Source organism: Lysinibacillus sp. Bpr_S20, assembly GCF_023337835.1.
Lineage (GTDB): Bacteria > Bacillota > Bacilli > Bacillales_A > Planococcaceae > Lysinibacillus.
Window position 1 is genome coordinate 456053 of the sequence record NZ_JALNLQ010000003.1, and the last position, 57671, is coordinate 513723.

The 57671-nt window shown below is 30.7% G+C and carries 55 protein-coding genes and 1 pseudogene (1 of these 56 cut by a window edge); 50 read left to right on the forward strand and 6 right to left on the reverse strand.

The features are described 5' to 3' along the window. Positions 1 to 968: 968 nt before the first annotated feature. The 11 genes from MWJ95_RS10305 (at position 969) to MWJ95_RS10355 (ending at position 6596) form a co-directional block, all read left to right on the forward strand. Positions 969 to 1424: a hypothetical protein gene (locus MWJ95_RS10305; protein WP_249105415.1), complete on the forward strand. Its 456-nt coding sequence runs from the start codon at positions 969 to 971 to the stop codon at positions 1422 to 1424. 205 nt (positions 1425 to 1629) lie between these two features. Then, positions 1630 to 2130 carry a hypothetical protein gene (locus MWJ95_RS10310; protein WP_249105417.1) on the forward strand — a complete coding sequence of 167 codons (501 nt, stop codon included), beginning with the start codon at positions 1630 to 1632 and terminating at the stop codon, positions 2128 to 2130. 70 nt (positions 2131 to 2200) lie between these two features. Continuing rightward, on the forward strand, positions 2201 to 2413 hold the full coding sequence (locus MWJ95_RS10315; protein WP_249105419.1) for a hypothetical protein: 213 nt from the start codon (positions 2201 to 2203) through the stop codon (positions 2411 to 2413). 107 nt (positions 2414 to 2520) lie between these two features. After that, entirely contained in the window at positions 2521 to 2889 is a 369-nt protein-coding gene (locus MWJ95_RS10320) for a hypothetical protein (protein ID WP_249105421.1), read from the forward strand. Then, positions 2886 to 3065 (forward strand): hypothetical protein, encoded by a 180-nt coding sequence (locus tag MWJ95_RS10325; protein WP_249105423.1) that lies wholly within the window; start codon positions 2886 to 2888, stop codon positions 3063 to 3065. Before MWJ95_RS10320 ends, MWJ95_RS10325 begins: the two co-directional genes overlap by 4 nt. Before the next feature lie 77 nt (positions 3066 to 3142). Beyond that, positions 3143 to 3286, forward strand: coding sequence for a hypothetical protein (locus MWJ95_RS10330; protein WP_249105425.1), 144 nt, complete (start codon positions 3143 to 3145; stop codon positions 3284 to 3286). Between the two features lie 189 nt (positions 3287 to 3475). After that, complete coding sequence (locus MWJ95_RS10335; protein WP_249105427.1) at positions 3476 to 3766, forward strand: hypothetical protein; 291 nt, start codon at positions 3476 to 3478, stop codon at positions 3764 to 3766. A gap of 102 nt (positions 3767 to 3868) precedes the next feature. Further along, positions 3869 to 4105 (forward strand): hypothetical protein, encoded by a 237-nt coding sequence (locus tag MWJ95_RS10340; RefSeq protein ID WP_249105429.1) that lies wholly within the window; start codon positions 3869 to 3871, stop codon positions 4103 to 4105. A 6-nt stretch (positions 4106 to 4111) separates the two neighbouring features. Beyond that, positions 4112 to 4438 (forward strand): hypothetical protein, encoded by a 327-nt coding sequence (locus tag MWJ95_RS10345; protein WP_249105431.1) that lies wholly within the window; start codon positions 4112 to 4114, stop codon positions 4436 to 4438. 675 nt (positions 4439 to 5113) lie between these two features. Continuing rightward, positions 5114 to 5449 (forward strand): hypothetical protein, encoded by a 336-nt coding sequence (locus MWJ95_RS10350; protein ID WP_249105432.1) that lies wholly within the window; start codon positions 5114 to 5116, stop codon positions 5447 to 5449. A gap of 202 nt (positions 5450 to 5651) precedes the next feature. Beyond that, positions 5652 to 6596, forward strand: coding sequence for a hypothetical protein (locus MWJ95_RS10355; RefSeq protein ID WP_249105434.1), 945 nt, complete (start codon positions 5652 to 5654; stop codon positions 6594 to 6596). A gap of 1611 nt (positions 6597 to 8207) precedes the next feature. Here the strand turns inward: MWJ95_RS10355 and MWJ95_RS10360 are convergent. Continuing rightward, positions 8208 to 8408, reverse strand: coding sequence for a hypothetical protein (locus MWJ95_RS10360; protein WP_249105436.1), 201 nt, complete (start codon positions 8406 to 8408; stop codon positions 8208 to 8210). A gap of 385 nt (positions 8409 to 8793) precedes the next feature. On the opposite strand from MWJ95_RS10360, the gene MWJ95_RS10365 reads away from it, so the two are divergent. The 35 genes from MWJ95_RS10365 to MWJ95_RS10545 all read left to right on the forward strand — a co-directional run bounded on the left by MWJ95_RS10365 (position 8794) and on the right by MWJ95_RS10545 (position 50924). Continuing rightward, positions 8794 to 9027 (forward strand): hypothetical protein, encoded by a 234-nt coding sequence (locus tag MWJ95_RS10365; protein WP_249105438.1) that lies wholly within the window; start codon positions 8794 to 8796, stop codon positions 9025 to 9027. A gap of 208 nt (positions 9028 to 9235) precedes the next feature. After that, positions 9236 to 10678 (forward strand): competence protein CoiA family protein, encoded by a 1443-nt coding sequence (locus MWJ95_RS10370; protein WP_249105440.1) that lies wholly within the window; start codon positions 9236 to 9238, stop codon positions 10676 to 10678. Then, entirely contained in the window at positions 10671 to 13262 is a 2592-nt protein-coding gene (locus MWJ95_RS10375) for a hypothetical protein (RefSeq protein WP_249105442.1), read from the forward strand. Before MWJ95_RS10370 ends, MWJ95_RS10375 begins: the two co-directional genes overlap by 8 nt. Beyond that, entirely contained in the window at positions 13252 to 14088 is an 837-nt protein-coding gene (locus tag MWJ95_RS10380) for a hypothetical protein (protein WP_249105443.1), read from the forward strand. The genes MWJ95_RS10375 and MWJ95_RS10380 overlap by 11 nt, the downstream gene beginning before the upstream one ends. Positions 14089 to 14172: 84 nt before the next feature. Beyond that, positions 14173 to 14502, forward strand: coding sequence for an HU family DNA-binding protein (locus MWJ95_RS10385; protein WP_249105445.1), 330 nt, complete (start codon positions 14173 to 14175; stop codon positions 14500 to 14502). A 58-nt stretch (positions 14503 to 14560) separates the two neighbouring features. Then, on the forward strand, positions 14561 to 14908 hold the full coding sequence (locus tag MWJ95_RS10390; protein WP_249105447.1) for an HU family DNA-binding protein: 348 nt from the start codon (positions 14561 to 14563) through the stop codon (positions 14906 to 14908). A 202-nt stretch (positions 14909 to 15110) separates the two neighbouring features. Next, the gene (locus MWJ95_RS10395) at positions 15111 to 15320 is read left to right on the forward strand and encodes a YonK family protein (protein ID WP_249105449.1); all 210 of its coding nucleotides are present in this window, start codon (positions 15111 to 15113) and stop codon (positions 15318 to 15320) included. A gap of 12 nt (positions 15321 to 15332) precedes the next feature. Beyond that, complete coding sequence (locus MWJ95_RS10400; RefSeq protein WP_249105451.1) at positions 15333 to 16517, forward strand: metallophosphoesterase; 1185 nt, start codon at positions 15333 to 15335, stop codon at positions 16515 to 16517. Between the two features lie 320 nt (positions 16518 to 16837). Further along, positions 16838 to 17842 (forward strand): hypothetical protein, encoded by a 1005-nt coding sequence (locus MWJ95_RS10405; protein ID WP_249073896.1) that lies wholly within the window; start codon positions 16838 to 16840, stop codon positions 17840 to 17842. Positions 17843 to 17885: 43 nt separating this feature from the next. Further along, on the forward strand, positions 17886 to 18770 hold the full coding sequence (locus MWJ95_RS10410; RefSeq protein ID WP_249073895.1) for a hypothetical protein: 885 nt from the start codon (positions 17886 to 17888) through the stop codon (positions 18768 to 18770). Beyond that, positions 18770 to 20557 (forward strand): terminase, encoded by a 1788-nt coding sequence (locus tag MWJ95_RS10415; RefSeq protein WP_249073894.1) that lies wholly within the window; start codon positions 18770 to 18772, stop codon positions 20555 to 20557. Before MWJ95_RS10410 ends, MWJ95_RS10415 begins: the two co-directional genes overlap by 1 nt. A 47-nt stretch (positions 20558 to 20604) precedes the next feature. Next, positions 20605 to 22128, forward strand: a complete 1524-nt coding sequence (locus MWJ95_RS10420) for a hypothetical protein (protein WP_249073893.1) — start codon at positions 20605 to 20607, stop codon at positions 22126 to 22128. Between the two features lie 31 nt (positions 22129 to 22159). After that, on the forward strand, positions 22160 to 23608 hold the full coding sequence (locus tag MWJ95_RS10425) for an AAA family ATPase (RefSeq protein ID WP_249073891.1): 1449 nt from the start codon (positions 22160 to 22162) through the stop codon (positions 23606 to 23608). Positions 23609 to 23639: 31 nt separating this feature from the next. Beyond that, entirely contained in the window at positions 23640 to 24176 is a 537-nt protein-coding gene (locus MWJ95_RS10430; protein WP_249073890.1) for a hypothetical protein, read from the forward strand. A gap of 41 nt (positions 24177 to 24217) precedes the next feature. After that, positions 24218 to 25234, forward strand: coding sequence for a hypothetical protein (locus MWJ95_RS10435; RefSeq protein ID WP_249073888.1), 1017 nt, complete (start codon positions 24218 to 24220; stop codon positions 25232 to 25234). A 76-nt stretch (positions 25235 to 25310) separates the two neighbouring features. After that, positions 25311 to 25775: a hypothetical protein gene (locus MWJ95_RS10440; protein ID WP_249073887.1), complete on the forward strand. Its 465-nt coding sequence runs from the start codon at positions 25311 to 25313 to the stop codon at positions 25773 to 25775. Between the two features lie 12 nt (positions 25776 to 25787). After that, positions 25788 to 26186, forward strand: a complete 399-nt coding sequence (locus MWJ95_RS10445; protein ID WP_249073886.1) for a hypothetical protein — start codon at positions 25788 to 25790, stop codon at positions 26184 to 26186. Further along, positions 26183 to 26437: a hypothetical protein gene (locus MWJ95_RS10450; protein ID WP_249073885.1), complete on the forward strand. Its 255-nt coding sequence runs from the start codon at positions 26183 to 26185 to the stop codon at positions 26435 to 26437. Before MWJ95_RS10445 ends, MWJ95_RS10450 begins: the two co-directional genes overlap by 4 nt. Continuing rightward, the gene (locus MWJ95_RS10455; protein ID WP_249105453.1) at positions 26424 to 27095 is read left to right on the forward strand and encodes a hypothetical protein; all 672 of its coding nucleotides are present in this window, start codon (positions 26424 to 26426) and stop codon (positions 27093 to 27095) included. Before MWJ95_RS10450 ends, MWJ95_RS10455 begins: the two co-directional genes overlap by 14 nt. Then, entirely contained in the window at positions 27092 to 27637 is a 546-nt protein-coding gene (locus tag MWJ95_RS10460; protein WP_249105455.1) for a hypothetical protein, read from the forward strand. Before MWJ95_RS10455 ends, MWJ95_RS10460 begins: the two co-directional genes overlap by 4 nt. Then, positions 27634 to 28392, forward strand: a complete 759-nt coding sequence (locus MWJ95_RS10465) for a hypothetical protein (protein WP_249105457.1) — start codon at positions 27634 to 27636, stop codon at positions 28390 to 28392. Before MWJ95_RS10460 ends, MWJ95_RS10465 begins: the two co-directional genes overlap by 4 nt. Before the next feature lie 36 nt (positions 28393 to 28428). Continuing rightward, positions 28429 to 29400 (forward strand): Ig-like domain-containing protein, encoded by a 972-nt coding sequence (locus tag MWJ95_RS10470; protein ID WP_249105459.1) that lies wholly within the window; start codon positions 28429 to 28431, stop codon positions 29398 to 29400. 70 nt (positions 29401 to 29470) lie between these two features. Then, positions 29471 to 29971 (forward strand): hypothetical protein, encoded by a 501-nt coding sequence (locus MWJ95_RS10475; RefSeq protein ID WP_249073880.1) that lies wholly within the window; start codon positions 29471 to 29473, stop codon positions 29969 to 29971. A 45-nt stretch (positions 29972 to 30016) separates the two neighbouring features. Further along, a complete protein-coding gene (locus MWJ95_RS10480; RefSeq protein ID WP_249073879.1) occupies positions 30017 to 30997 on the forward strand; it encodes a tyrosine-type recombinase/integrase in 981 nt (326 codons plus the stop codon). A 223-nt stretch (positions 30998 to 31220) separates the two neighbouring features. After that, a complete protein-coding gene (locus tag MWJ95_RS10485; RefSeq protein ID WP_249073878.1) occupies positions 31221 to 31718 on the forward strand; it encodes a hypothetical protein in 498 nt (165 codons plus the stop codon). A 101-nt stretch (positions 31719 to 31819) separates the two neighbouring features. Beyond that, complete coding sequence (locus tag MWJ95_RS10490) at positions 31820 to 32338, forward strand: hypothetical protein (RefSeq protein WP_249073877.1); 519 nt, start codon at positions 31820 to 31822, stop codon at positions 32336 to 32338. A gap of 216 nt (positions 32339 to 32554) precedes the next feature. Next, positions 32555 to 41410: a phage tail tape measure protein gene (locus MWJ95_RS24470; RefSeq protein ID WP_283175739.1), complete on the forward strand. Its 8856-nt coding sequence runs from the start codon at positions 32555 to 32557 to the stop codon at positions 41408 to 41410. Then, a complete protein-coding gene (locus MWJ95_RS10510) occupies positions 41410 to 42195 on the forward strand; it encodes a distal tail protein Dit (RefSeq protein WP_249073876.1) in 786 nt (261 codons plus the stop codon). Before MWJ95_RS24470 ends, MWJ95_RS10510 begins: the two co-directional genes overlap by 1 nt. Positions 42196 to 42210: 15 nt before the next feature. Then, positions 42211 to 45234, forward strand: a complete 3024-nt coding sequence (locus tag MWJ95_RS10515; protein ID WP_249105461.1) for a phage tail protein — start codon at positions 42211 to 42213, stop codon at positions 45232 to 45234. A 126-nt stretch (positions 45235 to 45360) separates the two neighbouring features. Further along, positions 45361 to 45759: a hypothetical protein gene (locus tag MWJ95_RS10520; RefSeq protein ID WP_249105463.1), complete on the forward strand. Its 399-nt coding sequence runs from the start codon at positions 45361 to 45363 to the stop codon at positions 45757 to 45759. Between the two features lie 75 nt (positions 45760 to 45834). Continuing rightward, positions 45835 to 46263 carry a hypothetical protein gene (locus tag MWJ95_RS10525; protein WP_249105465.1) on the forward strand — a complete coding sequence of 143 codons (429 nt, stop codon included), beginning with the start codon at positions 45835 to 45837 and terminating at the stop codon, positions 46261 to 46263. A gap of 35 nt (positions 46264 to 46298) precedes the next feature. Beyond that, the gene (locus MWJ95_RS10530) at positions 46299 to 49049 is read left to right on the forward strand and encodes a peptidase G2 autoproteolytic cleavage domain-containing protein (RefSeq protein WP_249105467.1); all 2751 of its coding nucleotides are present in this window, start codon (positions 46299 to 46301) and stop codon (positions 49047 to 49049) included. Between the two features lie 234 nt (positions 49050 to 49283). Continuing rightward, positions 49284 to 49607: a hypothetical protein gene (locus MWJ95_RS10535; RefSeq protein ID WP_249105469.1), complete on the forward strand. Its 324-nt coding sequence runs from the start codon at positions 49284 to 49286 to the stop codon at positions 49605 to 49607. Positions 49608 to 49609: 2 nt separating this feature from the next. Next, the gene (locus MWJ95_RS10540; protein WP_249105472.1) at positions 49610 to 49888 is read left to right on the forward strand and encodes a phage holin; all 279 of its coding nucleotides are present in this window, start codon (positions 49610 to 49612) and stop codon (positions 49886 to 49888) included. Positions 49889 to 50171: 283 nt separating this feature from the next. After that, positions 50172 to 50924 carry a peptidoglycan DD-metalloendopeptidase family protein gene (locus tag MWJ95_RS10545; RefSeq protein WP_249105474.1) on the forward strand — a complete coding sequence of 251 codons (753 nt, stop codon included), beginning with the start codon at positions 50172 to 50174 and terminating at the stop codon, positions 50922 to 50924. A gap of 156 nt (positions 50925 to 51080) precedes the next feature. Here MWJ95_RS10545 and MWJ95_RS10550 read toward each other — a convergent pair whose 3' ends face one another. From MWJ95_RS10550 to MWJ95_RS10560, 3 genes are all read right to left on the reverse strand, one after another. Continuing rightward, positions 51081 to 53351: an FtsK/SpoIIIE domain-containing protein gene (locus MWJ95_RS10550; protein WP_249105476.1), complete on the reverse strand. Its 2271-nt coding sequence runs from the start codon at positions 53349 to 53351 to the stop codon at positions 51081 to 51083. Next, on the reverse strand, positions 53348 to 54508 hold the full coding sequence (locus MWJ95_RS10555; RefSeq protein ID WP_249105479.1) for a hypothetical protein: 1161 nt from the start codon (positions 54506 to 54508) through the stop codon (positions 53348 to 53350). The genes MWJ95_RS10550 and MWJ95_RS10555 overlap by 4 nt, the downstream gene beginning before the upstream one ends. A 381-nt stretch (positions 54509 to 54889) precedes the next feature. Then, complete coding sequence (locus MWJ95_RS10560) at positions 54890 to 55027, reverse strand: hypothetical protein (protein ID WP_249073866.1); 138 nt, start codon at positions 55025 to 55027, stop codon at positions 54890 to 54892. 80 nt (positions 55028 to 55107) lie between these two features. Here MWJ95_RS10560 and MWJ95_RS10565 point away from each other — a divergent pair, with 80 nt between their 5' ends. The 4 genes from MWJ95_RS10565 (at position 55108) to MWJ95_RS10580 (ending at position 57267) form a co-directional block, all read left to right on the forward strand. Continuing rightward, the gene (locus MWJ95_RS10565; RefSeq protein WP_249105480.1) at positions 55108 to 55284 is read left to right on the forward strand and encodes a hypothetical protein; all 177 of its coding nucleotides are present in this window, start codon (positions 55108 to 55110) and stop codon (positions 55282 to 55284) included. Between the two features lie 383 nt (positions 55285 to 55667). Then, positions 55668 to 55880 (forward strand): hypothetical protein, encoded by a 213-nt coding sequence (locus MWJ95_RS10570; RefSeq protein ID WP_249105482.1) that lies wholly within the window; start codon positions 55668 to 55670, stop codon positions 55878 to 55880. Positions 55881 to 56132: 252 nt separating this feature from the next. Then, a complete protein-coding gene (locus MWJ95_RS10575) occupies positions 56133 to 56969 on the forward strand; it encodes a ParM/StbA family protein (RefSeq protein WP_249105484.1) in 837 nt (278 codons plus the stop codon). Then, positions 56956 to 57267, forward strand: a complete 312-nt coding sequence (locus MWJ95_RS10580; RefSeq protein ID WP_249105486.1) for a hypothetical protein — start codon at positions 56956 to 56958, stop codon at positions 57265 to 57267. The genes MWJ95_RS10575 and MWJ95_RS10580 overlap by 14 nt, the downstream gene beginning before the upstream one ends. Before the next feature lie 159 nt (positions 57268 to 57426). Here the strand turns inward: MWJ95_RS10580 and MWJ95_RS10585 are convergent. Together MWJ95_RS10585 and comGB are read right to left on the reverse strand one after the other, a co-directional pair. After that, positions 57427 to 57573: pseudogene (locus MWJ95_RS10585) on the reverse strand (prepilin-type N-terminal cleavage/methylation domain-containing protein); the annotation flags it as partial. A gap of 10 nt (positions 57574 to 57583) precedes the next feature. After that, positions 57584 to 57671, reverse strand: partial view of a competence type IV pilus assembly protein ComGB gene (gene comGB, locus MWJ95_RS10590; protein WP_249105488.1) — the 3' portion only. The gene runs 953 nt beyond the window's last position; the window shows 88 of its 1041 coding nt (coding positions 954–1041); the start codon falls outside the window, past its right edge; its stop codon occupies positions 57584 to 57586.

A 57671-nucleotide genomic window follows, 5' to 3' on the forward strand; every position in this document is an offset into this window, starting at 1 on the left:
CCTAGCACTCTCAACTTCATTCCAACCAATCCATATAGAAGCTTGCAAAACCTTCTAATATCAACGTCTTTCATTCTTTTTAGTAATATATCTTACAAGTAAGCTATAAGTAAATTATATATATCTTATAAGTAAGATACAAGTGTTTTTTAAAAATAATCTAGAAAATTTTAACTTTATTTTCTATTTTGTGCTGCTGTTGGTGTTAGATTGTATTTATTTATCGAGGATTTATTGATAACGGTTATATAGATCAATTAATTATTATCCTCTCCTCTTTTTATTGTCTTGCCAAATAAAGCCTTTTAGGTTCAGTACAACAACCCTTTCTGTTTTTGCAGAGCATTGTCCAATAGATTTACACATTAGATATATAAAGTGAGCGATCTAAATGAATAGTTCAATTACATCTATACACTTCTCATAACTTGCTTGACGTTAATATTTGCAGCAAGTAGAAGATGATTTATAAAGCACCTCATACTCCATTTCAACAACCATCCATCACAATCAACTAATCATAAAAGTCCCAGCAATAAGATCGAAGTCCTGTTACTTATAGTGATTTTTTCGATTCAGTATTCTCAAAAAGTCGGTGGCGATATTTTCATTCGGCTGTTACTTATAAGCAATTTTTAAATTGAAATTTGATGAAACGTAGAATCCCTGAAAAAGTTTCACCGTACTAAATAGCGATTCTGCAGATACCAGAACATACGTTCCTATTCATCATATATTACAGATCGGTTTTTTATTATATAATAGGAAGAAACTCTAAATTTGTTATCTAAACACTCCACCGATCCAGTAATATCAACGTTTCAAATGAAACAATAAAAATTAATTAATAAAATACATAAAATCTATTGACGTTTATAATTTATTCGTGGTAATATAATGACAGATAAGAAAACGAAACAACTTAACGTTTAATTAATAAAATACATAATTTAAAGGAGAAAATATAAATGAAACTACAAAACAAGATCAATGCTCTATCTAATATGACAGCTAAGGAGTTACAAGCTAAAGCAAACAAAGAAGGTTTAGCGTGGTATAACCGTGAGGAAAAGCGCAAAATGCGAAAAGATGAAATACTTACAATGTTAACGGATCATTACACTAAATTAGAGGCAAAAGAACAAAATAAAGATTTAGAAATCGAAAATACAACCACAGTACAACTTGTTACATATTTCAAAGAACTAGCTTCCAATGCAATAACTACAGCTAAAGAAGACTATAAGCAAGCTACGCTGCAGCTAAGTAATGTTAAACAATTACTGTCCGATACAATGGTGCAACTTAATGACAAGCTAACTGACAAGCGAAACAAACTTTTAGCTCGTAACTGGAATCTTACAATCAACAATATTAAATGCATCGTATCAACTGCAGAACGAAAAATTAGTGCTGCAGCTTAAATAAAATTAATAAAAACTAAGGAGATGTACCATTGTGGCTATCTTATATATTAAAGAGTTTGGAAAGTACATTAAATACTGTGAAAATAAACGTGCTTATATTTATTGCGTAGGTACTAAATTATATAAAATAGATCGCAATGGTGCATCTCTTTATTAGTCAGATCTTAAGTGAAAATACTATATTATTTAAGGAGTGAAAAGAATGGAAGAATTTTATATCAACTTTGCAACCTATAAAGTCAAAGATTTCGGTATTCAAATAAATAATGAATTAATTTACACTAAAAATTTTGGTGAATACAACATCTATCACCTACCTACTGGATTAAAAATTAAATCAGGTAAGAAGCTAAAATCGTTAATTAATGAAGTAATTGAAAAGATGGAGACAGATAAAGAACATGTTGATAATATGATTGCAAATACAAATCTTAAAAGCTTACCTACTAAAAATAAATCTTACTCAAAAGAACGTGAAATAATTGTTACTTTAAAAATTAAAGAAATTCCTATAGATAATTTTATATTTGCTACTCAAGGAGTTTTTAAGATTGATTTTGTTCAATTAGATAAAATTTTAATGAAAAATAAAGAATATAGTAATGATCTATCTATGAATGAAAATATCATTAAAATGTATGGGAAAGACTTCTTGTATACTTTAGATAACTACAATAACAACCCTTTTGAAACAGCTTCTTAGATTATGAATAAAAAGTAAATATATTATTTAGATAGTATGATAATATTAATACAAGGAGAGGATACCAAAAATGAAATGTATTATTTGTAGTAAATCTACTTCGTATACGGATGTAAAAATAAACGATTTTTATGTTCATCCTGATTGTTTCTTTGATAATTCAATACCTGCGCCACCTTCCAAAATGGATAAAGATTTTTTGGTAAAAAATGACGAAAGAAAACAGGCTATTCATAATAGAACTGTTCAATTAATGAATATTTATGGTGCTGAGAACGAATAAGAAGAACTTATGATTTAAAAAGTAAATAATGTCCAACTTATGGGAAGAAACTCCTCTTCCCATTCTCTAATTTAAAATAATAAAATAAAAAAGGATGGTAATTAATTATGAAAATCAAAAACATTCTACTTTCAATCGCTGCAGTTTTTACACTTTTCACTGGCACAACTACAAATACAGATGTTTCAGCTAAAGAAGTAAGTAATGCTTCAAATAAATGCTCACAGGTGCAATCAAACAACTTAAAAGACAACCAAACTGAATTATTTTATATGTACAGTAATAAAGAAGGTCACTTCTTCTTAGATCCTAATGCAGAATTTGAAAATGTAATTTATGTTGGATTGAATGATTATAAGATAGATGAAAATTTTAAAATTGATACTGCTGCTCTTCATCATGGTAAAAAGTTTATCGGTACATTTGCAGATGATTCTTTATGGGAATTAACTGGATTGGAGATGGTTGAAGAATGAGTATGTATGATCAATTTGTAAGTGTAATGACTTCTAATATGCTTGAACCTAACTTTAAGGATTATCAATCAGCAATCCAGATATATAAAGATGAATGTAATAATGGTGAAACTGACTTTAGCTTTGTTTCCTGGTTAGATAACTATATTGCACACGCTACAATTGACGGTTATTAGTTATTTAATTAACCAACTGTTTTTTAAAATAAACTGTGAGTACTCCCCTACTCACTAACTACATAGGAGGAATCATAATGATTAGTAAAATTAAGTCTGCAGTAGATGATTTTTTATGGATGGATGATGACTCGAAAGAAGATAAAGCTTCTTATTATAAGTTCGGTGTTACTGTAAATGTAGTATCAGTTGCTTTATTTTTAATAACAATAATTAATTAATAAAATACATAATATCACTTTACAACATATATTTATTTGTGATATTATAAAGACAAGGAAATAGTAACGAGTCAATAAGTTGACTGCTTAAAGGTTAATCTAAGTAAGTAAATTAGTTACAGTTATTTATTTAGATTAGGTTTTAAGTTAGAATTGGACTACATACTAAACTTTGGGAGGATTTAAAAAATGAATGTACAAGAATTTAAAAATTACCTAGTTGAATATTTAATTGGCGAAGACACAGAAGACAAAACAATTGCCGTTTCAAATATCAATGAAGATGGTTCTGTTTACTTCTTCATTAAATATCAAGAAATTGCTGATGTTGCTATGATTATATACGGAGCATACGGTAATCACTCAGTATTAATTAATATGAATGATTTTGATGAAGACGAAGAAGCTGAAAAAATGATTAATTATATGAATGTTCATGGAGACAGCTCTCGATTCAAAATTATAAATGGTATTGATTAATTAAAACGTGTGAGGATAATTTATTCCTCACATACTTTCATAAAATATGCTTTTTATCTAAGAATTACATAATAAAATACAAAATGAAAAGGACGATAAACCATGAATGGTATTACTGTAAAAATTGTAAATGAAACAGCTTGTTTAATGTTAATGCATGATAATGAAATGTTGGATTGTCTATTCATTAACAAATACTTCTTCGATACTCTTTCACCAGATGAGCATAAAACAATTGCTAATGTATATAAAGAGACTTACAACGTTACACAATGCCTTGTAACAGCTAAAGAAAAGACTGAGCATACAATTGATCTGCTGCAATTTATATTGGTGTAAATAGCTATGACTACACGTAAAAAACATCATGGACACTTTAGTATTAATGAACGTGTAAGTAAGTTTTTTAAAGCTATAAGTAATTCGAATACAAAACCAGATACCACTTCCCCACTACGGACTTTTAAACTAGAATTCGAAAAGTGGAAATGTGATCCGCTTCATGGAGGTTCAATGCATTTTATAACGGTATATAATGATGAAATAAAAGAAGCTTTGCGTGGAATCGAAATAATAAATGGAAAAGTAATTGAAGTGATTAGAAAGTCAGATAATGAATACAAAGTTAAGTTTAAAAACGATAGAGTCTACACATTGAGTAAATATATTTAGTGCTCAAATTAAATAAGAAAATACATAAATAGTATTGTAATTTATGTATAAAATGGTATAATTGAATTAACCCAAAGGAAAGGAGTTGAAAAAACATGGACTATGAAAGAATCATTCTTATAGGAGGTTTCGCTTGGCTGTCGCTTAACTCAATATCTACAATGAGAACTAACAGACAGAAAAGAAAAGTTGATAAGCTTGACCAACAAATCAAGCAAGTGCAACTTAAGAACCTAAAAAAGAACCAAACTTCTCAACAGCCGACGAAGCGCAAGAAGAATGGTTCGAAATAAGGAAGTCGGGGTTAACACCCCTTCTTCTTTCCTATAATATCATAGTCCATGTCGATTATGAAAAGAAAACGATCAAATTCATTTGTTTACATTTTAAATGTAGTTGTATTCTTATTATCATCAATCGCCATGTTTAGAATATTTAGTGCAGGCTTAAACGGCAGCTTTGATTACCTATTTTTAGTTATATACATTCTTATTGTTATCATGTTTGTATATAATTCCATACACTATTTTAAATCTAAGGAAAGTTAAAATTGAAACTTATAATATCTTGAGCAGCTTAAATATAAATTAGCTGCTCTCTTTTTGCCGTTACTGTCAGTTATGAGTTAGTTGCAGTATTATTATAATAAATACATAAGAAAGGATTGATATTTATTTGAATATGATTAGAGCCGATACAGTTATAGTTGTACCGCTTCCATACTCCACTTATAAATTAAAATTGAAAAGGATGATAGATATAAACATAGATGAGATTATTGATAAGTGTATAAGCCAAGGATTCAAGGTAAGTAAAAGTAATAACTGGATATGGATTAATGGATCAGATGGACGCTATAGTAAGTATACAGAAGGTAAGATATTAGAAGAGTTAGGATTCAAGTATGCTAAGAAAAGAAATAAGTTTTATTGCATTGTAGAAAGTACATATGGTAACGAAAGATTAGATAAGGTTATGAAGGTTTATAATAGCAGGAATAGCCAAAAGTGATTAAGTGGAGATATGTACCCTTGAGCAACATAAATAAAAGTCTTGTCCCTATTCGTATAAAAAATACATATTTCATGTCCCAACTCGTATATGCTAAAACAGGTGTAATATCCAATGATCATAAGGTTATCGTAGCACTTTTTACAATTTAAGTTCTATTATATTAAATACATAATTTAAATAAGTTAGGAGTACAAAATTTATGAAGAATATTAACAATTTAACAAGAAAAGAAAGAGAAGAAGTAATTAGATTAAGTATGAATCATTCAATTGTAAATGGTAAAGCTTATGATAATGAAACAGGAGAATACATTGGAGACAGGTTTCAACATGAATGGTTAACTCCTATTAAGAAGACATTCAAGAATATCAATCCACTCTACACAAAAGAAAATAAGAATGCTATAGAGATACATTGTGAAGGTAATGGTGGATTTGTCTTTGCTCTATTTAAGAGTAATTCAAGTATATTAGATAGACTTCCACTACTTTCAAAGCAAGATATTGCAAGACTAATGTACATTGCAACCTTTACTCACTATCATACTGGACGTTTACAAAAAGGTGATGGTACAGTAATAACCACAGATACATTTCCTGCATTAGTGAGATTAACAAAGCAACGAGCAACAGAATACTTAAACAGACTAATTGATTCCAATGTAGTTACAGTAAGTCAATATAATGAATTGTTAATGAGTAAAGAATACTTCCTTAGAGGAACTGTAAAGGATATAGAAAGTAAAAGTATTAACTATACAAGGTTGTTTAAGAAGACAGTAAGAGACCTATTTCAAAATGCTAGTAGTCGTGAGATTACTCATCTATCAACTATATACATGACACTGCCTTATATTAATTTATATCATAATGTGATTAGTTATAATCCTCACGAGAATGATCCTTATATGGTGAGAGCAATGGACACTAAGATATTAGCTAATGAGTTAGGTTATAAAAGTTATAACAAGCTAACAACAATGCTTAATAAACTTACAATAAACGATAAGAAAGTATTCAACTATTACACAGATATAAATGATAGAAGAAAAAGAAACATAGTTGTTAATCCAGATGTAGTGTATGCTGGTAACAGTGCGAAACAGTTAGAAAGTGTTAAGGTGTTCTTTAATACTAATAGTTAAATACATAACAAAAGTTGTACATATAATTCCTATTTAATAAAAATATATAATTGAAAATACATGTATAACTTTTCATAAGTTAGTTTAATTGTGTAAGAAATAAAGAGATTAAGAGCCTGACGCACAACTGCAAGCAGTCGTTTGTCCACAACGCTAACAAGTTAGCTTATGTGACTATCATTTATTATTAAGTTGTATAGTATGTATGACTAAGTAGAGATAAGAAGGATAATGTAGAGAGTAATGCATAGTATAGATTATTGAATTAGATATGATTCATTATTATTTCATTGTCACGTTAATACCATAGATAAAGCATTAAATGATTTTAAACGGACAACATTTTATATTTAGTGAATTTTATATTTTATATATTGAAAGTTTGACAGTTTAAAATCCTCTTATATATATACATAGCATATTAAACTGTCAACAAATTAAAAGTACATTAGATTAAGTAGTGAGTTGAAATATACTTGCTACTTTTTTATTTTGGATGGAATGTGATTATTTAATTCTGGTGATTAGATTATTAGATATTTATTATTTTGTATATGCTGCTAACAGTTATAGATATAGTTAGAGTGATGATAATGTAATTGTACCCAGAGTAAAGACTTGAGTATAATGATATGTAATCGAATTAATAATTATCAACAGAGTTATACACAACTTATTAACATATCCACAATTGGTAAAATACTTATAAAGAATACCTCGACTCAGCGCGTCCTGTTATACTACGAATATAACAACACATTCTAAATTTTGATGATTTAAAAAAGCTAATATTCAATTTTGTATAATATAGTTATACTTTTATGATTATAGGAGCATATGTTCGTATTTTATTATGAACTGCTAGGATGTTTTAGGTGTGAGAGTGGTAGTTATAGATGGTATTTATTGTAAGATATAGGTAAAATAATATACATTATATGCCCTTATAGCTTGGATATGGGGGTATGTTTACATCTTGAGTTTTATGGAGTGATCAATTATCATGGCTACCACATCTATTTCCACACCATGATAATTTTTACGTTTTCATATTTTCATCACTCTCCTCTCACCTTCTCTATCAATAATCCGATATACCTAAAATTAGTACTACTTACCTATTCTACCACTTTTCCATTACTCGTAATTGTAATCGTAAATTTCATCAAATATCCTTACTATCACTGAATATTAACGTATAGTAAATTAGTAACAAATCACACTTTTCAACCAATAATCACCCTATTTTCACCTCTAAAATACGCATAAACATTGAATATTAACGACTAACTGTAGACGACTATTCTATACCTGCGTTACATTAATTACTCAAATTCCTTATATACATTGGATATGCAGCTATTTTTGCTCTTTTACATGAATATAAAAATAACTCGAAAATCAACGACTATTAAGCCTCATTTCCCTTATATAATCTACATTTCTTCTATTAAAATGAGATCTAGTTACGAGTAATGATACTTTCATTAGAAATCGTCTTTTCGAGTCAAATTATTTAACTATTTATCAAACATATGTATTCCTACTAACTAACTTATAATACAAATTTATTATTTTTAGTAAAATATTGATATGTATTTTAAACTCAATCTAACTTAGATAATTATTCCTCTCCACAATATCTAATGCGTAATTTAAAACGCTCATTTTAGGTACGTCATCCTTTGCACACATTGCTAATAGCTTTAAGGATTCCTCTGGTTGTGAAATAGATAACTTACTGATCACTAAAAGTAATGCAGACTCGACAGATTCATCTTTCTTTATATGTACTCTCTTTACATTATTCATTTTAATAATTCATTCCCCTTCCTTATTATATATTATAATTATTGGAAACTTTCCTATAAATTACAAGTATAAAGTTAGTGATTGTTATAATTTTACTTCTGACATATCATTCACTATAGTCAATAATACAACAATTCAAATATGAATGAAATGATATTTCTTTATTTTTCAACAAGTTTCGACAAAACTTCTTACCAATTAATTGAAAATAATTAAGTTTTATATCTTTATTTAAATTTATTTTTAAATCTCACTAGATGATTTAATAGTTTCGCATTATTATATAAGCAGAACACAAATTAAATAACAAAATACATAATTATATTGACTTTGTGTTTAATAATGATATAATTTAATAAAATACATAAAAAGGAGAATGATGTTATTGAAAAGCTATGAAACAATTAATGAAGAGGTATTCGAAATGAATAAGACTAAGGAGGTCAACTTTAACAACAGCGAGATCATATACTACTTGGAAGAAATGATCAGTATGGATATGATGGAGGATTATGAATTAGAAGCTTATCAGGATATTAAGCAGTATAGGAAAGTTAAAAAAAGTGCTTTGAAGATGATTAAGCGTAACATGTTTAAATTACATAATGAGAAGTTTTAATAAGAATACATATGAAGTATGAAATGGAATTGCTGCTAATTAATACAGTGTTAATATGAATGATGTGGTACTTATTATTAGAAAATAATAAAGACTTGTTAAATCAATTGGAATTAATTAAAAATGCATATATAAATGGTAAGAAGTCGAGTTTTAAAATTATTATAATAAATACATAAAATATAATTAAATAAGGGGAAACTGTATAATGAACGTAAATTTATGGTTTGCAAGAGACAATTATGGTGAGATTACAACTATTTTAAATTCAAATAATGAAGACACATATACCTGCCCTATTTGTAATAGTGAAGTAATTCCAAAAGCATTAGAGTCAAAACAAGTTACTCCCCACTTTGCGCATATTGATAGAAATAAATGTACAGGAGAATCATTCATACACTTTTGGATGAAACATGGATTTATTGAGCATAGTGATACATTTACAATTACTTCAGATGAAAAACACACCTTTACATGCAAGGATTTTAAAACTGAAGCTACCTTTAATTTGGATTCAGGAGTATATCGTCCAGATATTGTTGTAGAAACTGAATGCGGTAATGAAATTGTATTTGAAATGGCTCATAAAAATAAAAAGAGAGTACAAGATTACATTGATCGTTGGATTGAGTTGGACAAGATTATAGTTGAAGTGGATACCCCTACTTTAACTGGTCAAAATGAAGCCAAGGAGTTTAAAGCACTATATTTTAAAGGTAAATGCTTTAATTTCAATAAGCGTGATGGTGGTTATTACAACACTATCGGTAAATTGAAAGAAGAAATGATGGTGACTGGTAAGTATGATATTGAATTGGTAAAGAAGTTAGATTGGTTTTGGGAAGAGATTTGCAAGTATGAAAATGATGAGAAAATAAACTTAGATGAGATGTATTTATTTTTAGAAATAATGAATCCTAAAGAATTTTCAATAATTAAACAAGCTTTAAAACAACGAAAAAGTAATAAGATAATAAAGGGATTCACTGATAAAATGTATGAAAAGTTGTTTAAAGAAAAAAGGAAAAAAGTTAAATTCATAGAAGACGAATTTTTAAATGTAGATTTCTTAAATCAGTTATTAAAAAATAAAAACGTGGAATATATTGTTGAATCTGTAGAGCTTTCTATTAATAAATTTTATATTACTTATCGTAACAATAACAATGTGTTGTATAAATTAGATTTTAAACTCTATAGGTATGATGAAATAGATATTGAAGAAAGGCTAAGTAATATACATAACAGAATGGCATATAAGGAAATAGAAAGCGTACTAAAACAGTCTATCGAAGATTTAAATGGAGATTACAGAGAAGTGTCATTTAAATTAGACTTCGATAGAAAAGGCTTCGCAATTACAGTAAAGCACTTATTTAATAGATTGGATGAGCTGTTTTATTTCAAATATTATAGCTATGATGAAATATACACTAATAGAGAAATTTTTACTGATAGAGATAGATTTAAAAGTGAATTACTTGATAAATCATTTAAGGGTTCAAGAGAAAGAGAATGTAAATCTTGTAATAACTTGTTCAACATTTCTTCGAAAGAATATTTCTTTTATGTTGCCAATCGATTGGAGATACCTAAGCGTTGTAAATCTTGTCGTCAAAAACGTAAAAAGGAGAGATTAAATGGGTAAAATTAAAATGTACTCTTTATTAAAAATTAAAATACAAGATATAATTAAATCTGACTATAAACTATCTATTGATAATGAATCGAAGAAAAAATATAGAATTAAATTACCTGAATCTCTCCTATTCCAACAGCTAAATATTGTTCGTGGACATAATGATGAAGAAATCAACGAATTCATCTTCATAGAAGCAAAAAGAAATAAAGACAGAGAAGATAAGTTAATCAAATTATTGAGAGATGGATTCACTTGTAATGATAAAAAATACATAAGATACGGTAAAAGTCCATCTCAAGGTAAGGATGGTATTACAACATTTATACAAGAAGAGTTTTATAGAGAATTAACCGAACGTAGTAAGTTGGGATTAGAAATTGAAAAGTGTGTAATCTCTAAATACGAAAGTTACAGATCGCTTATATTTAGCTCGTGCCATATCGTAAATGAAGACTTACCTAACATTGTCATTGTAGATGAGTATGAAAAATTAATACCTAACCAGAAAATTCGATGTGCTGAAGTAAAGGAATTTGAGCAAGTAGACAAAAATACAGGTGAAAGTAAAAACTATAAGAATAGAGTCATTATAGAAGATACTACTGATATAAATATCTCCCCTTTTGATGGGTTCGGTTTACATACTAAAGAAATATCTACACTACTAAGGAATACTGTTTCTGAAAAATGCGAATCAATTTTATTCCAAATAAGAATGCCATTTATGAAAGGTGTAACTATCGAGTTTAATTTCAAAGACTACCTTAAAAATGAATTAAAAGTGGATAAAATCACTGATGTTTTTGGTAAAGTACATAATGTAGATGATATAGATTGCCTATGGAATATAACTATGTGGAAAGGATATTCGTACTTCAAAAAAGAATATGGTGATAACGGTTGGATTAAATACATAGAAAGCGTCAATAAATACGGCTATAAGTTAGGTGTAAGCAAGTACAACCATTACAAAGACGAATTAAAGTTGTATTCACGTATGAACTTTCAATATCTACAATGCTTAGATTTATTGAATTCTAAATATGTAGATAAATATAAAAAACATGATTTTGATTATGATATCTTAGATGAGTCGAATCATGGTAAAATCATAAACTTAGCTAAATACTCAACAAACCTAATTGAAAACATTGTGAATGGTGATAAATTATACGCTTTAAAGTTTTTAGGAATACATAATACAGGTAATCTAGATGAAATCACAAGCAATTATGAAAAGGCTATATTAATAAATGACGCAATGTTGGACGATATTAGCGTAAAGAAAATGCTGAAGCGTAGGATTGATAAGACAATTACTATGATGAAGTATGGAAAAATATATGTCAAAGGTTACTATCATACGGTTGTTGGAGATATTATAGGTTATTTAGAGTTTTGCGCTAATAAAACTGTGAAAGGTTGTTTAAAAAAGGAACAATTTTTAGCAAAGACACTACCATTAGGTAAAGTTGCATCTATGCGAAGTCCATTAGTAGATGCCTCTGAAGTAAATATTGTTGATTTAATTGAAAATGAATTTATAAACAAGTGGTTCTCACATTTTCAAGATCATGATGTTGTAATGATAAATATGTACGATTTAACTATGCAACAACAAGGCGGAATGGATATGGACGGAGACACTATTCTGTTAACTGATAACGACATAGTTATTAAATCTAAGATTAAACTCCCAATAGTAGTAGATATGGAAGATAAAAAAGGCGCTGACCCTGAAACATACGATACAGAAAACATCATCAAATATGAACTTAACAGCAGAGATAACCGAATTGGAGAAATAACAAATATTGCTACATCTATTTTAAATCACTATACAGAAAATCCTAAATGGAAAAAGATAAATGAAGACAATATTGCCATGCTAAGGCTTTATCAAGGAAAGGAAATAGACTTTTTAAAGACAGGTTTCAGATGGCATATGACAAAGAATCTAAGTAAGTACAAGGATAAACTACCTCACTTCTTACTATACAACTATCCTAATAAAATGAAACGATATAAGAAAATCAAGGAAATAAATAAATCATTAGAGAATGATGATAAAATAAAAACTGATTCATTTAACTCCCCTACCCCACTGAACGAATTATGCGAATATATTTGTCAGTGGGAAAGAAAAAAGTTGAAGATGAATAATTCAGTTAAAAATAGTCAGAAGTTGTTAACGGATAATTCATTGGAATTGAATGATAAAAAAATAATACGTAAAATATCATCCATCTATACTGATTTCACAGAGAAACTACGTGAATGTAATGAAGACAATATTAACGAGCTGTATATTGATTATGGTAATAAGTTAAATGCATTAAGAAATGAGACACAATCATTGTCTACAGATGAGTTTATTAATTACTGTATTAAAACAGCGTATCGTTCAATGGGAATCGATAAATCCCTATGTTGGTATTTATTCGGTAATGAAATGATTAATAACTTAAAAAACAACTCCCCTACTCAACAGGAATTGAAAATTGTAGAGTGTGACGAAAATGATGTTGATGGGAAAGAATTTTTAGGAAGGTATTATAAATTTGCAGGAGTTGAAGTTGATGCTAAATGAATTGTTGGAGGACTATCAAGAATTTAACGAAGATGAAGCGTTAGATGAATTTATTAGATTATTATGGAGTAGTAACTATGGTTGCAGAACGTATAGGAAAACCTATGCGTTCAAGTTACAACCAGAACTTCTTAATAATGATGATGAACTAATTAAAATCTTTGAACCTTATCAGAAAATCAAAATTAAACATGCTATTAGTTATTACAACGATAAACCTAATTCCATTGATATGATAAGGATACATGTAAATAATATGTATATGTACCTTGTTAATAAAGAAGTATATTTATCCAAAGAGTATTTCAATTCTAAAATACAACCTAAAAAATTATACTTCAAAACAATTGAACGTATCAAAAACGGAGAAAAGGTTGACGTAGATGAAGTAAAAAATCAATTGTTTAAATTAGAAAGAAAGACTGAAGAGCTACGATTAAGAGATGTTGAAAAGAAAATAGAACTATCTTTTAATGATTATAAGAAAATTATAAACGGATACATATTTAGAATATTTAACAACTACAAGTCACCATTTGAATATGAACAGGAAAATGGATGGGAATTAAACGTTATACTTGATGCGTGGCACGAAGATAATTATATTATAAAATATTTCTGCAAGAGTTTAACTGGTTATATGAAGAATTATAAAAAGTATATAAATTTCACATATGAAAAAGAATGTAAGATGTGCGATATGCTGTTTTTACCAAACAGTAATAGACAAGTATATTGTCATTATTGTACGTCGATTAACGAAAAAGTAAAAAATAGAGAATACGCAAAGAAAAGTATGAAAAAGAAAAGAAGTTTAAAATGTTAAGGGTTTAGAACTTATTTATCACAGTGGATACAAGTTGAAAGATTGTCAACATGAATTTTATAAGTATAAAAAAGGATGATAATAATGAATAATGCGAAAAGGGATGATTTGAAACGTGAATTAAAAAATGTACTTAATACTAATCAAAAATTTATAGATTCAATAAGCAAATCAAACCAAAAAGGAATTGGATTAGATGACACTGACTTTATTATAGAAGCAATACTATCTACTATAATTAAATTAACAGACGAACATGATGAGTTGATGTTGCAAGGTTTCGGAAGTTTTAAATCTGTAATTAGAAATCAACGCAAGTATAATAATTTCGGTAAAGATGAGGTCGTAGTAGAAGCTAAGAGGGTTCCTAAATTTAAAGCAGGTAAAACATTTAACGATACAGTTAAGCGTTGAATTTTAAAAATAATAAATACATAAACAAATTTAAGTAGAGATTAGGAGAAATTAAATTATGACAAAAGTAAACGTAACAGAACTAGGCAAATTAACAAAGGAAGCATTAGAAGTGAAAGGTATCGAATTAGATACAAAAGAGTCTAAAGCTGCAGTAGAGACTGTGTTTGAAGTTATTCGTGAACGACTTATTGCAGGTGATGATATCGATATCTTCAACTTCGGTAAAATAGAAAATAAAACTCGATCAGCACGTAAAGGGTATAACCCTAAACTTCTTAAGGAATTAAAAGAAAAAGGCGTACCTGAAGTAGAAGCTAAAAAACAAGCAGAGATTGATATTGCTGAAAAACGTGCATTAGGATTAAAACCTCTTGGTGAATTAAAGAAACAACTTAATAATTAATTTTTAATACATAGCAAATTAATACAGACGTTTTAAATACAAAATGGAGTTAGTGGTAGGGTTCTCCCCTACTCTTCTCTATTAATTAAATTTTAATTAAATAATCCTATCTGTAAAAACAGGACACTTAGTTCATTAGAATTTTACAGATAGGATTATTTTTGTTTATAAGCATATTTGGAGAAACGAGGAGAATATAATTATGGCTAAATACTCAGGACAAGTAAGTTATAAAGGATTAGTAAGCGTAGAAGACGGTCAAATTTTCATTACAGAATCTAAAAAAGATCCTGTTACAAAAGCAACTATTGAAGAAAAATTTAATATTACTGATAAATTAAGTGAGTTTGACGGTAAAAATGCTTCATTTACTGTTAAAGAAGAACAAGATTTAGAACCAATTGAAGAGTAAGGAGTGGATCAAATGTTAAATAAACTCCAAAATGAAAGTATTTTAGATTGGAAATATAGATTAATTGAAGAAAAATTAACTGGTGTTATTAATGATGATTGGCAAGATATCGTAGAAGCATTAAACCTCAACATACACCGTGACACTCTGCGTAAAGGTTCAATCTTCTTTTTAGAAATCAAAGAGTATTTTGAAAAGAAATTTAAAGATGGTATGACTAATGAACAATTAGATGAAATGAAACAATTAGAAAAAGAATTGTTCAAACTTAAAGTTCAATTATCTGATGAACGTAGAGAAATACGTAAATACATGACTCATGAGGCACGCTTAGAAAATTTATTACGTAAGTTGTTGGATGACATTAAAGATGATATGAATACTACTAAACCTTTAGAATGGATCAAACCTCTCCCCTCACCTACTTCAAATGGAGCATTAACTCTTTTGCTGAGTGACCTACATAAAGGAATGGTAACAGATAATCATTGGAATAAGTATAATGATGAAATTTTTTACGAACGTCTTAATCAGGTAAGAAGCGAAGTTCTTGAATACAAAGAGTTATTAAATGTAAAAGAAATTCATGTATTTGAACTTGGAGATGTTATTAGTGGTTGCATTCACAGATTAACTAAACTTAGTGAAACTGAAAATGCAATTACTTCCACTCAAAAAGTTGCCGAAGCATTAAGTGAATTAATATCAGTTTTAGCTAATAATTTTGAAACAGTTCATTACTATAATGTCAAAGGTAATCATGATCGTGTAGCATCTCGCAAAGAAGAAGAAGTTCGTACAGAGTCATTTCATAGTTTTATTATGTGGTACATGGAAATGAGATTAGAGAAGTTTGAAAATGTTATTTTCCATAAAAATGATATCGATAGTGAAATTATTGTAGCTGAAATCTTAGGAAACAAATACTATGGAGTTCACGGTCATTTAGATAGTGTAAATACTGTTATAAATAACCTTTCATTAATGCTAGATAAGAAACCAAAAGCTATTTTCGCAGGACATATACATAAAAACTTTGAAAATGAAGTACATGGCGTAGACCTAATCGTTAATGGTTCTTTCGGAGGCGTTGATGATTATGCTAAGGATGGACGAATGACTGGTAAAGCGCATCAAAAGCTACTTTGGATTACAGAAAAAGGTCGCAAAGGCACTTTCTTTATTGAATTCAATTAGGTGATACATATAAAAAATTTAATATTTGAAGTCAAAATCGCTGCTTTTCTATATGTGCAGCAATTAAAAAATTTATTAAAACGGTTATTTTATTTAAATTAATACATAATTACACTTAGATTTTAAGTAGATATTTATAGAAATCTCTCCTTTTAACACATCTATATAGGTTTACCGCTTATTTAGGTGTGCAATAAAGCAGAGATGCTTATTGAGTAGGAATATTTAGGAGTAGCTACCTGAATATAAGTGTACACATTCCTTACACTACCCTACTCTTTTATTTTTTAGGAATGAAAATACATAAAGGAATGATGTATTTGTTAATAAGCGATTTTGTGGAAGTAACATTAAATAGCTCAAACATCTCTTATTACGAGGATTTAGGCTATGAAATACCTAGATGGAGAAGAAGCACAAAAAGAAGTAAAACAGATTTAACTGTACGCAAAGGTTCTAAAATTATTGTAGATATTAAACACGTACCTAAAGGATCGCATATGAAAGTAAATGTACAATGCGATTACTGTGGAGGAATATTACATAAACCTTATTTTAAATACATATCACAAAATGAGAATAGCACAATCAAAAAAGATTCTTGCAACTCATGTAAAGGAAGAAAGACTAGTGAGTATATGAAATTAGTTCATGGAGTCAATCATAATTCACAACTATACAGTTTTAGAGAAAGTGTTTCTGATAAAAATAGAACAGACTCTTTTGAAGTTTTATCGGCATTTAATAAATTGAATTATACTATGTTAAGTGAATATGTGCGCTATGCTGACCCAATAGAATTTATTTGTAATAAGCATGAATGTCTTGGAATACAGATCACTTCTTACAATATAGTTAAGAATTTCCAAAGTGGATGTAAGGCTTGTCGCTATGAAAAGATAAGTGGAGAAAACTATTATAATTGGCAAGGCGGAGTAACTAATATCTATAATTATCTTAGAGGTAAATTAGGTAAATGGAGAAAAGATAGTTTAGATAACGCAAATTATAGATGTCTCCTTACTAATTCAGAAGAAAATTTAGTAGTTCATCATCCTTATAATTTTCATAAGATTGTACATGAAGCTTTAAATTGTTTGAATCTTAAAGTCCATGAAAACTTAGATGATTATAGTGATGACGACTTATCAAAATTAACTAATACTTGTTTAGAACTACATAATAAATATGGTTTAGGGTTAGTTATTTGTAAAAGTTTGCATAATAAATTTCATGCAATATATGGTAATAAGAATAATACATATGATCAATTTAAAGAATTTAAGAACAACTACATAAATGGCGAATTTGGAGATGTCGTATAAACGGTGTCTCTTTTTTTATTTATAGAAATGAGGTGGATTATAGTTGTCTACTGATAAAGAAATAACTTGCTGTTGTTGTGGAAATATTAGGAAAATAGAAGAATTCTACTCATCAAGCTCTTATTTTATGAAAAATAAAGGTAGAGTTCATACATGTAAGAAATGTTTATGGGAATATGTGATTCCTGATGATAAGGTAAGTTATGATATCAATAAGGTAAAAGAGGTTCTTTTATCTATTAATCGTCCATACATGAAAGATATTTGGAACGCAGCAGAAAATGAATCCCTTTCTCGTGATACAAAGTCAGATATATTCAAACTATACATGAAGAACTTAGGTATGAAGGATTTTAGAGATCTGACATGGGATGATTCTGATTTTGATAATAAAGTTAAAAAAGAAGCATCGGAACAAGAAGTTCGTTTATTAGATGAAGAAGATTATATTTATTCACCAGAAGAAATAAAGAAAATGAAAAGAGTTTGGGGAAACAACTTTGCGGAACAAGATTTCATATTTTTAGAAAATTTTTATGGAGAATATGAGAACAACTTCCCTACAGACACACCTGCCCAAATAAATATTTATAGAAATCTAGCTAAAATACATTTGCAAGCAGAGAAGGAACTAGAAAAAGGTAATATTAAATCTTATAAAGACTTAATGGATTTATCTTCAAAAATGCATAATGATGGTAACATCAAGCCTATTCAGTCTTCTGGAATGAATGATGATAAAGGTGTTTCAACTTATGGTATGTGGATTAAAACCATTGAAAATGATGAGCCTTGTGAATACTTCGAAAATAAAAAGACATATGAAGACTATGATTATTTTAGAAGATACATAGAAAAGTGGTTTGTTAGACCGTTTAAAAATATTTTCAACATATCAAAAGATTTTGATGTAAAGGATGATAAATAATGTCGTCACATCAAAACTTTCAAGTAGATAGAAATAAGCACTCTAAGGGTCAAAATCAATTAATCAAAAGCAATCCAAATAAAAAACGTATAGAAAATACAAGTAAAAATGATAGAATGCGTACTCAAATGAGGAAATGGACTTCGTTTTATCGTTTGAATGTACATAGGTTTGTTGAACATTATCTAGGTATAGAACTATTCCTGTTTCAAAAGATATTGATATTTTTTATGAATTTGAATTCATATGTAATGATTATTGCTGCTCGTGGATTATCTAAATCATTTATCATATCGATATACGCAGTTTCTCGCTGTATACTTTATCCTAATACTAAAGTTATAATAGCTTCTGGTCAAAAATCACAAAGTAGATTAATCATTACAGAAAAAATAGAAAAAGAACTGATGCAGTATCCGAATGTTGCTAGAGAGATTAAACAAATTAAAACCTCAGCAAATGATGCAAAAGTAATTTTTCATAATGGCTCATCTATAGAAGCCGTAACTTCTTCTGATGGTTCACGAGGTTATCGAGGAAATATTTTAATATGCGAAGAATTCAGAATGATAGATTTTGGTATTTTAAATACTGTACTTAAGCCTTTCTTGAATGTTTATAGACAACCACCGTATCTAAAGAAACCTGAGTATGCTCATTTAACAGAAGAGAATATCGAGCTTTATATTTCTAGTGCTTGGTACACATCTCACTGGATGTGGAAAGCTATGCAATCATCTAGGGATTTGATGCTTCAAGGTAAAGATTCCATGTTATTTTCATTGGATTACTTAACTTCCCTGCATCATGGATTATTGAGTAAAAAACGTATCGAGAAAGACAAAGAAAGCTCTAACTTTGATTCAGTGGGATTCATGATGGAATATGAAAATTTAATGTATGGTCAAAATGAAAATGCATTATTTGCTCTAGAAGATGTTAATAAGAACAGAAAATTGAAAAATATATTCTATCCTATAGATAATGTGGACTACTCAGAATTAAAGAATAAAAGAAAAGAAAAACTAAAAGACGGAGAAGTTAGGATTATAGGGATAGATATAGCTTTGATGGGTGGTAAGGCAAATGATAATACTGTACTTACTTGTACTAGATTAATTCCTAATGGTAGTACGTATTTAAGAAAAGTTTCTTATATAGAAACGATAGAAGGTAAACATTCTGAAGATCAGGCTATTAGAATAAAGCAGATATTTGAAGATTTTCAAGCATCATACATAGCACTAGACTGTCATGGTAATGGTATGTCAGTTTATGATGAGTTAGTAAAAGTCCAATATGATGAACAAAGAGATGTTGAATATGAGGCATGGTGTTCATTTAACGATGATGAAATGAGAAGTCGTGCAAAATCACAAAATCCTTTACCTGTTATATTCTCAATTAAAGCAGGTGTTCGTTTGAATCATGAAATAGCGTCTTCCCTACGTGTAAATTTACAAAATTCTAATATAGAGTTACCTATTAATGATTTAGAAGCTAGAGAAATTCTAGCTGAACGAAAATACTATTTGAATGCTTCCGAGGAGAAAAAAGCAGAATACATTAAGCCTTATCTACAAACTACAATATTAGTAAATGAGTTGGTTAACTTAGATCATGAAATTGTAGGTGGGTTTATTAAAGTAAAAGAAAAATCAGGCAAGAGAAAAGACAGATACTCTTCTCTAGCGTTTTCTAACTACTTAGCTAAAATTTTAGAAACTGAAAATCTATCTTCTGATTTTAGTACATATGAAGAAGACGATGAATTAATCTACTTCTAAAAAATACATAAAATAATTAATCATATTAAAGTATTGGAGGTGAACGAATGTCAGAAGTTGTACAAATAGATACAGAGACAGAAGAATATAAAAGAATGGTTAATGATTATAACGATTACATTAATACCTTTGTTTCTGGATTTGTTACCAATTTATTCACACAAGGGATTATTGAAGAAGTAGATGCTGAAAAACTTAAAAAATATTTTTCTAATCCAGATACATATCAAAAAGAAATTGAAGATTTAGCTCAATATTATTATATTTCTTCTGGCGAAATACATCAATTATTCGAATTAATTGAAGCACTCCCCTCTTTAAACTATAAAATAGATTCATTTGATAAGAATAAACACACAGATAAGCATATCGGAATGATTAACAAATCACTTCACAAAATAAAACATAAGCGTTTGACTCGTGATTTACTTAAACAAACATCTGCATCTGGAACTTTAGTTGGTATTTGGTTAGGTGACAAGAACAATATTTACCCGTATATATTTGATGATGTATCAATGGTGTTCCCTGCCTATAGGAAAAATGGTGAATGGCAATGCGTTATAGATATGGAGTATTTTTCAACATTACAAGAGGATTTTCGTAATGAACAATTCAATAACATGTCACCATATCTTACGAAAGCAGACTATAAGAAATACCAAGAAGACACTTCTAAATACAAGTATAAAGAATTACCACAAGATAGAACTTTTGTTTTGAGAATTGGAACATTGAAAAGAAATCAAGGATTAGGCACGTCTTTAGTGACATCTGGTTTATATGATGTATTACATAAGAAGAAACTTAAAGATGTAGAGTATTCTATCGCTAATAAAATTATTAATGCTGTTGCAGTATTAACTGTAGGGGTAAATGGTAATGAAAAGTATGATACAATGACGAACTTAAAACTACCTAAACCTGTAAAGCAAAAAGTCCATTCTGGTGTTAAGCAAGCATTAGAAAAAAGTAATACTAAGGGTGTAACTGTAGTAACAATACCAGACTTTGCGAAGTTAGATTTCCCTGATGTTTCTACTGATGGACTAGGTGACAAAAAGTATGAAAGTGTCAATTCAGATATTAAGACTGCATACGGTATGTCTGGAGCATTGTTGAATGGTGATGGCGGTAACTTTAGTGCATCTAAACTTAATCTCGATACATTCTATAAGAGACTTGGAGTTTTACTAGAGGATGTGGAACAAGAATGTTACCAAAAGATGATTAATCTAATTCTCCCATCTTCTCAAAAAGACAATTTTGTAATGGAATATGATAAATCAACTCCACTTACTCACAAAGAGAAAGTGGATATTTTAATGAGGTTAAATGATAAAGGATGGTCAATTAAACATGTAGTTGATCATTTGGATGGTGTTTCTTGGGAGAGTTACTTTGAACAAACTATCTATGAAACTGAAGAACTTCATTTACAAGACAGAATTCGCCCTTATCAAAGCACCTATACTATGACAGGTGAAAAAGGTGGAAGACCAGAAGTAGATAGCAACAATGATAATACTGTTAAATCAAAAACAGGAAATGGTAACGATTTGCCTGAATAAGTGTAATTAGTCTTTTAAAGGAGGTGAAATATTGAAACAAAAAAGGCATTTATTTGAAATACAATTAAATTCAATTACTGACACAGATAATCCTACGAAATCAGAAGTTGAATTTATTCTACATGGATTTGAAGTATCTCATAACTACGCTTTCATATCTAAAGAAACTGCTAAAAAATCATTACACACACTAAACGGGATGCCTATAGTTGCTAGATATTATCCTGTTTCAGAAGCAGGTGCTAATGACGATGCACTAGGTTCTCATGAAATGTACATAGATAAATATCGTGAAGATGGTAGTGAGATTGTAGCAATGGATACAATTCCTATTGGAGTATTTACAGAAGACGCATACATTAAAACTATTATTGATAATGAAGGAAATGAGAAAGAAGTAGTAGTAGGTAAAGGCATTTTATGGACTTCTAGATTTCCTAATGTAGTCGGATTATTAAAAGAGTGGATTGATGAAGGAATCAATGTTTTATCTAGTATGGAAATTTTATATGACACCTATAGAGTAGAAAATGGAATTACAGAAGTTCTTAATTATGTGTATGAAGGACATTGTATTCTAAACTCAGAAGATAGAGGCGGTCATAATAAGATATACCCTGCTTATGATGAATCTAAATTAACAAAATTAGTTGCACAAGCGATTAATCAGAAAGACAAGGAGGAAAAAGAAAATATGGAATTCTTTAAGAAAGTTTACGAATTATCTCATAGTGACGTTCGTTCCCTACTTTATACACAACTTGAAACATTCTTAGGTAAAAAAGAATACTCTTATATTTCAGATGTGTATGAGACATATTTTGTTGTTAATACATACAAATATGATGAAGATGATAATTTAGAATATGATAAGTACTTTAAATTTAATTATTCTAAAGGTGAAAATGATTCAATTGTTATTGATGGTGATTCGAAAGTAGAGGTTACGATTAAACGTGATTGGGTAGAAGTAAGTCAATTCGAGTCAATTCAAAATGAGTTAAAAGAGGTATCTACTCAATTAAGTGAGAAAGAATCAAAAGTAAATGAATTAGAAAAGCAATTAAATACTATTTCTACAGATAAGAAAACAATTGAAAATAAATTCAATACTGCATCTGAAACAATCGTTCAACTGAATTCTAAAGTGGATGAACTTACTCCATTTAAAGAACAATTCCAACAACAAGAATTGGATAAGGCTTTAAATGAAAAGAAAGAGTTTTATGGTGGTAAATTTGAAGCTTTAAACGCTAAAGAAAAATTTGAATCAGAAGAAGTACAAGAATTAATCAATAAAACAGTTTATGAAAATGAAGAAGGATCTAATGCAATTCTTCAATTAAATTCAATGTTAGTTGATATGGTTACATCAAACAAAGAAACAAATTCAGAAAAACCTGCAATCAGAGAAGTTTCTAGTAAGCGTGAAAATCTAATTCCGTCTAGTGATGATTTTGATAGCAGATATTCACTATAAAAAAATACATAATAATTGGAGGAAATTTAAAATGGCAAGCGATATCTTAAAAGCGTTACAAGAAAAAGGAAATCATGCGGTAGGTAATTTGTCAAGCCTAAAAATCAAAACGGTAGCAAATGGTGCTATTGTTGAAGGAGCAGATATCGATAATTTTACGTTGGGTGAATTAGGCTTTAATGCGGAAGGAGAACGTACAGTAAAACAATTATCTGCAAATGATAAAAAAGCAGTGTTAGTAGCATCACCAGAGACTCGATATCTTGACGAAGAAATTACTAAATTCTACAATGCAGTTGGTGAACGTGTTCGATGTGTAATTTTAGAAGAAGGTTATACTCGTTTCGAAACTTCTGCATTCACTAAAAATTCTGGTGTTAGCGAAATTAAAAATGGACAAGTTGCTCACTTTGATGTAGCTACTAAAAAGTTCATTGTTTCTGATGCAGCTTCAGCACATGCTGATTACGCTACTGCTTCTGCGCAATTCTTAGTTGCAAATAATGAAGAAGATATTCAATACACTCTTGGGAAACCAATGATTCGCTTTGAAGTAATTAAGGCTTAATATCAAAAAATACATATTATACATTAAAGGAGATTAAAATAATGGCACTAGACAATACAAAATTAAAAGGTTTATTTAGTCGTGTATACAATAACAAAATGGAGGAAACTGATTCAACTGATATCAAAGCATATATCACAAAAGTATTCGGTGACGGTGGCGTAAATCCCGACCCAACAATGTTGCATCAATTCAATCAATTAGTTGTTGAGACAGCAGATCAAATTGCTAAACCGATGGTAACTGATTTACTTTCATTATTCGCAAATACTCAAACTCGTCAACGTGGAGACTTAGTTGAATTACGAATTCCACAAAAGAACAAGGCAAAAGTAGTATGGTCTGCAACTGGTTCAGGTGTAGATTTAGTACGTGTAGAAGGACGCAAATCAATTATTGCAGTACCTGCTCACCTTTCTACTGGTTTCTATTATGAGCCACTTGATTTAGTGAAAGAATCTGAAGAATATTTCCGTAAATTAGTAAATGATGTAGCTAATGCGAAAGTTAAATTATTCCTAGATAAAATTAATGAATTAACTGCTTCTGCTATTAGTTCTGGTAAAATTCCAGCCGCAAATGTTGTTACTGGTACTAATTTAACTTTAGCTAAATATAACAAGGCTGCGTCTGTACTTCAACGCTACGGTGGTCGCCCTGTATTTGTTGCAGATTCATTACTTATTGATCATTTTGCATTCCAACAAGCAAGCGACGCAAATGTAAAAGAATTACTTACTGAAGGTGTTAAAGAAGAGTTGCTTACTTCTCTTAACCCTACTACTATTCAACGTACAACTGCTGTGAACCTTGTAAATCCTTTCACTGACGAAACTAACTCTAAAGTTGAATTACCAGTAAATAAAGGTTACATGTTTGCAGGTAGTGTCACACAAAAACCATTCTCTATTATAGAATATGGTGGTCTACGTCAAATGACTGAACAAGATATTGAAGATGAACGAATTAAAGTTAAAATCACTCAAGATGTATCAATTAACCTTGTATTTGGTGAAGCAATTGCAGTGATTGAAGATGATAGCATCACTCTAAATTAAAATACATATCAATGAGGTGATTACTGAAAATGTAGTCACCTTTTTATTTTAAGGACTACAGGAGGAAAGAATAAAAATGAATGAAACTGTCAAGTTAGCACGTTATCGTAATACTTCTTATTTTGTTAAATACACAGGAAACGGACAAGAGAGGCAATATACTTGGAGTGGAAGTAAAAATGGTCGCCCTGATATTATAACCGTTCCTCGTGATGTGGTAGATTGGTTAACAATGAATACTTCATGTTTTGACAAAGGACAATTAGTTATTCTTGAAGACGAAGTGGTTGTAAAAGAAATAAAAGACACTATTACAGATGTAGAAGTATATGAAAATAACACTCATACTAAAGAAGAAATCGAGAAGTTATTAGGCGGTAACATTAATAAACTTAAAGCTGAATTAAAGAAGATCACGGTTGATTCTGAAAAACAATTTGTAATTGATGTAGCTTCAGATATGAAAGAAGATTTAACAAAAGGTAAATTAGACGCTCTAGCCGATTGGATGGGAGTTAGTGCAGATATTTTATTTGATTAAGGGGTGGTATAAATGAGTACCACTTTTGATGAAGTATGGAAATGTTTCTTGAATAACTGTAAAGTCTCTGACATTGATCTACCTAATACAAATGAAAAAATTCACGAAGCAATTAAAAATGCAACTATGTATTTTAACAATAGGATGCGAACAACTATTCAATGCGATATCGATTGCGAAACTTTTAGCAAAGAATTATCAGAAGATTATCTTTTAATTCTAGCTAATTTTATCAGATTAACGTTCTTAATTAATCAACGTACATATTTTGAATCATTATGGCAACCATTTGCTTCAGATGTTGGATTAAGAAATTTTGGCACTCAATTAAACTCCTTAAAAGCATCTGTTCAAGAACAAGAAAAGAAACTTGACACCTTGATTATTAATACAATGGAGGACTTTCTATGACTGATATCAAAGTGAAATCCTCTTACATTAATAATGAATTTGAAGATGAAAGTGTTTATTCTTATTGTTCTAAATTGAGTAAAAGAAACAATTCAATACTCTTCTTACTTGAATCATACCTAAATAAAAAGTTACTTAGCGACAGTGAATTAGCTGAAATAAGAAATGTAATTTTGACAGTTAGTGCAGATATAATAAGACTACCTTCCCTACTGTATGTCGAAGACGGTGATGAAAATGAAGGATTATAGCAATTATCACAATATCAATACTGGAGACAAAGTAGATCATGACGGATTATTACTACTCAATAAGTCTTTGGATGGTCATTCGTCATATGAAGTAGTAATTAATTATGAAAAACCTGCAAAAATACTGATGAGTCAAAAATGGGATGCTGACGGTGAGGCTATGAAAGTTATAGGTCATATTGTTGATATTGAAAGAGGAAATTTAATTGAGTATAACAATGAATATTGGCTTGTAGTAACTAAACCAGAAGACAATCGAATTTATAGGAAAGCAGAAGTTAGACTATGTAGCACTACATTCCCTGTAAAGTTAGAAGATAAGGAAGTACTCACTGGATACGACAAATTAGGTAGACCTGTTTATGAAGTTGAAGAAGGCGAGATTGTACATAAGCCATGTGTTGTTAAAATGAATGATGCGTCTACTGCAATTGCCGATGCAAATGAACCAGTGAACTTGTTAGCGAATCAGGTAATGGTAATTATTCCTTACACAGAAGCACCTTCTATTGAGTTAAATGAGCAATTCGATTTGTACAATGAAACCTATCGTATTATTAGGATTGACCCTTCAAGTTCAATAAATAAGGTAGGTATTTTAAGAATCACTGGTGAACGAGAAGGACGAAATAAATCTAGTGAGGAGGATTATGAATGAAGTTGAAAGAATCACTAGAGAAATTATTTATTGAGTTATCAAAAGATGAAGAGCTGCTTAGACTTCTCCATTATGTCCCTAAGAATGCATTAGATGATCCTTTGAATAAATCAAAACCTGATATCACTAGTTTAAAAGATAAGCATAATATTATTTCTAAAGTTTTAATACCGTCGGATAAGACATACGATTTAGTTTTAGAATCTAAAATGTCTCGCATTTGCTTCTATACAGGAACTCGTAAACCTCAAACAAGCTATAATGCTTCATCAGGAAGATTGCAAGATAATCCGTATGCATCTGACCAAGTTTATAATTTCGATGTGTATGTGCATGTTGATATCGACATAATGGATTTTCGTATGACTTGGATTTGCGATAGATTAGACGAATTACTACTCCTCAACAAAGTTACAGATGTTGGGGATTTTATTTTGGCATTCAGCTCCCCTATTAATAATACACCTAAAGGCTTCATCGGTTATAAGTTAGCTTATGCCACTACATCGCTTCAAGAGTCACCAAGGAGAGTTCAAAGATGAACATTGATTTAGATAATGTATGGGGTAATCCAAAATACTATCGTAATATTCCAGTACACCCTGTTCAGATGGAGCATATTGAACAATTGTATGATGCAGTACAATGTCTACTAATTCCCAAAAATACAATTCAAGAGCCTATGATTATTAAAATGTCTTATTTAGCATTTGTAATTTTCATTAGTTCAGATGAAGATAACAAGCACTTCTTCAACAAATTAGTAACGCTAATAAAATTGATTAGTAGAAGTGAAAATATCAGGTTTGATGTTGATGAAAAGAATAGATATTCAATTGTAATTGACGATGACATTGTGATTAAAGAAAGAGACTTCGATAAAATCAAAGCGATTATTGGAGAGCAAAATTTAATTGATGTATCTGATGAAAGTTTAGGTAGTGAATTTGATAAGGCGAAGAATAAAGCTAGAGCGTTTATGAATAAAAGAAACAAGAAGATGGCTGATTTAGAGCAACAAATATTTGCTTATAGATGCGTTTCAAAGTCTTCTTATGAAGATATAAAACAAATGACTATTTATCAATTTAGAAAAGAGTTAGAAAGATACGATTTAATTAAGTCTGCCGATATTCTTCAAAACGCTCAATATTCAGGAATGGTTTCGTTTAAAGAAGGAGCTACAATTCCACATTGGTTAGATCAGATTGAAACTAAGAATTCAGATGATGACCTAGTATTGACTGAAGAACAACTTAATCAGATTTCTTCAAAAAATGGATTAGTTAGAAATTAAATAAAAATATACATAAACGAAAGAAGGAATTTTGTAATGACAGAAAAATTATTTGCTTTATCAGTAGCAGATGCCTTATTAATTGACCCACAATCAGACATGTTAGTGGTCAAAGGTAACGCTCTATTAAGTTCTACAATGGAACAAACAATGCAAGAGAGTGAGATCTTTGCAGGTCGTGGATCACAATTACAATTCACTTATAACTATCAAAAAGTATTATCATTCCAAATCGAGGCTGCTGATTTCTCCCCTACGTATCTTGCGCTACAAACTGGTTCAAAAATTAAAAATGAAATGTCTAAATATTACACAGAAGAAACTGTTACTTTTGATGATACAGGTAAAGGTACATTAACTGACACACCAATTGGCGGCGTATATGTTGAGATGGCGTCTAATCATAATACAATCAATGCGAATGGTAAATCAATCACTGTACCTACTTTAGCTAATAAAACAGCGAAGGTTGTATATCAGTACAGCGTATTAGTTGACAAATTAACTATTCCTGCTGACTCATTCCCTAAAGCATATAAACTAGTACTTACTTCTGATATTTTCGGTGCTGACGGCGATAAAGCATTTGAGCAACAAATCATCGCTCCTCGATACAAATTAGATGGTGCATTATCAATGAACCTAACACATGATGGTGTATCTCAATTTACTTTAAACGGAAAAACTTTAGCTGATAATGACAACAACTACGCATACATTACATGGAAACCAGTTGGTAACACAAAAGTAGCAATTTCAATGTTAGCTGCTAATATTGGTGAAACTACTCTTGCTGTAGGAGAAACTGAAGCTGTTACTGTTTATGGTATTCGAGGTGGAGAGTATAGTAATATTGTAATGGATAATTCTGCACTTACATTCACATCAGACGATGAGGCAGTTGCTACTTTTGTAGATGGTGTTATTACTGCAGTTGCAGTTGGAGAAACAAACGTTAAGGTTTCAGATGGAACTAATACAGATGTAATTGAAGTTGTTGTATCTTAATTAAATAAATACATATTAGTGAGTAGGTTTAACTTCCCTACTCACTTTATTATTTTAGGAGAAAATAATTATGGTTAAATTTAAAGACCCTAATCATTTGCTTAGATATTTGGAACGCGGAGACATTATCAGTACTGTATTTAAAAATAAAAGCATAGAAAATGTATTAGCTAAAGAAATGTCTAAAGCTGTACAAGATGTAGTATATCGACGATACATACCTACTGAATATTTACGTAGAGGTAATGATGGTGGCTTATCTGACGTTCGTAACATGAAGATCACTAGAGTTGAAGTTGATAATGGGAAAGTTAGAGTATTGTTTGAAAACTTAACATTAGGACAAGGACAGTTTTCGCCTATTTATGAACATGATTATGATTCATTAAGGGGTCAGTTCATTACTGATACCATAGAAGATGGAATTACAGAAAATTGGTATCGTACTGGTAAATGGAGTGAAGCTAGACCTTTTGTTCAAGAAACAATATCTAGAATACAAGCTAATCCATTACCTCTGATTAATTCAATAAAAAGCGCATATAAAAAACTTGGATTTGAAGTCAAATAAGCTTCAAGTCTTTTTTATTTCATTTTTGTGAAAGGAGAATGATGAATGAGCAAAATTAAACCAGTAACAGATGTAGAATGGGAATTAATAAATAAAGAGAATAAACGTATCGCAAAAGCATTTCTAAACCAACGACAGTTATCTCCTAAAACATTAGAGCAATATGAATCTGCTGTTAGAATTTTCTTTAGGTGGGTCTATGAATATTTAGATGATGTACCATTACATAAATTAAAGCCAAGACATGGATTGGAGTACCAAAACTACCTTATTGAAGAAGGGTTGGCTAATGGTTCTGTACGATTTAAACGTTCAGTAGTTTCTTCCATGTGTGGATATGTAGAGAATTTCTATGATGATTTAGATGAATATAAGACTTTTAGAAATATTTATAACAAAAAAGTTCCCAATGTTTCTAATGTAAAAGCGAAAGAAAAAGTACCTCTTACTATTGAGGAATATGAGTTACTTTGTGAAAAGTTAGAAGAACAAGAAAGATGGCAAATGCTAGCGTTCTTAAAATTTACATATGCCTCTGGTTGTCGTAAATCAGAAGTTCATCAAATTTTAAAAGAAGTTGCCGAAGCTGAAAAAGTAACTGATAAAGAAGGTAATCAGAAAAACTACTATCTAACTGGACGAGTTCGTACAAAAGGAAAGGGTATAAAAGGTAATGTCAGAAGACTTCAGTTCAATAATGAAGCTATGACTGCTATTAAGAAATGGCTAGAAGTACGGGGTGAAGACGACTGTCCTTATTTATTTGTCAGAAAAGATTCAAGTGGTAATGTATTTCAATTATCAACTGCTACTTTTAATTATTGGTGTTCAGTAGTATTCTCTGAAATTATTGGTAGACATATGTTTGTACACTTAATTAGAAGTACAAGAGCAACTCATTTAGTTGTTGAAGAAGGCAAGGATATTAAATCTGCGCAAGCTATTTTAGGACATGCCGATTCATCAACAACTGAGATTTATGTAGTCAGAGATGATTCTGAAGATTTAGATTCAGCGTTTGATTAAATAGTTGAACTACTCCCCTACTCTATTTAGGGGATTACTTGAGTTATTTAAATAATACTAGTATTTTATTTAATAAAATACATAAAAATAACTGTAAAAATTTTTACCTTTCTGTTAATATTAAAGTTAGATAAATTCTAAATTAAATAACATATGTGCATAAATGCTTCATAATTATGGTATCCTTATATTACATATTATTTGTATTTTAGGAGGCGTAATTATGAAATTTAACAGATTGTGGATTGTAATACTATGCTTTACTTTCCTCCTATCAGCTTGTGGAAAAGAAAATAATGAAAAAATAAGTGCTAGTACTGAACCTAAAAATGTTAATAATGATTTAGAAGTGAATAAAGAAGATCCATCAGATGAGTTTTTAAAAGTAACAGGCGTAACACTGACTGGAAAAGAGGTGCAATTTGATTTAGCTAACAATTTAGATAAAGAATTTTATTTAGAAGGTCAAGTTGAATTGTGCGATTACTATAATTACGGTTACACAAATGAAGAAAAATTCTTTTGTGGACAATTAACTCCGACTGATGGAGGGTATTCAGATTCTTGGTATTTATACTTTCATAGGGATTCATTTAAAAATGAATATCAAGATTTATTGAATGGAGATGTCAATATGAGAGTTGTTGCACAAATACCTGCTAAAAGCTATAAGCAAGGACAAGGTAGAATGGCTGCTGTAAAGAAGTCACAGAGTTACTAACTTAAATATTATTTTCACAATGAGTCTAGCCATCTTGGTTAGGCTTTTTATTTTTTTATAATACATAATTTTATTTATATGGATATTAAGGAGGAATTATTATGACAAATAAAAAATCAAATCCTGTTGGGTTATCTTATATCAGCCAACAATCAGAGTACGTTAATAGTAAAGAGAAATATTATATTAATAAAGAGCAGGATAAATATATCTACTACTTCCCAACATTCGGTAAAAATAAAAGCGATGAGTTAATAATTGAACTAGCAACTACTATCAATTATTGTCATGATAAAAATATTGATTTCCTAAAAAATGATGCCGATGTTTTAAAGTACGTTCACTTTTTGATTATCAAGCACTTCTCTTCACTATATGAAGAAATAAAAGACAAATCGTTTGAAGTTCATATTGAAACATTAAGTAAAATGTACGATACAGGGATGTACGATTTATTTTTTAACGAAATTTTTAATGAAGATGAAGTTCAGAAAGTAATTGATCAACTTTATTTGACTGAAGAGTTGGCTGATAAGTATGTAAAAGAGTTAACTGAACAAAAAGAGATTATTAGCAAAAATGTTAATACGCAGTTGTTACGAGATAAAGTGTTAAATTAAACAATTATATTAAGATATATAAGTGATGTATTATTGAGAAATTTCATATTCACCTTATATATCTTAATATTGCTAGGTTTATATTAGCTCTAATCCACTACTACGTCTTTTAAAAACAAATTTTATATTAACCATAAAAAATAAAAAGAAGAAGTTGAGTGATTTTTTCGCTGACCTTCTTCTTTTTATTTTGCTAATTAATAAAGGGGGATGAAAATGGCTACCAATAATCCAATAGAACTACTGATAGCATTGGGAGTTAATGACAGTGCATCAAAAAATAATATCCAAAATTATTTAAATAAAATAAAACAAGATTTAAAATTTAATATTGAATTAGACGCGACAAAAGGTAACGGAAGTTCCTTTGATAGTATGTGTAAAGAAATAGAATCCTTACAAAAACAAGTAGCTCGACTAAATCAAGAATTAAGTAGTGTCGGAACAGGCAAGTCTCACTCCCCTACCCTATCTCAAGGTATAAAGCGAGATGTCGTAGAGTCAATTAAATCTTTAGATCAATTGAAAAACCACATTAATCAACAAAATGGCGAGTACAAAATAAAGACAATTACAGACTCGCAAGGCTTAGAAAAGATAGATGCAATTGTTACAAGAGTTAAAACAGGATTAAATCAGATTCAGGAAGTACATCTTAAACCAATATTAGATACAAATAATATGGTTGTAGGATTAAAGCAAGTTACCCAATTTATGCATGATATTAGCTCTAAAGATTTAAAAGTTAATGTTTCTAAAGGTATCGAGGAGTTAAATAAGTTTGCTCGCCAAGGTGAATTATCTAAAGAACAATACGAACAATTCAGAAACAGTATTAGTTCTTCAATTAGCAATACTGAGTTAAATAAAGTTCTGGAGTCTATGAGGAGCATCAATAAAGAAACTGCTCATGAAAATAAGATGCAGAATGCAATGGCTAATATTAATCAACAAGCTATTGAGCTATCTCAGAAATTAAATCAGTTTACTAAAGATAAGAATAGCGCTTTTGATCCTGTTGTTGTAGATAGGTTTATTGGTAAACTTGACAAATTAGCAGGTGTAAATTTTGATTCAGTTAAAGGTATGAAATCTGCTAATACAGACTTCTCTTCTGTTGAAAAAGAAATAAATACATATATTAAGTTACAAGAGAGATATAAAGATGTTACTAATAATTTAGAATTACTTCAGCGTCAAGGAAAAATCACTTCATCTGATTTAGCTAATTTTACTCAAGATGCAAAATTAGCTACCACTGTAACTCAATTAAATAATTTAAACAAAGAAATTAATCAGTTCTCTAAGAATACACACATTGATGCTCAAGTTTCAAATGCATTTAAGAATATAAGTAATGAAGTCGAACAATTAAATAACAAATTAAAAAATGTTACAAATAGTTTTAATGTACCATCAAACAATGCTCTATTTAGCAAAATTAAATCTGATATTGATTCAATCAACAATACAAAGATTAATACTCCTGAAGATATTAAAACTTTAAATAAATTAATTTCTGATACGTCTAAGAACATTAGACAACTTGGACAAGACAGTAATAGCTTAAATCAATTTGAAATTAAGACCCGTGAAATTAATGATTTACTACAGAGAATGAGAGAATCAGGATTACTTACCAATAGAGAAATAAACAAGTTTGCAGATTCTTTGTCGAGAATTGAAACTGGTAACTTGGCTCATGTTAACAATTTGTTAACTCAAATGAGTACCAAATTTGATAAGTTAAAAAATAGTGAAAAGAATTTAGATACCTTTGAAAAACAGCAAAACTCCCTTTCGCGTCTTAATTCTGAATTGACAAGAACTGAAAAGCTCTTCCCGCGCACAATGGATAAGACAAAAGCTGAAGCACTTAGAAAAGAAATAGAAAAACTCAGTAAATTGAATGTCATTAATCCTACTGCTTTAAAGAATAACCAAAAAGAAATTGATGCATTAAGAGAAAAAGTTAAACAACTTCATGCAGAGTCAACTCAATCTTCTAAATCATCAGAAGGTATTGTAAATTCTCTCAGAACAGCTTTACAAAAATTCCCAGTGTGGATGTTTAGTGCTACCCTCTTCTATGCTCCTATTAGAGGAGTCAAAGATCTAACTGATCGTGTAATAGAATTGGATACAGCTATGACGCAACTTCGTCGAGTAATGGATATCCCAGACTATAAATTCAATGAAATACTTGAAAAGTCTATCGAAAATACTGAAAAACTATCAGGAAAAGTTGGGGATTATTTGAAGCTAGTTGGCGAATTTGGCCGTACTGGTAAAAACGATCAAGAATCAATGGATTTAGCTAATACTGCTACTCTTATTCAAAATATTTCAGAATTAACAGCAGATGAGGCAGTAAATAGTTTGACTGCAGCAATGATTTCTTTTGGTATCGCTGCAGAAGATTCTTTGACTATTGCAGATAAATTAAATGAAGTTGATAACAACTATTCAATTACAACGAAGGATCTTTCTCTTTCGATGAATAAAGCTGCGTCAACTGCAAAAACGTTTGGCGTAAGTCTTGATGAATTATTAGGTTACACAACAGCGATTGGTGCAGCGACGAGAGAATCTGGCAATATTGTCGGAAATAGCTTGAAAACTATTTTCTCACGTATTACCACTAATGATTCAGCAATTGGAGCACTAAATGACATTAACATTTCAATCAACGATATGGAGGGAAATGTTAAACCTGTATCTAAAATTATTGGAGAAATTGCAGGTAAATGGGATAAGTTAACTGATGCGGAAAGACAGAATACTTCAGTAAAAGTAGCAGGAGTTTACCAATTATCTAGGTTCAATGCATTAATGCTTAACTACCAGATGGCACAGGACAGTACGGCAACATCTATGGATTCATTCAACTCCGCTATGCGCGAACAAGAAGAGTACAGCAAGAGCTTACAAGCGAGAATTAATAGATTAGATACTGCATGGATGTCTTTCGCAAGCACTGCTGGAGATAAAGTGCTGTATGATGGAATTGTCGTTGTTACAGAAGCTCTTAAGGATATGACAGATGGCTCTAATACCATAGCAAGTAAATTAGGTGTTTTAGCACCTGTATTTGGTTTAGTTGGAATGAGTGCTTATGGTCTAAGTAAGAATTTACGTACTTTAATTACTACTACTTATGCTCAAAGTGCCTCAACTGTAGCCGCAACTGGCAGCACAGGTATATTTGCAGGAGCATTAACAGGATTAAGAACTGTAGCATCTTTAACTACCGTAGCCTTGCGCGGCTTGATGATTGCCACTGGCGTAGGTGTTGCATTTGCAGGAGTAGGATTTGTACTAGAGAAATTAACTAGTGCTATGTCCAATGCAATTCAGAAAGAAGAAGAACTTGCCAACTACAACAACAAAAACATGTCGGCTTTAACTGAAAATAAAACAAAGATAGAGGAATTAATATCTACTTATAAACAGTTAAACGCTGAAAAAGAAGATGGGAAGTCTTGGGATTCAAATAAAGAAAAAGAATATCTTAAAGTGCAACAACAGCTTAGCGAGGTATTCCCTGCTTTAGTAGACCATATAGATTCAACAGGTCAAGCTCATTTAAAAAATAAAGAAGCTATTGATCACGAAATTGATTCTACGAACAAGTTAATTGATGCTCAAAATAAAATAACTGTCAATAAGGCTATCGATGAATTTGAAAAGTTAAGCAATGAATTAAACGGTTCTTGGTACGATTCAATTTCTAATTATTTTTACGGAAGCTTAGAAGCAAGTATTAAACAACAGAAGCAAATCATTGAGGCTATGCAAAAGAACGGCATAGACACTTCTGCACAAGAACTAGAATTAATGAACTTAGAACAACAATATCAGCAATCTAGCGAAAAAATAAAAGGTTATATTTTTGAAGTAACTAAAGCAATGGCTGATATGAATGGTACAGAAATTGATTCCGCACTCTCTAATTCTTTACAAAAATTTATTTATAGTTTGGATTTATCTAATTTAGATGCAGAAAAATTAAAGTCATTTTCTAACGAACTTGGGAAAATTCAAGAGAAGATGCAAAAAGCTATTGATACTAGCAAAGAAGGCTTGTTTAAAGACGCAGTAGGTGATCTTAATAAATTAGCTTCTCAGACTAATGGATTTGACTCCAAATTAGATAAATTTAAAGATACTTATTCAAAACTATCCAATGCTATTGAAAATGGGAATCAAGGAATAAGTGTAGCTACAGATGAGTTTGATGAATTAGATGGAAGTATCGATGAAGTTTCTGATTCAACAAATAAACTAGCTGCAAAAATGAGCGAATTCAAAGATGTAACTGAGCAAATGGCAGGTGTATCTCAATCAGGAGTCGATGCTTTAAACGACTTAATATTGCGATACGATATGCTTACCTACCAACTAGCAGGATACACTCAAAAGCAATTAGAAGATATCTACACAAAAGAAAATTTAACTTCTAAAGAACAAGACGTTAAAAAAGTTCTGGATGAACGTGTAGCTATTATGAAGGAAATGTCTAGTGTCTACCCTGACCTATTAGATAAAGATGGTAAAGCTATTTTCCTATCAGATGAGAAACGCAAAGCAATTGAAGTAGAAAATAAAGCAAATGAAGTACTGCTAAAAGGTTATAAACTTGCTCGTGAAGGTAAATTAAATGCTGAACAACAAGCTACATTGGCATCAGCTAGTGGAGCTAAAGCACGTATTAACAACTTAAAAGTAGAAATTTTAATGCTTGAAAAGTACATTAGAGCGAATCAAATTGCATTGTCATCTGCTGTAGCAATCAATTCCTTACCGTTGTCTGGCGTTGCAGGTTTAGCTATGAAAGTTGGATTTGAAGGTCAACAAAAAATAGCGCAAGGTAGACTCGCAAGTGCTAGAGCAGAATTAGATAGTCTTAGTGGTAGCCTTTCAAGTAATATTGGTAAAATTCAAGGGTTCACTTCTGCAATTGAAAACTCTTCTAAATCGACTAAAGGTAATACTAAATCTACTAAAGATAATACTAAAGCTGCAAAAGAGAATAATGCCGAAAAAGAGAAATCAATTTGGATAACTGATAAGTATAAGCAGAAGTTAGAAGAACTTAATCTAGCAATAGAAAAACAACAAAAATTGCAATCTAAATTCCCTGAGTACTCTAATGAATATAAAAAGTCGTTAGAAGCTCAAATCAAGCTTGAAAAAGAAAAATTAGCACTACAACAAAAGCAAGCTAAAACTATACAGTCTCAAATTGCATCAGGTAAGATTCAACAAACTGGTAATGTTTCAATTAAGTCAAACTCAAACGGTAAAATTAACGGTTATGACGGTAGAATCACTTCTACTTATGGCTCTCGTGCGGACAAACATCGTGGTGTTGATATTGCAATGAATGTTGGAACTCGTGTAGATGCTCCTGTTAGTGGCAAAGTAATTAAAGCAGGTAGCGCTACATCAGACAAAAACGGGAAGGCAATGCACTGGTCGTATGGTAACTTAGTAGTTATTGAAGATAAAAATGGTATTCGTCATTTGTTAGCTCACTTAGATAAAACTTTAGTAAAAGTTGGAGATCAAGTACAAGCAGGAACTCAAATTGGTAAGTCTGGTAACACTGGAAAATCTACTGGTCCCCACCTACACTACGAACAAAATAATTCTAAAGGTCAAACAATCAACCCTACTTCTACATTAAACGCTATTCGTTCTAATAAAACTACTCCCACTACCTCATCTGCATCTAGTCAACAGGCTGTGGTTTGGAATTACTTTAAAAATAAAGGTTTGAATGATAAAGCTATTGCAGGACTTATGGGTAATATCCAACAGGAATCAAGCTTCAATACAAATGCAGGTAAGAATGCTCCTAAAAGCGCTTATGGTATAGCACAGTGGCGAGGTAGTCGTCTAACTGGATTAAATAACTATGCTAAAAGTGTTGGTAAAAGCGCTAATGACATGCAAGTGCAATTAGAGTATATGTGGAAAGAGCTAAACAGCACCGAGAAAAACGCTCTTACCTCTCTTCAACGAAGTGACTTATCTGCCTCTTCTCACGCTTCAGAATTTGATAGATTATTTGAACGTAGTGGTCGCTCACACGTACCTAAAAGACAAAATTATGCTGACCAATATTATAAACAATTTGCAGGTACTAATGGTGGTGCAGGAGTTGGTATCGATACAACTCAACAAGCAATTGATCAAGCTAAATCAGATTTAAACGGATTAAATGCTGATATTATGCAACAAGAAGAAGCCATTTCAAACTTAGAAAAGCAGCTTATAGATGTTACATTATCTGCATACGAACATAAAAAGTCTAATTATGATAAAGTGCTCGAAAATGGCGCTAACCGTTTAAATAAATTGATTAAATCTTCTCAAGCTTATCGCGATGAATTAGATAGACAAATCGTCACTTTAAATGAGAAAAAGAAAGTTAATCAAGCTGAAATGGCAATGCTAAATAAATTCATCAAAAGTGGTAAATTATCTGCTGCTACTGTTGCGGAATACACTGACCGTTTGCATGAATTAGGCAAGGTAAATAGTGAAATTGATTTTGCTATAAGAGATATCGATACTTCTAAGTTAGAATCTTATGTAGCATTAGTTGATGAAGTATTTGCTAAGTACGATGTTCTACGTAAAGAAAAAGATACTTTTATACAATATGAAAATATTGCTATTGAAGAATTAGACACCTCTTCCCTACGCTACATTCAAACTTTAGATAAAATTAACTCTAAAATGCGAGAAAAGCAAAATATTAACCGTCAAGAATTAACAAGTCTTGAACTGTTAGTTAAGAGCAATAAATTATCTGGAGAAGCGTTAGAGAAAACTAAGGATAGAATTACAGAGCTAAATTCTCAAATTAAGCAGTTACAACTAGAGATTCAAAATGGTGACTTTAATATCATTGTCAATATCAAAACTCAATCTGATGCTGTCATTGGTAATATGCAGTTTGAAATTGATAGAAATGAAGCCATTAGGAAGATGTATGAAGAAGGTTCTGCTGATTACAAAAAGTATACTGAGAACATTCTTAAGCAATATGAAAAGATGGCTCAAAAGCATCTTGAGACTCGTGACGCATTAGTTGAAGAATTAAAACAACGTGATATCACTGCTGAAAGAATTAAAGAGGTAAAGAAACTACTCGAAGAAGAACAATTAGCTTACCTAAACGCTACCCTATCTATCAAAGATTACACAAAACAACTTGAAGAAGCTAATAAATCTCAACTTGAAGGTATTGCTGACAAGATTATCAATGCATATAAAGAGTATGTTCAAGAACGTAGAGATGAGCATATGAAGATGATTGACGATGAAATTAAACGTGAAAATGAAAAACATGAGAAAATCATGAAGCAACTCAATGATGAAATGGATTTATTCCGTAAAAACGTTGAAGAAAAATTACGCTTAATTGATCGTCAAGAAGCTGAACGCGATTACAATATGCAAATCGATGATATGGAGAAAGAACGTGATAAATTACAGTCTGAATATAATCTCCTATTATTAGATAACTCAAATGAAGCAAAACAGAAACGCAAGAAGCTTCAAGAGCAACTTGACAAAATTGATAAGGATATTGCCGAAAAACGTCATGACCGTGATATTGAGCTGCAGAAACAAGGACTCAATGACCTTCTTGAAACTAAGGAAGATGAAATAAACGGTAAGATTGAGCTTCAGGATAAAGAGCATGAAAACACTATCAATAAAATTAATCGTGAAAAAGAGTATTGGGAAAAGCACTATAACGACCTTTTAAATGATGAACGTAAGTTTGCTAGAATTCGTGAAGATATTTTAGCAGGTCATTTTGATAAAGTTATGAGCGAGTTTGAAGGTTATATTGCTGAAATGATTGCTACAATGCCTGAATTAGAAGATACTCTAGATGGAACAATGCAAGCAGTAGGAACTTCTATTCGTCAAAATGTAATAGACCATTTGAGAGAAGCTATTAGTCTAATAAATGAGTTCAATTCTACGCAGATAGGCTCTAATAGTTCTTTCGGTGAATTTAATCCTGGAAATATCTTTGATGAGAATAAAGGTAATGGTATTGGAACTTCAAACGGTAATTTAACTCAAGGTGATATGAAAGTTCTTCTAGGTAAATACTTAACTGATAATGTTGCTAACCAATTATCTGGTTCTGCTAAAAATAATGCACATACAGCAGGTAGTTCATTGGGTAGTGAAGGACGAAAAGAAGGCTCTAAGATCGATAAGAATACATCTTTTGATAATGCCATCAAAGGTTTAACTAGTGCTGAATTAGAAGCTTTAAATCAATACTTTGAAGCCAATAAACACCTTTATGGTGGACAGTATGAAAAATACATAAATAACTTCTTAAAAGGTAACGGCTCACCTGTTAACGGTAGTGATATCAGTGGTACAGATAAATATGGGTTAGGTAATACTTTAACTAATGGTGACATGCAAGTACTGATGGCTAAATATGTTAACGAAAGTTTATTAGGATCAATTAATGACTCTAAACAGAGAGCATCAGTAAAATCAATTGCTGATAAAATGGCATCTGATGGACGCAACAATGGTATGTCTAAGTTAGAAAAGAATATTTCATTTGGCGCTATCACTTCACTAATGAGTAGATCACAAGCTAATCAATTAAGAGACTTTATGAATGCAAACTCTGGTGCATTTGGGGATACTACTTTACAAAGTCAAATTAAAAAATACGCTGCATCATTGGATACTGGCGGATTTATGAATTGGTCTGGTTCTGGTATTGACGGTAAAGGTGGTAAAGCTATTATTGCTCACCCTAATAAAATTATGCTAAATAAAGTTGATACAAAAGGATTCTTTGACTCAATTAATGTCATGGATAAAGTCATGAGTAGTATTAAACCAATCTTAGCAAAATTCACACCACAACCTATCCAATCAAATCAAAAACAAAGTGGAGACATATATCAAATTCAATTTGGTGATGTTATCGAAGCCAATAAGGATCAAGCTGAAACATTTGCTACATCATTCATAAATAATGTAAAAAGAAAAAAAGGAGGTAGATTCTAATGTATCAATCTCTTAATTTTACTTACAATGGAATATCTAGTGAAGACATGGGCGTTGTAATAATTAATGAAGACGGAGGACTTTACAAAGATATCTTCCTCCCCCAACGTTCAATAAGAGAGAAAAAGATTAATGGGAATGATAGACCTTACTTTATGGGAGTGGATAATAATCCACTCTCTTTTCCTTTGTCTTTTTTCATCAAAGAGTGGGAAGAAAGAAATAATTTAAGGGCTATTTCCAGATGGATGTTTACCGATTATTATAAACCTCTAATTTTCGAGTCGAATCCAGATAGAATATTTTACGCAATAATTGAAGGTAACAGTAGTCTACTACATAATGGATGCCAAGATGGTCATATAACCCTAAATGTTAGATGTGATTCACCATTTAGCTACTCCCCTATTATAAGGCATGATGTATCTGTAAAAGGTAAAACAGAGCCGTATTTTTATAATGAAGGTGATTCAATTATTCGTCCTCAAATTAAGATCACCAAAATCGGTAATGGAGATATTTCTATTAAAAATACGGATAATAATCAAGAATTCAAACTCACTGGTCTTTATGATAAAGAAGTCATTCTAGTTAATTGTGAAAATGAGGAAATTGTAAGTAGCTTTCAAAAGTCGCTCAATAGGTATTTACACGACAATCATAATGATGTTTGGTTAGACTTTGACAGAAATTCATCATCTACTTTCACTTTTACAGGAAATTTTGAATGCGAATTTTATCTTGAATACAAATATTTAAATGAAGACAGACCAATATATTACTAGTAAAGGAGGAAATAGATGAACATTTTATCAGTATATATTGACGACATATTATCTAAAAAAGAAATTACTCCAAATATATACTTATGCAAACCAGATAGAAGTAGAATTCGTAAATTAAAAGATATTTATAATCTAAAATTGAATCTAAAACTTGGCGCAATAAATGAACTTTCTTTCACTACTCCATCTTTTATTGATAGAAATCATGAATTAATTAAGAATCCACTAATCTCAGATATTAAACTGTATTATTTAGTTGAATTTCAATTTAAAGGTACTACAGAATACTTTGTTGTAATGAGTCAAAATAAATCAATGTCAAATGATGAAGAAGTTATTTCTTACAACCTATTTAGTCTAGGATATCTTTTAAATAACAAATTAATTAAAATATATGAAGCTACATCATACACACTGAGTCAATTAGTCTTTGATTTTTTAGAAGAAACAGATTGGGGAATTGATCATATTGATGTAGATTTTGATGTAAATAATTCGAATGCATTAAAACGATCTTATGAGACAGATAATTCAACGGTGTTGCAATGTTTATTTGAAGTAGCTGAAAAGTTCAACGCAATTGTCTATTTTGATACTGTTTATCAAAAGGTCTCCTTCTATAATCCAGAAAAAATTGGACTAAATAGAGGTTGGAGATTGAAAAAAGGAAAGTACTTAGAGTCTTACAATGTAGATATTAATATCGATGAAATTGTAACTCGTATGTATTGTTACGGTAGTGAAGGTCTTGAATTTCGATCTCTCTCTCCTACTGGCTCAAATTATTTAGAAGATTTCAGTTGGTATATGTACCCTTTCAAATGTGATGATAACTACAAAGTTATTGAGCATTCAGAGTATATGACCGATGCTTTATGTATTGCTTTAATAAAATACAATAAGTTACTAAGTCAAAATGCAAGTAAATTTAAAGAGTTATCAACTTCGCTATCTACAAAAAAAGCTGAACTAACTACTCTAAATCAAGAATTAAGTGCTCTTGATACTGAGTTAACGATGCTTAACAATGAATTAGATGTTATAAATGCTACATACTTAGATAACGCGCCTTCCAAACAAGAATGGCAATCAGTTATTAGTAAAATTAACAGTAAAAAATCTCAAATTACATCTAAAACAAATCAAATTACCACCAAAGAAAAAGAAATTAAAAACACAGAAAGTTCTATTTCAGCCCTACATGATTTGTTAAACGTGGAAAATAATTTTAAAAAAGAAGAAATTCTTGAGTTAAATAAATACATAATACAAAGAGATTTTACTGATGACACAATTGTTGAAGAGCAAGATTTATTAGATGCTTCAACAAAACATTTTAAAACCATTAATGAACCTGCTATTACAATGTCATTTAGTATTGCAAATTTCTTAAATGATATGGAGTACGTAGCTGATAGAGACAAGATTAATCTAGGAGATACTGTTAAATTAATTTCTGAGACATTAGATGTTAGTATTTCATCTAAAATTATCGAGATTAGCTTTGATTTTGACAACAATGACATTTCATTAGTGATAGCGAATGATAAAGATTTACAAGATGATGATTCTAAGCTAACTAACATGATTTATTCGTCACACAATACTTCCACTACTGTCAATATGAATAAATACAAACTTGATTTAGCTGTAAATGCAAATAATTTGGTTACTCATATGATTAACAGTGAATTTGATACTGCTAAGAATGTATTAGTTGGCGGTACTGAAAATTCTAATACTATGAATGAACGTGGATTTTATAGTAATGATTTTAAAGATGACAATACTTATTTAGTAATCAATAATGGCATTTTAGCCATAACAAAAAATTCGGGTAATTCAGTTGAAGTAGCAATTTCTAAAAATGGGGTTCATGCTGAAAAATTAGCGGGAAAATTAATTCTCGGAAATAAGTTAGTAATTCAAAGTGACTTGGGTTTATTTGAAATAAATGGTGCTACACAGACTATCTATGATGCTAATGGTGTTAAAAAAGTTGAGATTGGTAGATATAAAGATCCTAACAATACCTCACAATATAAATACGGTGTCAACGTGATAGACGGAGCTATTGATATTCGAACTTCAAGTAATGCAAACCGAGGTACACAATTAGATGGAAATGGTTTTAGAGCATTTAATTCTAACGGTGTGCGTACTTTTAATGTTAATGCTGCTACTGGTCAAGTTGAAATTATCGGTGATTTAACTATAAAGTCCTCCCCTTCTTCTTATCGAGGAGTGGTTATTACATCTAGTGGGATAACTGGCTACAATGCATCAGGTGGAATTACATTCGAATTAAATGCTAATTCAGGCAAAATGACATCTCAAGAAAGTTTCTTAATTCAAACATCTACTTCACCGAATCGTGGGGTTAAAATTGATGACTATGGTATACGTGGATATAACACGAGTGGCACTAAAACATTTGAAATTGATGTATATGGGAACGCAACTTTTAGTGGTAATATTACAGCCTCAAGTATTTATGGTACTACAATAAGTGGTGGTTCTATTTCAGGAACAACTATAACTGGGAATACAATTAATGGTGGATCAATTAACGGTACGACAATTACAGGAAGTACTATTAATGGTAATGAAATATATGGTGGAACGATAAGTGGTACAACTATAACAGGTAATACAATTAATGGAGGCACTATTAACGGTACTACTATAAACGGTACTACAATTACTTCTGCTGATATTAATATATCGGAGGAGGCTACAATTGGTAACTGGTTAAACTTAGGTACTAGATGGAATGACCCATATCCAAAAGGAATAAGATTTGGTGGTGGAGCAGGCGGGAGTCAAATTTCATTTAAAAACGATATGATAAATATTTCAGCAATGTCTGGAGTTAATATACCAGAAGGTTCATTATATATTGGTAATGAAACAGCAGTTACATCAAATTATACCGATATGCGCCTAGTTTGGAATGGTGCTCAAGGTGGAGAAAAAGGTGGTCGTTTATACGTCCGTAGTTACAGAGGAGAAATTGGATATATAGAATTGAAAGCTTAATGAGATTATTAGTTAGCCTACCACAGTTATAACAAAATAGTAAAATATTTTCAGTAAATCTTTTACTTTATTTACAAAACAGTATACAATATAAGTAAGTTAATGTATTAGAAAGGACGATTTACTATGAAAAAAATTTTAGTAGCAGGAGCGTTATCATTGGGATTACTGTTTACAGGTTTAGTTGATGCTAATGCTAAATATCCAGAAATGAAACCTACTCCTTATTTAACTTATGACAAGCAAGAGGACTATGCTGACATACTAAAAGGAAAAGGTTACACTAAAGATAATTGGGTTATGGTAATGGAAAAAGACCCTTGGATTATGTTGAAGGGTTATTCTGGAGTACGAGAAGTAAAAGGATTTACAAATGGTGAGAAGATTTTCCGCAAACGTCATATGTGGAAAGATAACGAACACCCAATTAAATTCGAAGATGGTAAACGCTACTTATTTGTATATGATGTTGATGATAGAACTGATAAAGGTATACTTGAAATTATTGAAATTCCAGAGAAATAACATAACACAGTAACTATGGACTACTCAATTTAGAGTAGTCCTTTTTTTGTATTTAATTTTAAGGGGAATCTATTGATGAAAATAAAAAACAAACATATTTTAAATACGCATAAAATGCTTTTTGATTTAAAGCTAAAAGGTACAATATCGAGATTACGTTCAAGATTTAATCGACTATTACAAGAACATTTTATTACTATTATTGACCCTGAAGAAAAGGAACTGCAACAACAGTATGCTATTAGAAATGAACATGGAAAGATCATTATTAAAGAAAATGGTAATTTTGATGTTGCTAAAGAATATTTAAATGATATGGATATATTATTGAATGAAGAAATGCATATTGATTTAAACGAAGCTAACAAAGAAATGCTACTTACTGTCGCTTCCCTATTTCTAGATGAGGAATTGATAACTGTATCAGGAGAATTGGCAGAAACACACGATTACATATGCGAACAATTTGAAAAAGTAATTCAACATTACGAATCACAAAATTAAAAAATACATAATTACATAAAGGAAGGAGTTTATAGATGTCATTTAGAAATGAATACATATTAAACGTAGATGTAAAACGCAGAATGACAAATCAAGTTCCAACATTCAAACAAGGTGATTCTGCAACATTGAAGTTCCGTATATTTGATAATGGTAAAGAATTTGACTTAACAGACTTTACAAGAGCTGAAATGACATTTAGATTGCCGTCTGGTCAAACAATTGTTGGTGAGCCGTATCTAGATGCAGAAACAAGTATGATAGTTTATAAATTTGTTGGCGTGGAAATGTCCGAAGTTGGAAAATTAGAGTCAATTCTCTCTATTTATTCTGGTACTTCTATGGTATCTATACAACCTTTTTCAGTTTGGATATTTGACCACTTGAAAGATAAAGATTTAAGTTATATCGGCATTCTTCAAGACTTAATTGCCGAAGTGGAGTTTCTTCATAAAGATGTAAAAAATACTCTAGAAGAAGCTGCTCAAGTAAAAGATGATTTAACTGAATTACTTAAAGAGTCAGATGAAGCTGAAACAATAAGAAATACAAACGAGCAACAAAGAATTGCAAATGAAGACGTTCGTAAGTCAAATGAGTTAGATAGAAAAGATGCTGAAGAAAAGCGTAAATATAACGAGACTACACGGATTCAAAATGAGCAAGTACGTAATACCAACGAACAAGTTCGTCAAAAAAGTTTAGATGACATGAATACTATCATTAATCAATATAAGTTCACTGGTACATATAAGACGAACGTTACATATAAAAAATTTAACCAAGTAGAATTTGAAGGTAGTTCCTATATTGCATTGGTTGACAATACAAATACTCCAGTATCTGATATAAATACATGGAGAATATTTGCTCAAAAAGGTTTAAAAGGTGATAAAGGTGATACTGGTGCAGCATTAAGCATCATTGGTAAGTTAACTAGTGAATCACAACTCCCCTCTACTGGTCAAGCAGGCAATGCTTACACTGTCAATGGTGAATTATACGTTTGGTCAGAAGTGACAGGTGAATGGGAGAATGTTGGTAACATTAAAGGTGAAAAAGGCGACACCGGCGATTCAGGAGAAGATGGTAAATCAGCATATGAAGTTGCAGTTGATAATGGGTTTGTTGGTACATCTGAAGAATGGTTAAAGTCACTAAAAGGTGAAAAAGGCGATGCTCCAGATTTAACAGAAATCAATGAAAAAGTTGATGGTGTCGAAAAGGAAGTTACTGAACATTTGGCACAAGATGTACTATCGGAAAATGGCGCACATGGTATACGCTACTTTAATAACAAACTTGCAGTAAAAAACAAAGAAGGTAAATGGTCAATTGTTGAGACTGGTTCTGGTCAGTTATATCAAGAAGGCAATTTTGTTGGAAGTAAAGCAAATGCTTTCGGAGAGTATAATTTTGCAGATAGTGTTACTGCTGTATCTGTTGCAAGGTATGTATCGGATGTCGAAAAAACAATTGAAGTTACTAATGCAACAGGCTTTAATGTTGGTGACACTATCAAAATTAAACAAACTGACGTTGCTGTTCTTTTTGACGCTGTTATTACTAAAAAGGTTAATCTTACTGCACCTGCTGCAACTATAACAGTAACAACAACTACACCTTTAAATAACAGTATTCTTCTTGTATTAAAATTGGGAGGAGCTCAAACGTCTCAAACAGCAGAAGGTAGAAACACAGTATCTTCAGGTAATTATGCTCATGCAGAAGGTTCTAAAACTATAGCGTCTGGATATGTAGCCCATGCAGAAGGAGCTTTAACAGAAGCATCTGGCTATTACACTCACACAGAAGGATATGAAACAAAAGCAATAGGTGATGCTGCTCATGCAGAAGGTAGGGGAACAACAGCATCTGGAAATTACACTCACACAGAAGGTAATATGACTACAGCTAGTGGTCAGTCTTCTCACGCAGAAGGTAATAAAACTACAGCTAATGGGTTAGCTACACATGCTGAAGGTGGGGAAACAATAGCTAGCGGAGATTATTCCCACGCAGAGGGAGAAAATACTACATCCAATGTATATGGGTCGCACGCACAAGGTAGATATAATAAGAGGCTTAACGGAAGTCCCACTACTTATAGTTCTACTTCTGACGCTTTCGTAATCGGCAACGGAAGCCCTGGAACTCTTAGTAACGCATTCCGAGTAACATTCGACGGCAAATCCTATGGATTATCAGCATTTAACTCTACAGGAGCTGATTATGCAGAATTCTTCGAGTGGAAAGATGGGAATCCGCGTAATCAAGATAGAGTTGGATACGTTGTAACTTTGGATAAAGGAATGATACGTAAAGCTACAGCGAAAGATATTTATATTTTAGGTATTGTATCTGCTAACCCATCCATTATTGGTAATTCTCATCAAGATGATTGGAATGGTAAGTACATTACAGACGAATGGGGACGAATCCAATATCACTTGGTTGACGTTGAGTATGAAGAAGTTATTAAAGTAGAAAATGATGACGGCACTGTTACATCTGAAACTATTCCTAAAACACGTAAAGACTATATTCCAAAACTAAATCCAAATTGGAATCCAGACGAAGACTATATTCCACGCGAAGAACGTGCCGAATGGGATGCAGTTGGAATCACTGGTCAATTATTGGTTCGTGATGACGGTACACTTTTCCCTAATAACTTTGCAAAAGTAGGCTATCTAGATGGAGAATTAACTTTATCCGAAGAGCCTACAAACATGCGTGTGATGGAACGTGTAGCTGAAAATATTGTACGTGTGTTTATTAAATAATCGTTCCATATTGTTCAGTAGCTATACATAAGTAGGTTTATCAAATCTTTAATAAAAGACACATTTTATTTAAAAACAAATGTATATTAATGCAAAAACAACGAATAAACACTGTATAAATAAATCATTATTGTATAAATATACCGAAATTAAAAGTGAATCAGAAAATTCAGTTTAGAGTAGGCGTGAGTTAATTCTCCCCTACTCTTTTATTATTTAGGAGTGATTACATGCATGGACGTTAAAACATTAGGCGATATTGCAAATAGCCCCGCTGTATGGGCAGTATGTTGTATTGCGCTGGTAGGATTCATCTTAAAAAAGATATATGAGAAGAACGACAAACAAGAAGAGCGCTTAACTTCTTTACATGATGAATATCGCTCAGAATCAAAAGATAGAGAAAATAAACTTATGGAGCATTTAACTAAATCAGATGCATTACATGAAAGACAAACTAATGCAATTGAAGGTATTAACAAAAGCTTACAATCTCTTGAGGTAAGAGTAGATAATATTGAAAAGAATAGCTATAAAGAAGAGAAAAGGAATGGATGACTATGAAAATTAATTGGAAAGTACGAAAAAACAATCCACAATTCTGGATTACATTGGGTTTATCAGTTATCACTCCTCTATTTGCGTATTACGGAATAACTGGTGCAGATTTAACTACTTGGAATAGTGTGTATGAACTGCTTGTTGACGCAGTTTCAAATCCATACGTTTTAGCTTTAATTGGAGTAAGTACATACAACGCAATTTTAGACCCTACGACAGTTAATGTAGGAGACTCTAAACAAGCACTTCAATACATTAAACCAAAAAAAGATTATTAATTAAATAATTATACAAAGGTGAATCAACAAATGAAAAAAGATTATATAGTATTATCCCAACGTCTTGCAGGATCATTAATTAATGCAAAATGGATTTGTTCTTCAGAAGATGAAGCCAAGTAATAAAAATTGAATTAAACGTAATGTATTTATCTTTAATGAATCAGAACAACTAATTAACTTTATTCACAATTATAAATCAAACTAAATAATACATATTAGGCCTTCAACTTAAATGTTGTTGGTCTTTTTTTATATTTAAGAAAAGAAAGGATGATTAATAATGGGTAAATTTAACTGCCCTATCGTTAATGGACGTTTAACTAGTAAATTTGGTTGGCGTGATATTGGAAGAGGCAAAGAATGGCATCAAGGCGTAGATCTTGCTGATCAAACTCCCGGAAAGAAGGTTCCTGTATATGCAAGTGCAGGTGGCGAAGTAGTATGGGCTGCTCCATTAAGTTCTTATGGTAATTCAGTTCGAATTATACATATTGTCAACGGTAAAACTTATGAAACGAACTATGCTCATCTAGATAAAATTACTGTCAAAAAAGGACAACGAGTAAAACAAGGCGAACAAATTGGTATCATGGGTAATACTGGTGGTAGCTTTGGAGTTCATTTACATTTCGAAATTCATAATGGTCGATATGCTCCTTCTCAACCTAATGCGATTGATCCTATGAAATGGATTGAACTAATCACATGCAAACCATTAACGAATAGTAGTACATCTATCTCCCCTTCTCAACCATCAATTAATAATAAAATAGGATATAAGATTGATAGCAATGCTAAAGCATTTAGAATACATACTGATGCATTTAAATCTAAATCAGATGCTCAGAAAGCTCAAAAAAACTTTGTATCTAAAGGTTATTTAAAATATGCCGAAGTATTCGGAAATGATAAGGACGGCTATCGTCTGCAAAGTGGTAAGTATCTATCACAAAAAGATGCTGAAACAGCGGGTAAGAAAATGTTAGATGCAAAGGTTATTGGATATGCTTCTATTATCGGCAGCAAATCTTAGTAACATTACATAGTTATTTTTACATATGTTAGACCAGTATAGAGTTTACACTTCAATCAAATACATATTATAAAAATATCAAATTAACATCATTTTATAAATCCCTATCAGAAATTTATCACTGTATAGGGATTTATAAAATACAATACATCATGATCAGCTTTTCCACTTTAGCCTTTCCTCTTCACTTATAATTAACCTATAACCAGATTGTTTAGTCTTCGGAGCTTCAAGCCATTCTTCTTCTACTAAATCTCTCATTAAATCATTCAACTTATTTATATTAATTTTCATTAGATTACGTAAAGGCGATACCCTTGTTTCACCTGTATTAGCAATCACTCGCTTCAACTTATTCAAGTCACTTTCCTCTTCTAATTCATCTACCTCTGGTAGTTTCACCATTACTTTTTCATTCTTAATTTGATTTGCTATTTTATTTATTAGTTTACCCTCCAAGTCCTCATCATTTGGATCATCCACAATTAAAACACCTTGAAACCTTATGTGTTCATCCGATTGACCTTCAAAATCCATCACTCCATCACCATTACCCAATAATTCGAATTTGGGTGACGTATTTAAGAACGTTAGATAGCTACGCTTGTTTGCACACCTAAATCCAATTTTACTAGGTAAATTAGATTTTATTGTTCCGCTAATCACATCGATACTAGGTCGTTGGGTTGCTATTATTAGATGAATACCACAAGCTCGAGAAAGTTGAGTTAATGATTGAATATAAGAGTGGACATCATTATTTTTGCTAGTTAGTTCCGCATACTCATCAATAATACACAAAATGTATGGGAGTTTGTTTTTAGATTTCTTATTATACAGGCGAATATTTTTAACTCTTGCATTCTTAAATAATTCATATCGTCTATTCATTTCAGCAATTAATTGACTCAATAGTTTAACAGCTTCATTTGCTTCTGTAATGACAGATTGAACGTGATTAAATGAAGAAAATTGAACTAATTCTACTTGTTTAATATCTATCATGAATAGTTCTAATTCAGAAGGTTTCTTATAAATGAGTAATGTTAAAATTAACTGATTGAGCCATACGCTCTTTCCTGAACCAGTACTACCTGCAACTAGTAAATGTTTGATTTTACTCATACAGCTATAAATAGGATTACCTATATCGTCTACACCTACTAGGAAAGGCAAAGGATGATTGTTTGCGAATTCTTTAAACTCTTCATTATCAATGTAATTTGCTAAGAACACCTTTTGTCTTTTTTCTAAAGGCAGCATTATGTCAATTTCCCCTACGTTTATCCCCTGCTTAATCTGTAAGTACTTAACTCCCATTTTTATTTGAATATCACTTATTGTATTAGGCTTATTTATTTCGGAAAACTTTAATTGCTTAGGCATTTTAAATGTTATCTTCATTGATGTTGTACCTGATTGACACTTAACCACTTCCATATTTCCTCTAAATGATTTCAATTCTCTTAATGCAGATAAAAATTTATCAGCCAAATCATTACCATCGAATTGTTTAATGTCATTCCCTTTAGGTAATAATTCAATTAAATTGTTTTCTTCTTTACCATTATCTATAAGATTTACATTTTCATTAACTTGTGTCTTGTTTTCTAAAACAATAAATTGTAATAATTCTGACTCTGACAATGTATGATTTTTAGATTGATAGTCTAACACCCTGTTATTAACTATTTCTGATCCATACTTAAAATTGATTTTATGGTCAACTAACCATTCATTTGTATAGGAATATTTATTTATTTCATTTTCAATCTTTGATAATGAATACTCTCTTTCTAGTTTACTCCCTCCTATTAGAGCCAATCTAATATTATATCTAAATCCATTTTCGTTTAATTTCTGCTCAACTTCTTTGATTTCGGAATGTCTTTGTTCCCATTTCAATAATTCATCTATTTTCTCAGTGATACTTCTTTGTATTTTTCTAAATAATCCATTATCAGAAGGATTCTGAACTCCGTTTAAATAGTCATTATATTGCTCTACAATTTTATCTCTCCAGTTATCTTGTCTGTATACAAGGAGTAACTGATATTTATAATTAATGTGAGAAGGAATAATTGAATTAATTATTTCTAAGAAAGTTGTAGGAGTATTCATTTCAATAGGAAACATTGAAGGCTTAGACAAATACAGTTGTGCAAATGTAGTATTTTCTGAGTTCGAGTTTAAGTACTGTGCTGAGTTATTTCTAATTGTTGTTAATTTGCAGTCATAATTAGGTTGAGAAAAGAAAGTATAATTCTCTCTATTTGTTACTCTAAATGCTTCAATTCCAAATACTCCATCAATAAATGAGTTCGATAACATTTCTTTAATAGTACTTATCGTCAATGATTCAATATTATAATTACTATATCTTTCATTTGAAGTGACACTTGGATTTATTAATCTCCTCAAACTCATTTAGACTTCGCACCTCTCATTGCATTTCTATTATTTAATTTAAACTTTTTCTTAATCATATTGATAGGTCTAACAACATTGAACGCACCATTCCACATTGAAGTAACGTCTTCGCCTCTATCAATGTAACGAGATAAGAAGTTTGGAGGAGTATTCATTCTCCATAACCCACCAATAACAATGCCTAGTTGAATCATAACGTCCCAAGAATTATTAGGTAGCTTAGTTCCAAATAATAGCGTTCCAATTAGCAGTAAGAATATAGCATAAACAACTTGAACAGTAGCACATTTTTTAATGTGATCTCTCCACATAATGAACCAATGTTCTTGCGATGCAAATACCCAACTTGCTAATGCTAATGGTGTCATAACACCTAAAGCGAGTAAATCAAACCATCTTCTAAAATTCTGTAAAAGTATAGGAATTAACATTGTAATTAATGCAATATCAAATCCTATGAATCCGAATACTTGAAGTAAAGATATATCATTTATTGATAATTGACTCATACCTTTTTTCATTTGAAATTTACCGAAATCAATAATTATATCAGTAAGTTTATTTAATCCTTTAAACATGTAATAAAATGCACTAGGAGCTATAGCAGAACCTAATGCAACCAATGGAATTCTTTTACTTATACGTTTTAAATCTGTTGGCTTTCTATTCTCTATTAATTCACTAGACATCAACTTCAAACCCTCAAACATGGATAACAATATTGAAGTGGCTATAGATAATCCTGTGAATGTCAGGATATTGCTTTTGAACCAATCTGTATTAAATAAAATTGAAGGTGTATGTAGAATCACTTTAGTTAATGTTTCATAAACCCAAAACATTACGTCAGTCGATAGTTCAGTTATGTTCTGTTTTATGTTTTTAAACCAATCAAATATCTTATAGACAGTATCGATTATTGAGTTTACTTTTGCTTGTGTTTCTTTTGGTATAGGATTTAATTTGTCGTACCAAGCAGCCGATACTTTAATTTGAGATGATGCTAAAGTTGCGAAAGGTACAGCAAGTGTTAAAAGAACATACTTAAACCATGAACGTTTTTGAATATTAAAGCTGTCAAAGTCGTCAGTATCAATATGATTACTGGTGCTAATAATACTTGACCGAAACCTTTTATTACGTTTACTGACCACTCGCTTGCTTTTCTCTCGTTTCCTATCATTCGATATATCCCTGCTCCCATTAGAAACAGAATCGCTAATGCAACTGAAACTGTCCCGAAAGCTAAAATCAATTGCTTCAGAATATCTATAATTTCTGGAGGTAATAATTCTATTCCTTGAGATTTCTCTAGCAGTGGAAATCCTGTCATTTCTTGAGCATGAGCTACCTTTATTGGTGCAAGTATCGGAAATATTAATAAAGATAATTTCTTTAGCTTTGTGTAAAATCTTTGCTGAATTTTCTTTGGTTGCATTGTCACCTCCTTTGTTAATTCCTCTATAAAAGTTAAAGTTTGATCTGTCTTATTCCTTTTCACCTCTCTACCGTTAAATGACATATGACGAACACCATTATTGTAATGGTAATTTACTATTAGATTTGTCATTCTTTTTCCCTCCTCCATGATACCAACTCAAAATTGATGACATACCTACAAATCCACCTAACGCAATTCCAACTTGACCTAATAAGATAACAATTCCACTCACAATATTCCTCCTCTTAAAATGTATTAAATAAATTTAAATGGACAGATTGATATTACAAAGCTGAAAAGGAGCAAAGTTAAATGAGTATATTTTTTAATGATTGGTTGCATCGTCCACAACCTGATTGGAAAGTAAATTTAGATAGTTGCGACCTTAGATTGTTTCGTGAATTAAAAATGGAAAGAAAAGAAGTTGAAGAGATTTTAGAAATTCTCGATGAGTATGGGGTATTTGGAAAAGTTGAATATGAAGAGTGATTTATATTAGGGATTTGTGTAATCATGTATTGAATTTTTCCTCTTATTATCGGAATAGATGTATTGATTTCAACGATAATTAAGCATTTTTCTTAACGATAATTTGATTATTTGATAATTAGCTTTGTCTGTTTACTGCCATATTATCTAAAATAAATTGAAAATATACCTTAACTTTTAAAAACAGTTTTGATGTTTTATAGAAGTTTACAATTGATCTCATTGTGGTGAATGCAATGGGATTTTAAATTGTTTTAAATTCTTTTGAGCTTAATCGTAATTTATGTAGACATGATAAAAATAATTAAAAAGAATTTTAAATAATTCAAACATATCCTCTCCTATTCTGACATATGTATTAAATATGGAGGGAGTGGTATGTCTTGGCTATAATCAGATCAGAAGAAGAAGCTGAACGTATAATAGAAGAACTTTTACAAAAAGGAAAAGGAAAATACATCACTCAAAGTGTTTTATTTAAAAAAGACAGTCCGCAACAAATGGAGCTACTAAAAAATGTGTTAATGAGGTCTACTTCATTTGGTGATTACGCAAGAAGAGCTTTAATTAATTACCTTGATACTGAAAATAACTAATGGTAAGACCATCTACGTTCCATTTATAAAAGTGGCGTTTGATGGTTTTTATTGCTTCAATCCCCTTCTATAATACTTTTAATAAAATCCCCATATTATATAATTTTAAGGACTTTAAAACCCTTATAAACACTGTGTTTCGTAAATCAAAATAATTTAAAATAAGTCAAATAAGTTTAAAATTTTACTCATTTTTATAAATCTTAGTCATAAGCTACATTAACATCAACAATTGAGCGAAAGGGGATTTTATTGAATAATACTGTCGTAGGCGTGGTTGCTATCGATGATGGAGGCAATTCAACATGTGTTGTCACGAAAGATATCCAAGAAAGTTTCCCTAGTGTAAAAGGTTATTACGGGAAAAGAAATTTAACTGAAATAAGACATAAACATGATTTTATTGTTGATTATAAGGGTCAGTCTTATGTAGCAGGAACATTAGCAAAGTATGATTGTACTATGCCTTTACAGATGCATACTGAGTCAAAGCATCACGATTTTTATGACTTGTCCGTTTTAATAGCAGTCCATCAATATGGTTACTCAGCAAATAACATTGTTGTGTCTGTTCCTATTAAAAGCTATTCAATCCAAGAAAGAGATGGAAGATTACAACGTCTGAAAGGTTCGCATACGATTATTGTTAATGGTGTATCTAAAACTTTTGCAATTACAGATGTAAAAGTTGCTCCTGAGACTGCGTCTGCATTTTTCATTAATGAACCTAATGGTAAAACTAGATATATTGATTTTGGATCGCGTACTATTGGTGCTGCTACAACTTTAAAAGAAGACGGTGTAATTAGATTTATAGATACAGAAAGTGATACATTTTTCGGAAAAGGACTTGAAGCATTGAATGAAAATTATAGTCCTAAAGGGTTGGCAGACTACGTATGTGGAATGTTATCTAAAATGTGGGGAAAACACGACAAAGTAAATCTTCTTGGTGGTGGAGCATTGGATACTCAATTAGTTACTTATGTTAAAGAATTCTTTCCGAATGCAGAAGTAATGGCTAATCCTAAAATGTGTAACGCTATAGGGATGTATAACTCTGGGAGGTCAGCATATGGGATATCTTAGGTCTGAAGAAGAAGTTGAGGCAATGATTGAGGAAATGAAAAAGAAAACAAAAGGTAAATACATTACTCAAGGAATTACATTTTCCAAAGATAGTGAACGTCAAATGGAGTTGTTGAAATACGCACTTATGTATTCAACCTCTTTTAGTGGATTAGGGAAAGAATTAATTGCAGATAAATTTAAAAGTGAACTATCAAAGAATAAAATAAAAAATAATAACTCGCAACCATCTAAAGAAACTTATAACAATTATACTGAAGTAGTTGAAAAGAAAGATACTGGAAATTTCCTTTTATAAAGTTTAAGTATGTTTGAATTATTTTTAAGAAAGATATTTAAAATCTTTTAAATTTATTTAGAATCTGATTAGATGTACTGTATTATGTAAGACCCCTTCTACTGATTTAGGAGGGGATCTTTATTTAAATAAAAGGTTGTTTTTCATATTAAATTTAGAAATATACGCTTTACAGCCCTTTTCATCGACGCTGGCAAAATGTTTCGTTACATTTGGGATTGTAATTAAAATCAAAACCGAAATAATTAAAAGCACAATTAACATTTCAATCAATGTAAAACCCGCTTGTTTCTTTATATGTTTCATAATTTTCCTCCTATACTAATTCAATCATGTGATATATCGGTAATAATAAACTTACATAGGCGGCAACTATACATATTGCAATAATGATAAAAAAGGTT

Bases quoted from the DNA above. Each gene is read 5' to 3' on its own strand.
- MWJ95_RS10305 (WP_249105415.1), top strand. From the start codon at position 969: ATGAAACTACAAAACAAGATCAATGCTCTATCTAATATGACAGCTAAG.
- MWJ95_RS10310 (WP_249105417.1), top strand. From the start codon at position 1,630: ATGGAAGAATTTTATATCAACTTTGCAACCTATAAAGTCAAAGATTTC.
- MWJ95_RS10315 (WP_249105419.1), top strand. From the start codon at position 2,201: ATGAAATGTATTATTTGTAGTAAATCTACTTCGTATACGGATGTAAAA.
- MWJ95_RS10320 (WP_249105421.1), top strand. From the start codon at position 2,521: ATGAAAATCAAAAACATTCTACTTTCAATCGCTGCAGTTTTTACACTT.
- MWJ95_RS10325 (WP_249105423.1), top strand. From the start codon at position 2,886: ATGAGTATGTATGATCAATTTGTAAGTGTAATGACTTCTAATATGCTT.
- MWJ95_RS10330 (WP_249105425.1), top strand. From the start codon at position 3,143: ATGATTAGTAAAATTAAGTCTGCAGTAGATGATTTTTTATGGATGGAT.
- MWJ95_RS10335 (WP_249105427.1), top strand. From the start codon at position 3,476: ATGAATGTACAAGAATTTAAAAATTACCTAGTTGAATATTTAATTGGC.
- MWJ95_RS10340 (WP_249105429.1), top strand. From the start codon at position 3,869: ATGAATGGTATTACTGTAAAAATTGTAAATGAAACAGCTTGTTTAATG.
- MWJ95_RS10345 (WP_249105431.1), top strand. From the start codon at position 4,112: ATGACTACACGTAAAAAACATCATGGACACTTTAGTATTAATGAACGT.
- MWJ95_RS10355 (WP_249105434.1), top strand. From the start codon at position 5,652: ATGAAGAATATTAACAATTTAACAAGAAAAGAAAGAGAAGAAGTAATT.
- MWJ95_RS10360 (WP_249105436.1), bottom strand. From the start codon at position 8,408: ATGAATAATGTAAAGAGAGTACATATAAAGAAAGATGAATCTGTCGAG.
- MWJ95_RS10370 (WP_249105440.1), top strand. From the start codon at position 9,236: ATGAACGTAAATTTATGGTTTGCAAGAGACAATTATGGTGAGATTACA.
- MWJ95_RS10375 (WP_249105442.1), top strand. From the start codon at position 10,671: ATGGGTAAAATTAAAATGTACTCTTTATTAAAAATTAAAATACAAGAT.
- MWJ95_RS10380 (WP_249105443.1), top strand. From the start codon at position 13,252: ATGCTAAATGAATTGTTGGAGGACTATCAAGAATTTAACGAAGATGAA.
- MWJ95_RS10385 (WP_249105445.1), top strand. From the start codon at position 14,173: ATGAATAATGCGAAAAGGGATGATTTGAAACGTGAATTAAAAAATGTA.
- MWJ95_RS10390 (WP_249105447.1), top strand. From the start codon at position 14,561: ATGACAAAAGTAAACGTAACAGAACTAGGCAAATTAACAAAGGAAGCA.
- MWJ95_RS10395 (WP_249105449.1), top strand. From the start codon at position 15,111: ATGGCTAAATACTCAGGACAAGTAAGTTATAAAGGATTAGTAAGCGTA.
- MWJ95_RS10400 (WP_249105451.1), top strand. From the start codon at position 15,333: ATGTTAAATAAACTCCAAAATGAAAGTATTTTAGATTGGAAATATAGA.
- MWJ95_RS10415 (WP_249073894.1), top strand. From the start codon at position 18,770: ATGTCGTCACATCAAAACTTTCAAGTAGATAGAAATAAGCACTCTAAG.
- MWJ95_RS10420 (WP_249073893.1), top strand. From the start codon at position 20,605: ATGTCAGAAGTTGTACAAATAGATACAGAGACAGAAGAATATAAAAGA.
- MWJ95_RS10430 (WP_249073890.1), top strand. From the start codon at position 23,640: ATGGCAAGCGATATCTTAAAAGCGTTACAAGAAAAAGGAAATCATGCG.
- MWJ95_RS10435 (WP_249073888.1), top strand. From the start codon at position 24,218: ATGGCACTAGACAATACAAAATTAAAAGGTTTATTTAGTCGTGTATAC.
- MWJ95_RS10440 (WP_249073887.1), top strand. From the start codon at position 25,311: ATGAATGAAACTGTCAAGTTAGCACGTTATCGTAATACTTCTTATTTT.
- MWJ95_RS10445 (WP_249073886.1), top strand. From the start codon at position 25,788: ATGAGTACCACTTTTGATGAAGTATGGAAATGTTTCTTGAATAACTGT.
- MWJ95_RS10450 (WP_249073885.1), top strand. From the start codon at position 26,183: ATGACTGATATCAAAGTGAAATCCTCTTACATTAATAATGAATTTGAA.
- MWJ95_RS10455 (WP_249105453.1), top strand. From the start codon at position 26,424: ATGAAGGATTATAGCAATTATCACAATATCAATACTGGAGACAAAGTA.
- MWJ95_RS10460 (WP_249105455.1), top strand. From the start codon at position 27,092: ATGAAGTTGAAAGAATCACTAGAGAAATTATTTATTGAGTTATCAAAA.
- MWJ95_RS10465 (WP_249105457.1), top strand. From the start codon at position 27,634: ATGAACATTGATTTAGATAATGTATGGGGTAATCCAAAATACTATCGT.
- MWJ95_RS10470 (WP_249105459.1), top strand. From the start codon at position 28,429: ATGACAGAAAAATTATTTGCTTTATCAGTAGCAGATGCCTTATTAATT.
- MWJ95_RS10475 (WP_249073880.1), top strand. From the start codon at position 29,471: ATGGTTAAATTTAAAGACCCTAATCATTTGCTTAGATATTTGGAACGC.
- MWJ95_RS10480 (WP_249073879.1), top strand. From the start codon at position 30,017: ATGAGCAAAATTAAACCAGTAACAGATGTAGAATGGGAATTAATAAAT.
- MWJ95_RS10485 (WP_249073878.1), top strand. From the start codon at position 31,221: ATGAAATTTAACAGATTGTGGATTGTAATACTATGCTTTACTTTCCTC.
- MWJ95_RS10490 (WP_249073877.1), top strand. From the start codon at position 31,820: ATGACAAATAAAAAATCAAATCCTGTTGGGTTATCTTATATCAGCCAA.
- MWJ95_RS24470 (WP_283175739.1), top strand. From the start codon at position 32,555: ATGGCTACCAATAATCCAATAGAACTACTGATAGCATTGGGAGTTAAT.
- MWJ95_RS10510 (WP_249073876.1), top strand. From the start codon at position 41,410: ATGTATCAATCTCTTAATTTTACTTACAATGGAATATCTAGTGAAGAC.
- MWJ95_RS10515 (WP_249105461.1), top strand. From the start codon at position 42,211: ATGAACATTTTATCAGTATATATTGACGACATATTATCTAAAAAAGAA.
- MWJ95_RS10520 (WP_249105463.1), top strand. From the start codon at position 45,361: ATGAAAAAAATTTTAGTAGCAGGAGCGTTATCATTGGGATTACTGTTT.
- MWJ95_RS10525 (WP_249105465.1), top strand. From the start codon at position 45,835: ATGAAAATAAAAAACAAACATATTTTAAATACGCATAAAATGCTTTTT.
- MWJ95_RS10530 (WP_249105467.1), top strand. From the start codon at position 46,299: ATGTCATTTAGAAATGAATACATATTAAACGTAGATGTAAAACGCAGA.
- MWJ95_RS10535 (WP_249105469.1), top strand. From the start codon at position 49,284: ATGGACGTTAAAACATTAGGCGATATTGCAAATAGCCCCGCTGTATGG.
- MWJ95_RS10540 (WP_249105472.1), top strand. From the start codon at position 49,610: ATGAAAATTAATTGGAAAGTACGAAAAAACAATCCACAATTCTGGATT.
- MWJ95_RS10545 (WP_249105474.1), top strand. From the start codon at position 50,172: ATGGGTAAATTTAACTGCCCTATCGTTAATGGACGTTTAACTAGTAAA.
- MWJ95_RS10550 (WP_249105476.1), bottom strand. From the start codon at position 53,351: ATGAGTTTGAGGAGATTAATAAATCCAAGTGTCACTTCAAATGAAAGA.
- MWJ95_RS10565 (WP_249105480.1), top strand. From the start codon at position 55,108: ATGAGTATATTTTTTAATGATTGGTTGCATCGTCCACAACCTGATTGG.
- MWJ95_RS10580 (WP_249105486.1), top strand. From the start codon at position 56,956: ATGGGATATCTTAGGTCTGAAGAAGAAGTTGAGGCAATGATTGAGGAA.